Below are 56909 nucleotides of genomic sequence, written 5' to 3' on the forward strand. Positions count from 1 at the left end.
GAAGAACAGGCCGACGAAGGTCGCCTCCATGAAGAAGGCCATCAGGCCCTCGATGGCCAGCGGCGCGCCGAAGATGTCGCCCACGTAGTGGCTGTAGTAGCTCCAGTTCATGCCGAACTGGAACTCCATCACCACGCCGGTGGCGACGCCCATCGCGAAGTTGATGCCGAACAGCACGCCCCAGAATTTCGTCATGTCGCGCCAGATCACGCGGCCGGTCATGACATAGACGGTCTCCATGATGGCGATGACGATCGAGAGCCCCAGCGTCAGCGGGACGAAGAGGAAGTGGTAGAGCGCCGTGACGGCGAATTGCAATCGCGACAAGGCGACGATGTCGAGGTCCATGGTGGCTTCCTTTGTGTTCCCTGTGTTCTTCGTGGTGGAGTGGTTGGCGTTGCTTCGGTGTCGTTCAGTCGGCGCGCAGTTGCCGCAGTGCCTGCTCGAAGGCCTCGCCGCCGCGCCGCAGGTCGGCGACGACGCGGCCGTCCTCGATGCGCAGCAGCCGGTCGGCGAGCGCGGCCTCGCGGCGCAGGTGGGTGGCGATCACGAGCGTGCGGCCCTCGGCATGGCGCGCGAGGCGCTGCAGCACGTCGTGCGCGACCGCGGCATCGAGCGCCTCGGTGGGCTCGTCGAGCAGCCACAGCGGCACCGGGCGGAGAAAGAGGCGCGCGAGCGCGAGGCGGCGCGACTGGCCGCCCGAGAGGCCGAGGCCGCCTTCGCCGAGGCGCGTGGACAGGCCGGACGACAGATGGCGCACGTCGTCGGCCAGGCCCGCGGCCTGCAGCACGGCCCACAGTTGTTCGTCGTCGGCGGCGGGATCGGCCAGCCGCAGGTTGTCGCGCAGCGTGTCCTCGAACAGCTCGGTGCGCTGGGTCAACAGGCAGCAGGGCAGCACGGCCACCTCGCCACGGCGCGGCGCGAGTTCGCCCGCTATCACCGAGAGCAGCGTGGACTTGCCGCTGCCGCTGGGGCCGACGATGGCGACGCGCTCGCCTTTGGCGATGGCCAGCGAGAGGCCTTCGATTGCGGGCACGGCGCTGGCGCGGTGGAAGGCATCGATCGTCGTGAGGCGCAGCGCGAGCGATGCGTCCTCGGGAAGCCGGGGCGCGGTGGGCGCGTCGTCCTGCGCCATGCGCGGTGCCAGGCGACGCACCGCGAGCCAGGTACGGCCCGCGTCGAGCGCGCCGCGGCGCAGCGCGGCGAAGGGTTCGAGCGCGGTGAGCGCCACCAGCAGCGCGAGCGCGGCAGCGGGTGCGCCGATCGCGCCCTCGCCCACCAGCGCCGCCACGGCGAGCAGCACGGCCACCAGCGTGAGCGTGCCCGCGCCGCCATAGGCCAGGCCGGCCGTGCTCTCGAGGCGGTTGAGCGCGAGGTCGGCGCGCGCCAGCCGGCGGTCGGCCGCGGCCAGCGCCTCGCGCTGCGCATCGAGGCGGCCGGCCATCGCGAGCTCGGTCTGGCCGGCCACCAGGTCGGCCGCGCGCTCGCGCAGGGTCTCGATGGCGCGGGCGCGCCGCAGGGCGGGACGGCGCGCGCGGCGCGACACCGCGAAGGCCAGGCCCCAGCCGACGGCCACGAGCCAGGCCGCGAGCGCCGCGCCCATCGCGGCGTGCATCGTACCGAGCACCACGCCGGCCAGCAGCGCGGCGCCGAGTGCGGCAGCGGCGGGCACCAGCAGGCGCAGGTAGAGCGATTCGAGCGCATCGATGTCGCTGGTGAGCCGGAACAGCAGGCGCGCGGGTCGCAGCGCCAGCGCGCGCGCCGCCTCGGCCCGAGCCCAGCCGCGGAACAGCCGCACGCGCAGCGCGGCCAGCGCGCCGAAGGTGGCGTCGTGCGTGACCAGCCGCTCGCCGTAGCGCGACGCGGTGCGACCCAGCGCCAGCAGCCGGATGCCGGCCGAGGGCGCGAACACGTCGAAGGTGAAGGCCGTGGCCGCATGCAGGCCCGCGAGCGCGGTGGCGGTGATGAACCAGCCCGAGAGGCCGAGCAGCGCCATGCCCGCGAGCACGGTCACGGCGGCCAGCAGCGCGCCCCAGCGCAAGGCGCGCGGCTGGGCCGCGAAGAAGGGGCGCAGCACCAGGCGCAATTCGCCCGCGTGACGGTGCGTGTTCGGCTTCATGCGGCCTTCTCCGTGGCATCGGCGCCGAGCTGCACGACGCGGTCCAGGCGCGCGGCCAGCGCGGGGTCGTGCGTCGCGACGATCATGGTGCGGCCGCGCGCGAGTGCGAGCAGCGCATCGGCCACGCGCCGCGCGGTCTCGGTGTCGAGGTGGGCGGTGGGCTCGTCGACCAGCAGCAGGTCGGCCTGCGGATGGACCGCGATGCGCGCCAGCGCGAGGCGCACGGCCTCGCCGCCCGACAGGCCCAGGCCGCCCTCGCCCAGCGCCGCGCCCGGATGCGCCTGCGCGACGTGCTCGAGCTGCGCGAAGCGCATCGCGGCCTCGACGCTGCCCGCGTCGAGCGCGCGGCCCAGCGCGACATTGGCGGCGACCGGGCCCGCGAATACGTGCGGCTTCTGGCCCATCCAGCCGATGCGCGCGCGCAGCGCGGCGGCCGTGCGGTCGTTCATCGGCACGCCGCCGATCAGGATCTCGCCGCGCTGCGCCGGCACCAGGCCCGCGAGCAGCGACAGCAGCGCGGTCTTGCCGGCACCGCTGGCGCCGGCCAGCGCGATGTGCTCGCCCGCGGCCACGCGCAGCTCACGGCCTTCGAACACGCGGTGCGGTTCGCCGGGCCAGGCGAAGTGCAGGTCGTGCACGACCACCGAGGGCGCGGCATTCAACGGCTGCATCGAGACCAGGTGCACGTCCGGCGCGTGGGCACCCGGCAGCGGCAGCGCCTCGCGCTGCAGGCCCTCGAGCGCCTCGAGCGCGGCCTCGCCCGCCGCGCGGTCGTGCCATACGGCCGAGAGTTCGCGCAGCGGTTCGAAGAAGGCCGGCGCGAGCAGCAGCACGAACAGGCCCTGGCCCAGGCTCAGCGGCCCGTTCCAGGTGCCGAAGCCCAGCGTGCCCAGCAGGTGGAAGCCGACGTAGACCGCCACCATCGCCACGCCCAGCGCCGAGAATAGCTCGAGCACGGCCGAGGACAGGAAGGCGATGCGCAGCACGGCCATGGTGCGTTCGCGCAGCGACTGCGCCGAGTCGGCGAGCCGCGCCGCGGTGGCATCGACCGCGCCGAGCGCGCGCAGGGTCGCGAGGCCGCGCAGGCGGTCGAGCAGGAAGGCGTTCATGCCGCCCATCTGCACCATCTGCGCCTCGCTGGCCGCCTTGGCGCGCCAGCCGACGATGGCCATGAACAGCGGGATCAGCGGCGCCGCGAACAGCAGCACCAGCGCCGCCACCCAGGTCTGGCTCGCGATCACGGCGAGGATCGCGAGCGGCACCACGGTGGCACGCCAGCGCGCGGGCTGGTAGCGCACCAGGTACGGCACCAGCGCCTCGGCCTGCTCGGCCAGCGCGCTCGCGGCCAGGCCCGAGGGCACGCGGCCGCGGTCGAGTGGCGAGGCACCGGCCAATGCCTCCGCGGCCTGGGCGCGCAAGTCCGAGAGCCGAGCGCGCGCCCGCCCGAAGGTGCGCCGCGCGCCCCAGGCTTCGCAGGCGGCACGCAGCCAGCCGAACAGGAGGATGCCGAGCGCGGGCCACAGCACCGCGGCCAGCCCGCCGCCATCGGCCAGCGCCTGCACCGCCCCCGCCAGCAGCGCCGCCTGCGGCAGCCACAACAGCGCGGCCGCGCCCTGCACCACGCCGCCGATCTCCGGCCGGGCCAGGGCACGCAGGGGTCGACGGTGGGCGGAAGGGTTCATCTGTTTTTGATTTCGTGAATTTTCAGTATTTACTGAAATTTCCACAATGATACCGAAAACCTGACCGGACAGCGAGCACGGCGAAGCCTGCCCGCTTCGCCGCACGGGCGCAAGTCAACGAAGGAACGCGTCCGGCCAGAACGGCCGGTAGGATCTCAGTGCGAGACGACGATGCCGCTGATCAGCAGCCCCGCGAACAGCGCGGCGACGGCGCGCCACGAGGCCGGCCGGGCCTCGACCCAGCGGTACAGCAGCGCCGCCGCGGCGATCGACAGGCCGAAGGTCGCGAGCATGCCGAGCCCGTCGATCCAGGGCGCGTGCGGCCCGAGCCGCACCACGGCGGCATTCACCGCGAGCAGCACCGGAAAGTGGATCAGGAACAGCGAATAGGACATGCGCCCCAGCCGCTGCAGCGCGACCGCCGCCAGCGGCCAGCGCGGCGGCGACAGCCATTGCCGCCGCTGCGCCACCGCGATCAGCAGCGCCGTGACCAGCGCGGTCGCGATGCGGCTGCGCCATTCGAGCGCCAGCGCGCCCGTGCCCAGCAGCAGCAGCAGCGCGATGGCGCTCTGCCAGGTGCTCGCGCGCGTGGCGCGGCCGATCCAGAACACCAACATGCCGAGGCCGTAGGCGCCGAAGAAATAGAAGGCGGTGTCGTCGAGCTCGGACTCGCGGTTGAACAACGCCAGCGATGCGACGGCCACGCCGAGCACCAGCGCGACCGCCAGCCAGCGCCGGCGCGCGGCTTCGCCGGGCCGCGCCAGTTGGTCCGCCGGAGGCGCGAGCAGCGCCGGCAGCCCGATCAGCGTGAGCGCCAGCGCGAACAGCTGGAAGTCGATCGCCACATACCAGACGCCGGTGGACAGTGCCTCGTAGCCCAGCAGGTCCTGCAGCAGCAGCCCGTGCGCGAGCAGCTGGCCGATGCTCGGCGAGGCCGGCACGAGCTCGGCGTCGAGCCAGGGCCGCACCGCGGCCGCCACCAGCACGCAGACGGTGAGCGCGGCGAGGTAGGGCATCACCAGTCGGCCGTAGCGCTGGAAGATGCGCACGAGCGGCCGGTCGATGCGCAGCAGCCCGTCGGGCGCGAGACTGGCCGCGGCCAGAAAGCCGGCGATCACCAGGAAGATCTGGACCGCGAGCCGCCCGTCGCTGGCCAGCCAGCCGAGGAAATCGGGCGCGAGCGACAACGCGCCCGCGGGCATCGGCCCGTAGCGCGAGAGGTGATGCCCGACGATCACCGCGCAGGCGAGCCCCTTGGCCGCGTCGAGCAGCGGCATGCGCTCCCGCCGCGCGGCGGGAGCAGGTGCGGCGCTCGCCGCCGGGGCCGGCAGGTCGTTCACGCTAGGAACGCGTTCTCAAAGCGCGAGCCGCTGGCGAGCCTCCTGGTATTCGCGCTTGAGCTTCTCGATGAAGACGCCGGCGCTCGAGACTTCGCTGATCGCGCCGATGCCCTGGCCCGAGCCCCAGATGTCCTTCCAGGCCTTGGCCTTGCTGCCCTCGCCGCCCGAGAAGCTCATGGTCTTCACGTCGCCTTCGGGCAGGTTCGCCGGGTCCATGCCGGCGTTGACGATGCTGGGCGCGAGGTAGTTGCCGTGCACGCCGGTGAACAGGCTCGAGTAGACGATGTCGTCCGAAGTGCCCTCGACGATGGCCTGCTTGTAGGCGTCGCTCGCGCGGGCCTCCTCGGTGGCGATGAAGGCGGTGCCGATGTAGGCGAAGTCGGCGCCCATGGCCTGCGCCGCGAGCACCGCGCCGCCGGTGGCGATCGAGCCCGACAGCGCGATCGGGCCGTCGAACCACTGGCGGATCTCCTGGATCAGCGCGAACGGGCTCTTGATGCCCGCATGGCCGCCGGCACCGGCCGCCACCGCGACGATGCCGTCGGCGCCCTTCTCGATCGCCTTCTGCGCGAACTTGTTGTTGATCACGTCGTGCAAGGTCACGCCGCCGTAGCTGTGGACCGCGTCGTTGACGTCGGTGCGCGCGCCCAGCGAGGTGATGACGATCGGCACCTTGTACTTCACGACCATCTCCATGTCGTGCTCGAGCCGGTCGTTGCTCTTGTGCACGATCTGGTTGATGGCGAAGGGCGCGGCGGGTTTGTCCGGGTTGGCCTTGTTATAGGCCGCGAGCTCCTCGGTGATCTCGATCAGCCACTCCTCGAGCTGCGCCGCGGGCCGCGCGTTGAGCGCCGGCATCGAGCCGACCACGCCGGCCTTGCATTGCGCGATCACGAGCTTGGGGTTGCTGATGATGAACAGCGGCGAGCCGATGATCGGCAGCGGCAGGTTCGCGAGCACGGGGGGCAGTTTCGACATGGTCGTTGTCTCAGGGGTTGTTGAATTCGGGAGCGGACAGCCGGACGCGGAGGACGCGAAGATTCCGCGAAGTGCGCAAAAGCAAAACCAAATTTTGATTTCTCTTTCGCGTCCTTTGCGTAACCTTTGCGACCTTCGCGTACGGAAGTCCGGATGTCAGAAAGCCTCGAGCGCCAGCGCGTTCACGCTCTCGGCACCGTCGACGATGCTGTCGCGCAGGCCCGGCGCCTTCGCGAGGATGTGCTCGGCATAGAAGCGCGCCGTGGTGATCTTGGCCTGCATGAAGTCGACGTCGACGTTGTGCGAGGCCTGGTCTTGCGCCACGATCGCCGAACGCGCGAGCTGCCAGCCGGCCACCAGGTTGCCCGCGAGCATCAGGTAGGGCACGCTGCCCGCGAACACCGCGTTGGGCGAGGCCTTGGTCTGGCCCGCGACGAAATCCACCACCTCGACGAAGGCCTCGCGCGCGGCCTTCAGGCGCTTGTGCACGGCCTTGGCGGCGGCGCTGTCGCTCTTCGCGAGCTCGGCCTCGGTCTTCTCGATCTGCGCGGCGATGGCCTTGGCGGTCTGGCCGCCGTCGCGCGCGGTCTTGCGGCCCACGAGGTCGTTGGCCTGGATCGCGGTCGTGCCTTCATAGATCGTGAGGATCTTCGCGTCACGGTAGTACTGCGCCGCGCCGGTCTCCTCGATGAAGCCCATGCCGCCGTGCACCTGCACGCCCAGCGAGGTCACCTCGAGGCTCATCTCGGTGCTGTAGCCCTTGACCAGCGGCACCATGAATTCGTAGAAGGCCTGGTTTTGCTTGCGCGCGTCGGCATCGGGATGGTGGTGCGCGGCGTCGTAGGCCGCGGCGGCCACGCTGGCCATGGCGCGGCAGCCTTCGGTGTAGGCGCGCATGGTCATCAGCATGCGCTTCACGTCGGGGTGATGGATGATCGCCGCGCTCGCGTTGATCGAGCCATCGACCGGGCGGCTCTGCACGCGCTCCCGGGCATAGGCCACGGCATGCTGGTAGGCGCGCTCGGCGATCGCGATGCCCTGCATGCCCACCGCATAGCGGGCCGAGTTCATCATGATGAACATGTACTCGAGGCCGCGGTTCTCCTGGCCCACGAGATAGCCGACGGCACCGCCGTGGTCGCCGTACTGCAGCACCGCGGTCGGCGAGGCCTTGATGCCCATCTTGTGCTCGATGCTCACGCAGTGCACGTCGTTGCGCGCGCCCGGCGAGCCGTCGGCGTTCAGCAGGAACTTCGGCACCACGAACAGGCTGATGCCCTTCACGCCCTCGGGCGCGCCGCTCACGCGCGCCAGCACGAGATGCACGATGTTCTCGGCCATGTCGTGCTCGCCGTAGGTGATGAAGATCTTGGTGCCGAAGACCTTGTAGGTACCGTCGGGCTGCGGCTCGGCGCGGCTGCGCACCAGTGCGAGGTCGCTGCCGGCCTGCGGCTCGGTGAGGTTCATCGTGCCGGTCCACTGGCCGCTCACGAGCTTCTCGAGGTAGGTGGCCTTGAGCTCGTCGGAGCCCGCGGTCAGCAGCGCCTCGATGGCGCCGTCGCTCAGCAGCGGGCACAGCGCGAAGCTCATGTTGGCCGAATTCAGCATCTCGCCGCAGGCCGCGCCGATGGTCTTGGGCAGGCCCTGGCCGCCGAAATCGGCCGGATGCTGCAGGCCCTGCCAGCCGCCCGACACGTACTGCGCGAAGGCTTCCTTGAAGCCGGCCGTGGTCGTGACCTCGCCGTCCTTGAACGACGAGGGATTGCGGTCGCCCGCGACGTTGAGCGGCGCGATCACGTCCTGGTTGAAGCGCGCGCATTCCTCGAGCACGGCCTGCGCGGTCTCGAGGCCGGCGTCCTCGAAGCCGGGCAGCCTGGCGATCTCGCCGATGTTGGCCAGGTGCTCGATGTCGAACAGCATGTCCTTGAGGGGGGCGGTGTAGCTCATCTCATGTCTCCCGATACTGCGGATGTGAAAAGGGCATCGCGAACGATGCCCTCTGGCTCAATGCAATGGCGCGATCAGAGCGCCTTGACCAGTTCAGGCACGGCCGTGAACAGGTCGGCCACGAGGCCGTAGTCGGCCACCGAGAAGATCGGCGCTTCCTCGTCCTTGTTGATCGCGACGATCACCTTGGAGTCCTTCATGCCGGCCAGATGCTGGATCGCACCCGAGATGCCCGCGGCGATGTACAGCTGCGGCGCGACGATCTTGCCGGTCTGGCCCACTTGCCAGTCGTTGGGTGCATAGCCCGCGTCGACGGCGGCGCGGCTGGCGCCCAGGCCCGCGTTGAGCTTGTCGGCCAGCGGGGCCATCACTTCGGTGAACTTCTCGGCGCTGCCCAGCGCGCGGCCGCCCGAGACGATGATCTTGGCTGCCGTCAGTTCGGGGCGCTCGCTCTTCGTGACTTCTCGGCCGACGAAGCTGCTCTTGCCGCTGTCGGCCACGCCTTCGGCGGTTTCGATCGCTGCGCTGCCACCGGTGGCGGCGGCTGCATCGAAGCCGGTGGTGCGAACGGTGATGACCTTGGTCGCATCGCTGCTCTGCACGGTGGCAATGGCGTTGCCGGCATAGATCGGACGCTCGAAGGTGTCAGGGCTGTCGACCTTGGTGATGTCGCTGATCTGCGCGACGTCGAGCTTGGCGGCCACGCGCGGCGCGACGTTCTTGCCGTTGGCGGTCGAGGGGAACAGGATGTGGCTGTAGTTGCCGGCGATCGCGAGGACCTGCGCCGCGACGTTCTCAGCGAGGTTCTCGGCGAGGCTGGCGCTGTCGGCCGCGATGACCTTGGTGACGCCAGCGATCTGGGCAGCGGCCTTGGCGGCTTCTGCCGCGTTGGCACCGGCCACGAGCACGTGGACGTCGCCACCGCAGGCGAGCGCCGCAGTCACGGTGTTGAGGGTGGCCGGCTTGATGCTGGCGTGGTCGTGTTCGGCAATGACGAGTGCGGTCATGTTCGTTGTCTTCCTCAGATCACTTTGGCTTCGTTCTTCAGCTTGTCCACCAGGGTCGCCACATCGGGCACCTTGATGCCGGCACCGCGCTTCGGCGGCTCCGAGACCTTCAGCGTCTTCAGCCGCGGCTTGACGTCCACGCCCAGGTCCTCGGGCTTGAAGGTGTCGAGCTGCTTCTTCTTGGCCTTCATGATGTTGGGCAGCGTGACGTAGCGCGGCTCGTTCAGGCGCAGGTCGGTCGTGATGACGGCCGGCAGCGTGAGCGAGACGGTCTCGAGGCCGCCGTCGACTTCGCGGGTCACGTTGGCCTTGTCGCCGGCGACTTCGACCTTGCTCGCGAAGGTGGCTTGCGGCAGGTCGGCCAGCGCAGCCAGCATCTGGCCGGTCTGGTTGGCATCGTCGTCGATGGCCTGCTTGCCCAGGATGATCAGCTGCGGCTGTTCCTTGTCGACCAGCGCCTTGAGCAGCTTGGCGACGGCCAGCGGCTGCAGCTCTTCCGAGGTTTCGACCAGGATGCCGCGGTCGGCGCCGATGGCCATCGCGGTGCGCAGGGTTTCCTGCGACTTGGCGTCGCCGCACGAGACGGCGATGACCTCGGTCACCACGCCCTTCTCCTTCAGGCGCACGGCCTCTTCGACGGCGATCTCGTCGAAGGGGTTCATGCTCATCTTGACGTTGGCGATGTCCACGCCCGTGCCGTCGCTCTTGACGCGCACCTTCACGTTGTAGTCGACGACCCGTTTGACAGGCACAAGAACCTTCATTGACTTGACTCCATTGGGATTGCAAAAAGGGGGCTTCGAGAGCAACCGGTCATTCTAGGACGCGACCTTTGCCGTCTCTGATCTGATTCCGATTCACGCCGCGGGGCGAAAAAAGAACGGTCGTGCTTTTCCTCGATTATAGAGCAGCGTCCGCCGGCGGAGAAATCCCGGGCGGCAGCGATTCGACGCGCAGAACGCGCTGCGGATAGGGAATGTCGATCTTCGCGGCGCGCAGGCCGTCGAGGATCGCGACGTTGATCGCCGAGCGCAGGTTGTCCTTGCCCTTGTCGGGATCGGCAACCCAGAAGTTCAGCGTGAGCTCCAGCCCGTCGGGCGCGAAATTCATCAGGAAGGCCACCGGCGCCGGGTCGGTCATCACGCGCGGCTGGGCCTTGGCGGCGTCGCAGAGGATCGCCTGCACCTGCGCCACGTCGCTCTCGTAGCCGACCACGATGCTGGTCGTGATGTTGAACTTGCGGTCCGCGATCGAGAGGTTCTCCACGCGCGAGGTGATCAGCGATTCGTTCGGCACGATCGCCTCGCGGCCGTTGCCGGCGCGAATCAGCGTGTAGCGGGTCTTGATGTCGGTGATGCGACCCTCGAAGGTATCGACCTTGACGTTGTCGCCGATGCGGATCGAGCGCTCGAGCAGGATCACGAAGCCGCTCACGTAGTTGGCCGCCAGCTTCTGCAGGCCGAAGCCCAGGCCGACGCCGAGCGCGCCGCCGAGCACCGACAGCGCCGTGAGGTCCACGCCCACCGCCGACAGCGCGAACAGCAGGCCTACCAGCAGCAGCAGCGCGCGCACCGCGTTCGAGGCCACCTTGCGCATCGACAGGTCGGTGACGGCCTCGCGCAGGATGCGCTTCTCGATCGTCGAGGCGATCCACAGCGCGATCACCAGCACCAGGCCCGCTGACAGCGCGCCCTGGATGATGGTCTGCAGGCTCACCCGGGTCTTGCCGAAGGCCAGCGTGATGTCGTCGAGCTCGGCCAGCACCGGCGGCAGCAGGCCGATGATCCAGAGCACGGCCGCGCCCCAGGCCAGCCACGAGATGGTGCGCTCGAGCAGCCGCACGAGGTTGGAGGCCGGGAACACGGCGCGCAGCACGCGCGCGAACAGCCGGATCACGGCGAGCGACAGGAACACCGAGACGCCGATGCGCAGCACCAGGATGGTCTGGTACTCGGACACCAGCCGCCGCGCGAGCTCGGCGAACACCAGCGCCATCAGCGGGAACAGCACGCCGTCGAAGGTGCGCTCGCCGAACCAGATCGAGTCCTTGGGCTGGTCGCGCCCGAACCAGCGGCAGATGCACCAGGCCAGGGCGATGCAGGCGGCCAGCGCGGCCAGCTCGATGGCGATGCCGCGCGCATCGACCTGCGCGAGTCGTTGGGTGAAGTCGTTGAAGTTCATGTCAGCGGGTTCGGCAGGAACACGGGATCGGGCAGCCGAACGCAGAAGTCGCGAAGGTTCCGCAGAAGTCGCAGAAGGAAATCAGAAATCTTCCTGGATCCTTCTGCGACCTCTGCGCCGTTTTGTCTTTCTTCTGCGTTCGGTTGCCCGATTCCGAATTTTTCAGAGCTCGGCCAGCACGCGGATGTGCGCTTCCACGCTGCGCGCGAGCGCGTCGAGGTTGTAGCCGCCCTCGAGCATCGAGACGATGCGTCCGCGCGCATGGCGGCGCGCCACGTCGCGGATGCGGTCGGTGATCCAGGCGAAGTCGTTCTCGTTGAGACCGAGCTGCCCGAGATCGTCTTCCCGGTGCGCATCGAAACCCGCGCTCACGAACACCATCTGCGGCCGGAACGCCTCAAGCCGGGGCATCCAGATCGCCTCGATCATCTCGCGCACGTCCATGCCCTTGGTGTAGGCCGGGATCGGCAGGTTGAGCATGTTCGACGCCGGATGCTCGGTGCCGCTGTAGGGATAGAACGGGTGCTGGAAGAAGCCGACCATCAGCACGCGCGGGTCGTCCGACAGGATGTTCTCGGTGCCGTTGCCGTGGTGCACGTCGAAGTCGACCACGGCCACGCGGTCGAAGCCGTGCACCTCGAGCGCATGGCGCGCCGCGATCGCGACGTTGTTGAGGAAGCAGAAGCCCATCGCCTGCTCGCGGCAGGCATGGTGGCCGGGCGGCCGCACGGCGCAGAAGGCGTTCTCGACCTCGCCGGCGATCACCGCGTCGGTGGCGGCGATGGCCGCCCCGGCGGCGCGCCGGGCCGCCAGCAGCGTGAAGCGGTTGAGCGCGGTGTCGGGATCGATGTGCGCATGGTCGGGGCCGCCAACCGGCTCGTCGGCCACCAGCCGCTGGTGCAGCGCCTCGAGGTACTCGACGTGTTCGGTGCTGTGCGCCCGGGTGATCTGCGGCAGCGTGGCCAGCGGGACGTCGCGCCGCTCGAGCGCGTCGCCGACGCCGGTGGCGAGCAGCCGGTCCTCGATGGCATCCAGGCGCTCGGGGCATTCGGGATGACCCCGGCCCATGTCGTGCTTCCAGCAGTCGCGATGAGTGAAGTAACCGGTCTTGCCCATGTCTCGGTGTCGCGTCTAGACCTCACGCGGCGCGGGGCTGCCGGGTCTTACGGTATCGTTTGCATATGGATACAAATATGGACATTGCCGCGAAGCTTGCCACTTTGCTGAGCCAGCTTAACACGGTGATCGTGGGCAAGGAGGCCCAGGTGCGCGACTGCGTGGCCTGCCTGCTGGCCGGCGGCCACCTGCTGATCGAGGACGTGCCCGGGGTCGGCAAGACCACCCTGGCCCATGCGCTCTCGCACACCTTCGGGCTGCAGTTCTCGCGCGTGCAGTTCACGGCCGACCTGATGCCGGGAGACCTCTCGGGCGTGGCGATCTACGACCGCGGCCAGCAGGCCTTCGTGTTCCATCCGGGCCCGATCTTCTCGCAGGTGCTTTTGGCCGACGAGATCAACCGCGCCAGCCCCAAGACCCAGAGCGCGCTGCTCGAGGCGATGGAGGAGAAGCAGGTGACGATCGAGGGCGAGACCCGCCCCCTGCCCACCCCCTTCTTCGTGATCGCCACGCAGAACCCGCAGGACCAGCTCGGCACCTTCGCGCTGCCCGAGTCGCAGCTCGACCGCTTCCTGATGCGCATCTCGCTCGGCTACCCCGACCGCGCGGCCGAGCGCCAGCTGCTGGCCGGCATCGACCGCCGCGAGATGCTGGCCACCCTGCCCGCGCTGCTCACGCCCGGCGAGCTGACCGCGCTGCAGCAGCGCGTGCAGCAGGTGCACGCGGCCGAGCCGCTCTTGAACTACGTGCAGGACCTGATCGCCGCCACCCGCTCGGGCCGCTGGTTCCTGCAGGGCCTGTCGCCGCGCGCCGGCATCGCCGTGCTGCGCGCCGCCAAGGCCCAGGCCCTGCTCGCCAACCGCCACTACGTCGCGCCCGACGACGTGCAGGCCGTGCTGCCGCAGACCGTGGCGCACCGCCTCACGCCGGTCGGCGATGCCGGCCGCGGCGCGGTCGAGCAGGTGCGGGCGATGATCGCGGCGGTGCCGCTGCCGTGAACGCCCTCGGCGCCATCCGCTCGCGCATCGACGGCTGGTTCCTCTCGCGCCGGCCGCCGTCGGACACGCTCGAGCTCACGCAGCGCAACGTCTACATCGTGCCCACGCGCGCCGGCTGGACCCTGGCGCTCACGCTGCTGGTGCTGCTGGTGGCGTCGATCAACTACCAGCTCAACCTCGGCTACCTGCTCACCTTCCTGCTCGCGGGCAGCGTGGCGGTGGGCATGCACGTGTGCCACGGCACCTTGCGCGGGCTGGCGATGCACCTGATGCCGCCCGATGCGCACTACGCGGGGAGCGCGGCGGTGTTCCGGGTGGTGCTGCACAACGCGCGGCGCGGGGTGCGCTACGGGATCGGGATGGCGGTGCGCGGCAGCGGGCAATGGGCGTGGACCGACGTGCCGGCGCAGAGCAGTTCGACGGTGGAGATCGCTTTTCTGCCGGAGCGAAGGGGGTTGCATCCGGTGCCTGCGTTGACGGCGGAGACGCGGTTTCCGCTGGGCACCTTTCGGGTGTGGACGGTGTGGCGGCCTGCGTCGCAGATGCTGGTGTATCCGGCGCCTGAACTGCATCCGCCGCCTTTGCCTGCCGGTGAACCGTTGTCGGGGTCTGCGGCTGTTTCTTCCGTCGTGCGGTCTCTGGGGGCTGGGGAGTATGACGGGGTGCGGGCCTATCGGCGCGGGGATCCGCTGAAGCTGGTGGTCTGGAAGAAGGCGGCGCAGGCGTTGGCTGCGGGGTCCGAGGAGTTCGTGAGTCGCGATGCTCAGCAGACGCAACGCGAGGAGCTTTGGCTGGATGCGCAGGCTACTGGGCTGGCCGATGGTGAAGGACGGGTTTCTCGGTTGTGTGCCTGGGTGTTGATGGCGGATCGGTTGGGGGTGGACTATGGGGTTCGGGTTGGGAGGCGCGTGTTGAAGCCTTCGCAAGGGGAGGCACATCGGAGGGCTTGTCTGGAGATGCTGGCTCTATGCTGAATGTGTTTGGCTTTGCTGAGGCTGTTGGCCGGGTCTCGCCCCGGCGGGCGACTTACTTTTCTTGTCTCGCTGTATGGACCGGGCACATGGTGGACAGGTGTGCGAGGACATGGTGGACACCATCGGGCATATCGCCCGATCGGAAGACGACCATGCCCTGGAGCACCCGAGACACCATGAGCCTGAGAGAAGAGTTCGTTGCCCTGGCACGCCAGGAAGGCGCCAACCGGCGTGAGCTGTGCCGGCGTTTCGGCATCAGCCCACAGACCGGCTACAAATGGCTCGCACGCAGCGCTACGCTGGGTGCCGCCGGCCTGGGCGATGCCAGTCGCCGCCCGCACCACAGCCCCGGCGAGACCTCGCCCGAACTTCAACAATCCATCGTCTCGCTGCGCCAGCAGCACCCTGCCTGGGGCGCACGCAAGCTCGCACGGCGCCTGAGCGACCTCGGACAGGGTTGCCTGGCTCCGAGCACCGTCAACTCCATCCTCAAGCGCCACGGCCTCATCAGCGCCCAGGCCAGCAGTGCGGCCACCGCCTGGCAGCGCTTCGAGCACGAGGCGCCCAACAGCCTCTGGCAGATCGACTTCAAGGGCTACGTGTCCACCGCAGCGGGGCCCTGCCATCCGCTGACGCTGCTGGACGACCACTCTCGCTACAACCTGGCCCTGCGCGCCTGTGCCCGCCAGCAAACGGCCAGCGTGAAGGAGCAGTTGCAGGACGTCTTCTCCCGCTACGGTCTGCCGGTGCGCATCAATGCGGACAACGGCGCGCCCTGGGGCAGTCCGCGCGAGCCGGGCCAGCTCAGCGAACTCGCGCTGTGGCTCATCCGCCTGGGCGTGCGGGTGAGCTTCAGCAGCCCCTATCACCCGCAGACCAACGGCAAGGACGAGCGCTTCCATCGCAGCCTGAAGGCGGAGTTGCTGGCCGGGCGCAGCTTCCAGGATCTGGCGCAGGCACAGCAGCAGTTCGATCGCTGGAGGCGTATCTACAACCATGAGCGCCCGCACCAGGCGCTGGGCATGAACACCCCGGCGAGCCGGTATCGCGCCAGCGAGAGGGCCTATTCGAGGACGCTGCCACCGCTCGAGTACGGCCCGAACGACACGGTGGTGAAGGTCGGCTGGCTGGGGGAGGTGCGCTTCAAGAGCAAGCGCTTCAAGGTGTCCGCAGCACTTAAGGACCACGAGATCGCGCTGCGCGCGCAGCCCGGGCGAGAGGGCTGCTACGACGTCTACTTCGTGCACCACAAGCTGCGCGAGATCGACCTGCGCGAGGCCTGAGCCACCATGCAGAATGTGTCCACCATGTCCTCGCACATGTGTCACCCATGTCTCCGGTCCATACATCTCGCCAAGAAAAGTAAGCAAAAGAAGGCGACCCCGCTGTCTGTGTCCCTCCGCTTCGCTACGGGCAACCTGCGGTGCTCGGAGAAAGCGGGGGTCCGCAGAACTCGCTCCACTTCGTTGCGCTCAGACAGCTGCGGCCCTTATCCCGCTTTCTCCTGCGCTCCTCGGCACAGCCAGAGGGGACTAGGGTCAACGCGCCGTGGCGCGTCCTTGTGTGGGGTTGGGAATTGCGAAGGCCCTGGGTCTTCTTTCACCTGGGCCGAGCGAAGCGACGGCCCGTTGGGCTTCCCGGGCCGAGCGCAGCGATGGCCCGACCCACCCCTCTGGCTGCGCCGAGGAGCGCAGCGTTTCGCGGATAAGGGCTCGCAGCTGTCTGAGCGCAGCGCAGCGGAGCGAGTTCTGCGAGACCCCGCGAAACGCGAGCACCGCAGGTTGCCCCGTAGCGCAGCGAAGGGGTCGCAGACAGTGGGTCGCCTTTTCTTTGGTTACTTTCTTTTGGCGAAGCAAAAGAAAGTGACTCGCCCGCCGGGGCGAGACCCGGCCAACAGCCTAAAAAAGAAGAGCTCCCAATGAAGAAGCTCACGATGGCCACATTGCCAAGAGACGCAAGAGACACCCTCTTTCTCCTGGCAGTCATAGCCCTCATCATCCTCCCCCAGGCAGACACCCTCCCCTGGTGGTGCACCACCCTCACCACAGCAGTCCTGATCTGGCGCGGCACCCTCGCCATCCAATCCCGACCCCTCCCCTCCCGCTGGTGGCGCATCGCCCTGCTCGTGGTGACAGTCGCCGCCACCTTCGCCACCCACCGCACCCTGCTCGGCCGCGACGCCGGCGTCACCCTGGTCGTGATCCTGCTCGCGCTCAAGACGCTCGAACTGCGCGCGCGCCGCGACGCCTTCGTCGTCTTCTTCCTGGGCTTCTTCGCGATGCTCACGAACTTCTTCTACTCGCAGTCGCTCGCCACCGCGGCCATGATGCTGCTCGCGCTGCTGGGCCTGCTGACCGCACTGGTCAATGCCCACATGCCGGTGGGCCGGCCGCCGCTCGCACAGGCCGCGCGCACCGCGGGCTGGATGGCGCTCGCGGGCGCGCCGATCATGTTCGCGCTGTTCCTGCTGTTCCCGCGCTTCGCGCCGCTGTGGGGCACGCCGACGGACGCGATGGCCGGGCGCAGCGGGCTGTCGAACACGATGCGCGTGGGCACCATCGCCGAGCTCGCGCTCGACGGCCGCGTGGCGGCACGCATCAAGTTCGACGGCGACCGCGCGCCGCCGCAGAGCCAGCTCTATTTCCGCGGCCCGGTGCTCGCGCAGTTCGATGGCCGCGAATGGACCGCGCTGCCATCCTGGCGCCGCGGCGCGGGCGGCTCCGAGCTGCGCACCAGCGGCGAGCCGCTGGGCTACGAGGTCACGCTCGAGCCCAGCAACCGCCCGTGGCTGCTCACGCTCGACGCCGCGCCGCGCGCGCCCGCGCTGCCGGGCTACGAGGTCACGGGCAGTTCGGACCTGCAATGGTTCGTGAACCGGCCTCTGTCGGACCTGGTGCGCTACCGCGCCCAGAGCTACACGCGCTTCGAGAGCGGCCCGGTCGCCAGCGCCAACAGCCTGCGCGCCTACCTCGCGCTGCCGCCCGCGTCGAACCCGCGCACCGCGGCGCTCGCGCGCGAGATGCTCGCCGACCCGGCGCTGGCCGGCGCCGCCACGCCCGCGCTCGTGCAGGCGGTGCTGCGGCGGCTGCGCACCGGCGGCTACAGCTACACGCTCGAGCCCGGCGTCTACGGCAACGACACCGCCGACGAGTTCTGGTTCGACCGCAAGGAAGGCTTCTGCGAGCACATCGCCTCTGCCTTCGTGGTGCTGATGCGCGGCATGGACGTGCCGGCGCGCATCGTCACGGGCTACCAGGGCGGCGAGCTCAACGGCATCGACGGCTACTGGGTGCTGCGCCAGAGCGATGCCCATGCCTGGGCCGAGGTCTGGGAAGCCGGCAAGGGCTGGGTGCGCGTCGACCCCACCGGCGCGGTGGCACCGGGCCGCGTCGGCCAGTCGATGCGGCTCGTGCAGCCGCCGGGCCTGTTCGCGGGCGCGGTCATCGCGATGAGCCCGACCTTCGCGCAGAACCTGCGCGCGGCCTGGGAGGCCGTCAACAACGGCTGGAACCAGTGGGTGCTCAACTACACGCAGAGCCGCCAGCTCGACCTGCTGAAGAACATCGGCTTCACGGCACCGAGCCTCGAGGACCTGGCCTACGTGCTGCTCTACCTGCTGGTGGGCGCGAGCCTGGCCGGCGCGCTCTGGACGCTGTGGGAACGCAGCCAGCACGATCCCTGGCTGCGCCTGCTCGGCCGAGCGCGCGCGCGGCTCGCGAAAGCCGGCCTCGCCGTGCCCGGCACCGCGCCGCCGCGCCAGATGGCGGCGCTGGCCGAGGCCTTCTTCGGCACCGATGAAAGCGCGCCGCTGCGCGACTGGCTGCTGAAGCTCGAAGCCCAGCGCTATGCACCGGCCGGCCCCGGGACGCTGGCCGCGCTGCGCGCCGAGTTCCGCCGCCTGCCATGGCCCGCGCGCAAGGCCGGGCCCGCACTACTGCAGCCCGGCTGAACGCAACCACATGTGTCGCCCGCCGGCCCGCGCGCGGCCGGGCGGCACAATCGGCCGATGCGATCCTCCCTCTCCCCGCGGCGCCAGCCGGTCCGCGCCGCCGCCCTCGCCCTCTTCGCTGCCTGTGCCGCCTGCGCCGCCGGGTTCGCCACGCAGGCCGCGGCCCAGCCCCGCCCGGCAGTCAAGGCCGTGGTCGGCAGCACGCCCTACGCCACGCGCGACGACGCGATGCGCTTCGCCGACGAGGTCGCGGCGCGCCGGGGCCTGGACCGCCAATGGGTGCGCGCCACCATCGGCGGCGCGCGCTTCCTGCCCAACGTGCCGCGGCTGATGCTGCCGGGACCGGTGGGCACGGTGAAGAACTGGCAGGTCTACCGCAGCCGCTTCATCGATGCCACGCGCATCGCCGCGGGCGTGCGCTTCTGGCGCGCCAATGCCGACCTGCTCGCGCGCGCCGAGGCCACCTACGGCGTGCCGCCCGAGATCGTCGTGGGCATCGTGGGCGTGGAGACCATCTACGGCCGCAACATGGGCAACTTCCGCGTCATCGATGCGCTCGCCACCCTGGCCTTCGACTTCCCGCAGGGCCATCCGCGCGCGGCCGAGCGGCAGGCCTTCTTCCGCGGCGAACTCGAGAGCTTCCTGAGCACCGAGAGCCGCACCGCCGACGATCCGATGGTGCCGCTGGGCAGCTACGCGGGCGCGATGGGCATGCCGCAGTTCATGCCGAGCAGCATCGCCAAGTACGCGGTCGACTTCGACGGCGACGGCCGCATCGACCTGGTCAACAACACGGCCGACGTGATCGGCTCGGTGGCCAGCTATTTCAAGGCCTTCGGCTGGCAGCCGGGCATGCCCGCGATCTACCCGGTGCGCTTCGACGAGTCGCGGCTGCGCAAGGACATCCTGCTGGCACCCGACATCCTGCCGAGCTTCAGCGCCGACAGCTTCGTGGCCGCGGGCGCGGTGCTCGATGGCGAGGGCCAGCGCCATCGCGGCCTGCTCGCGCTGATCGAACTGCAGAACGGCGCGGGTGCCGCGCCGACCTACGTGGCAGGCACGCGCAACTTCTACGTGATCACGCGCTACAACTGGAGCAGCTACTACGCGATGTCGGTGCTCGACCTCGGCAACGAGGTCAAGGCGGCGATGGGCTATGCGCCGGCGCCGCAGCCGGTGCTGGCGCCGCCCCCCGCGCCGCAGTACCAGCCGCCGCTGCGCTCGCAGCCGAGGCTCGATGCGCAACCGATGCCGCTGCCCCTGCAATCGACGCCGACCGAGCCGACGGTCCCGCAACCGTTGCCACCCGCCTCCTCGCCGCGGCAACCGATGCCGCTGCCGCAATGACACCCCTGTCGAGCGCGGCCCTGCGGGCCAATTGGCACGCCGCCTGGCGCGCGCTCGGCATCGCGCAACCCGGCACGCCCGAGCGCGATGCGCTGTGCGACGCGCTGCAGCGCCGCTACGCCGAGCCGCAGCGCCACTACCACACGCTGCAGCACCTCGGCGAATGCCTGGCCTGGTTCGAGCGCGAGCAGGCCGCCGCGCAACGGCCCGGCGAGGTGGCGCTGGCGCTGTGGTTCCACGACGCGATCTACGACGTGCATGCGCACGACAACGAGGCACGCAGCGCCGCCTGGGCGCTCGAGGCGCTGCGCAGCTTCGAGGCCGGCGAGGACGCGGCGCAGCGCGTGCACGACCTCGTGATGGCCACGCGCCACGATGCCGTGCCCGAAGGCCGCGATGCCGAGCTGCTGATCGACATCGACCTCTCGATCCTCGGCGCCGAACGCGCGCGCTTCGACGAGTACGAGCAGCAGGTCGGGCGTGAATACGCCTTCGTGCCGCTCGAGATCCGCCTGCCGCGCCGGCGCGCGATCCTGCAACGCTTTCTCGACCGCGACGCGATCTACGCCACGCCGCGCATGCACGCCCTGCTCGAGGCCCGCGCGCGCGAGAACCTGCGCCGGTCGATCGCGGGCTGAGCGCGCCGCCGGTCTCTCAGGCCGGTAGCAGCCGCCACCATTCCGAGCGCATCGGCAAGGCGCCACCGGCCTCCTCGACCTGGCCCAGCAGCAGGCCGTCGGCCCCCGCGCCGTGCACCACCAGCCGCAGCAGTTGCGCCGCATCGCGGTTCAGCACGAAGCTGCCGTCGCCGCGCCAGCCCAGGCAGCGGCCGACCTCGGCCAGCGCCAGCGCGGGCTGGCTCTGCATGAAGGTGAAGGGCATGGTGAGCCCCGCATCGAGCTGCTCGAGCCCGGTGCAAGTCGCGGCCCAGGGCCCGCGCCGGCTGCCGACGCGCAGGCGCGCACCGGCCGGCAGCGCGGCCTCGCCGGCGGCGTCGATGCAGCGCAGCGCGCCATGCATCGCGAGCTCGGTCCAGGTGCCGACGCGGCGCGGCCGGTAGCCGAGCCGCTGCACCAACTGCGCGTGCCAGTCTTCGGCCAAGGGGTCGACACCGACATGCGCGACGACGCGCCAGCCCTCGATCATGGCGCGCCCTCCCCCGCATCCTCGAGCACCAGCGCCGCATGGCCGCCGCCGAAGCCCAGCACGTTGAACAGCACATGACGCAGTCCGCGCGGCGCCGAGGCACTCAGCGCCAGGCCCAGCGCCTCATCGGGCGCATGCGTCGCCACCGGCCACGCACCATGCGCGACGCAGCCGGTCAGCAAGGCCAGCTCGGCCGCGCCCGAGGCGCCGAGCGTGTGGCCGATCGCGGTCTTGAACGACACCAGCGGCGGCAGCGGATCGAACAGCGCGCGCAGCGCCTGCGCCTCCACCGCGTCGTTGCCGGGGCTGCCCGCGGCCTGCACCTTGACCAGGCCGATGTCGCGCGGCCGCAGCCCGGCCTGCGCGAGCGCGGCCTCGCACACGGCGCGCACCGCGCCCGCCTCGTTGCCCGCGGGATTGCTGCCGTCGACGATGTTCGCGCCGCCCGCGATGCGCCAGCGCGCGGGCCGCGTGCGCAGCTGCAGCGCCGCGAAGGCCTCGCCGAGCACCAGCCCGTCGCGGCCGGCGCCGAAGGGCCGCGCGCCATCGGGCGACAGCAGCTGCATCGCGCCGAAGCCCGCCACGGTGAAGCGGTTGTCGGGCTCGGCGCCGAGCACCAGCGCCTCCTCGGCCCCGCCGCCGCGCAGCAGCTCCGAGGCCGCGAGGATCGCGTTGAGCGCCGAGGTGCAGGCCGTCGACACGGTGAAGACGGGGCCGCGCCAGGCGAGCGCGCCGGCCACGATCTCGGCAAAGTCGAGCAGGTCGCCGCCGAGCCGGCGGTCGTCCTTCTCGTGCTCCATGTGGCCGATGTCGAGCGAGGACGAGGCGACGAACAGCGGCCCGTCGCGCGACACCGCGCCGCCCGCGCGATCGGCCTGCGCCACCACCGCGCGCACGCGCCGGCGCACGCGTTCGTCCCAGCCACCGTCGGTGGACGACAGCTTGTAGACGGGCCACCGCGCCTGCGCCGACACGGCCACCGGCACGGGCCGCACGCCGCCCGCGCGCAGGGTGGCGAGCGCCGCGTCCAGATCGTCGCCCAGCACGCAGGCCAGCCCCACGCCGCCGAGGTACACCGCCCTCATCGCGCGGTCATGCCTTCTGCTCGCGCAGCAGGTGCTCGGCCAGGTGCGCGACCGAGCTCAGCGCGCGGCGCGTCTCCTTGCTGTCGGGCATGCGCACGCCGAAGGCCTGCTGGATCGCCATCGACACCTGCAGCGCATCGAGCGAGTCGAGGTCCAGCCGCGCCTCGGGGCCGAACAGGGCCTCGTCGTCCGACAGGCCGCCGGGCGGCGGCTCCTTCTCGACGGCCTCGAGCACCAGCGTCTTGAGCCGGGCGATGAATTCGGGAGTGACGGGGTTCATGGCGTGCGCCTGCGAAAGAGAAAGACCGCGAGCACGAACATGGCGGCCGCGAACACCACCAGCCGCCCGACCTGCGGCAGCGTGTCGGCCACGCCGCCGCCGCGCAGCAGCACGGTCAGCAGGGCCTCGAGGCCCCAGTTCATCGGCGAGAGCTCGACCAGCCGCTGCATGAAGCCCGGCATCACGAACTTGGGCACCATGATCCCGCCTGCGGCCGCCATCAGCACGTTGACCATCGGCCCGATGGTGGCTGCCTGCGCATGGCTGCGCACCGCGCAGGCCAGCGCCAGCGAGAGGCTCACGGCCGCGAGGCTCACCGCGCCCAGCGCGACCAGCAGCGCGCCCCAGTCGATGCCCGCGAGCGAGAGCGCATCGCCGCCGATCAGCGGCATCAGCCAGATGCCCGCGGCCAGCATCAGCGCGGCCTGCACCGCGTTCACCGCGAGATAGGGCAAGGCCTTCGAGGCCAGCAGCATGGCGCGCGACACGCCCAGGCTCTGCAGCCGGCCCAGAGCACCCGAGCCGCGCTCCTGCACCAGCAGGCTCGAGAGCGAGGCCACCACGAAGAACATGCCGAACACCAGCCAGGCCGGCACGTTCTGCTGCACCGAGGTCGGCCGCGGCCCGCTGCTCGCGAAGCGCTCGGCCTGCACCAGCGCCTGGATCGAAGCGCCCTGCGCCGGCCCCGCGGTGCCCGGCACCTGCAGCGCGAGCCGCGCCTTGAGCTCGCCCGAGGCGCCGACCAGCTCGGCGCGCAGCGCGTTGTGCAGGTTGCTGTCGATGCCGGGCTCGGTCAGCAGCTGGACATAGGGGCGCGTCGAGAGCGCCACCGACTCGAGCTCGTCCGACAGCCCCGGCTGCAGCACGATCACGTACTTGAGCTCGCCGCGGCGCAGCCGTGCCTGCCAATCGGCGCCCAGCGGCCCGGGCGCGCCATGCGCCTTGCGCCACAGCTGCAGCAGCCACTGCGCGGGCGTACCGTCGTCGCGCACGTCGACCGCGTAGTTCAGCGCGGCCAGCGGCGGGCGGTAGATGTCCTTGAGCGTGAGCGACATCAGCACGATGAAGATCATCGGCATCAGGAACAGCGCGGCCAGGCCGTGCATGTCGCGCCGCAGCGCGAGCAGTTCCTTCTGGATCAGGGCCCCGAGCATCGGTCCTCAGTCCCGCAGCGAGCGGTGCGTGAGCGCCATGAACAGCTGCTCCAGGTCGTGGCGGCCGAATTCGGCATGGCGCACCTCGATGCCCGCGGCCTCGAGCGCGGCCAGCACCGGGGCCGGGCCGGTGCCCGGATGCAGGTGGATGCGCCAGTGCACGCCGCCCTGCTCCACCGTGCCGAAGCGCGAGAGCATTTGCGCATCGAGCCCATCGGCCGCCAGCGTGAGCAGCATCGCGTTCTTCGACAGCAGTTCCTCGAGCGAGCCCTCGCGCAGCACCCGGCCGTGGTCGAGGATCGCCACGCGGTCGGCGATGGCCTCGATCTCCTCCATGTAGTGCGAGGCGTAGATCACCGCTGCGCCCGCGCGCGCCAGGCCCTTGATGGCGTCGAGCACGAAGGCGCGCGACTGCGGATCGACGCCGACGGTGGGCTCGTCGAACAGCATCAGCTCGGGTTCGGGCAAGAGCGCGATCGCGAGGTTGAGCCGGCGCTTGAGGCCGCCCGAGAGCCGCTCGGCGCGCGTGCCCGCGAAGGCCTCGAGCTGCGCGAACGCCAGGCAGGCCGCGATGCGCTCGCGCTTGCGCGCGCCCGCGAGCCGGCCCGCGGCGGCGAAGCAGGCCAGGTTCTCGGCCACGGTGAGCATCGGGTAGAAGGCATGGTCCTGCGGCGCCACCGCGATGCGCGTGGGCGCCTGCGCACGCACCTGCGCGAGCGGCACGCCATCGACGCGGATCTGGCCCGACTGCACCGCGAGCGCGCCCGACAGGTGCGAGATCAGGGTGGTCTTGCCCGCGCCGTTGGGCCCGAGCAGGCCGAGCACGCAGCCGCGCGGCACGGCCAGCGACACCGCGTCGAGCGCGTTCGCCTGGGCGTGCGGGTAGCGGTGGCTCAGCCCCTGCAGTTCGAGCATCAGGACACGGCGGCCTTGAGGTCGCGGAAGAAGCTTTGCTCGCGTTGCGCCTGCTCGCGCAGCAGCGCCGCGAGCTTCGCCGGATCGACCGCCTCGCGCCCCTTGACCATGCGCGCGGCCTTGAGCGCGAAGGCGCGCCAGTCGTCGCCGATGGCCGTGAGGCGGTCGGACATCTGCAGCAGCTGCGGCTTGCCGAGCAGCGCGGCGGCCTCCTGCAGGAAGGCCGCGTAGATGAAGCGGAAGCCGGCGCCGCCGGTGCCGATCTCCTCCTGCATGCGCACCAGGTGGCCGATGAAGGCCACGGTGCGCGGATCGGCGGGCGCGAGCTTCGCGATGCGGCCGGCCAGGGTGCGCATGCCGCGCACGCCGACGATGGGCACCGGCGCGAGCATGTTGCGCACCGTCTTCAGGATCGCCTTGCGCACCGCGCCCGCGTCGACCGCCTTGCGCTCGATCGCCTGCGGGTAGTACATGAGTCCCTTGGGCGCGAGCACGCCCTTGGCGAAGCGCGCGCGCGCCAGGTCGGCGCTGGCGCAGCGCACCGGCTCCTCGAACACCGGGTCGCTGATCAGGTACTCGTCGCCCTCCTTGCCGTAGACCAGCAGGTTGTGCGCATTGAAGTGGAAGCGCATGTTGGGCGGGAAGTACGGCAGCCAGTAGACCGAGGTCTGCAGGCCCACGAGGTGGCCGTCGGCGAGCAGCGCGTCGAGCCGGCGCTGGCCGTCCTCGGGGCTTCTGAAGGTCTCGAAGCAAAAGCGCGCGGCCATCGGCGCGAGCAGGCCCTTGATCATCGCGCGCGGCGGCATGCGGTAGGAGATCAGCGGCAGGCCCGAGAGCTTGATGAACGGCAAGTAGGCGAACGACAGGCCCGAGGACAGGCCCAGCGCCATGCTCTCGGTCATCGCGGGCACGCCGTGGTGGCGCATCAGGCTCGAGATCACGCCGCTCTCGCAATGGGCGGCCTGGCTGTGGCGAAAGCCGGCTTCGGCGACCGGTGCGGCGATGGCATTCATGGCAGTTCCTTGAGCGCGGCGACGGACAGGCCCAGCGCCTGCGCATAGCGCGCGAGCTGGTTCCCGGAGAGCGCCGCGAAGTGCCGCGGCCGCAGGTGGCGCCGCACGCGCCATTGCCAGAAGCCGCTGGTCTGCGACAGCAGCGCCACGTCCATGCGGCGGTCGTACATCCAGTATTCGAGCGGCGAGGCCAGGCCCTGCGCCACGCGCTCGCGCGCGGCCCCGGCCTGCGCCACCAGCGCGTCGACCGCGTGGGTGGTGACGATCTCCTCGGCTTCCCAGCCGCGCGAGGTGGTCGTGACCACGCGGCCCTGCGCATCGCGCGCGTACATCAGCTTGGCGTGGCCCGCGAGCGTGGCGTTGCCTTCCTGGGGAACTGCGTCGAGGTCCATGTCAGCGTCTCTCCTTCGCCATCGGCTTCGTGTCAGACGGCCTCGAGGTAGATGAAACCGCTCGAGAAGCGGCCGCTCTCGGGCACGAACATCAGCAGCTTGTGGCCGGGCCGGATGCGGCCCGAGCGGAACAGCTCGTCGAGCATGATGTAGGGCGAGGCGGAACCGGTGTTGCCCTTGCGCACCAGGTTGCTGAACCAGCGCTCGCGCGGAATCGCGAAGCCCATCTGCTCGAGGCAGCGCGCCACCGGTTCCATGAAGTAGCTCGACGACAGGTGCGGCAGGAACCAGTCGACGTCATCGGGCCGCAGGCCGCGCTTCTTGACGATGGCCGCGAGCGGCTCGCCGAGCGTGGCGCGCACGATGTTCTCGTTGAGCAGCCGCACGTCCTGCTTGATCGCGAAGGTGGAGTCGCGGTGCCAGTCGCTCGGCGCGGTGCGGGCCCAGCCGGTGAGGCTGCCGTCGGCATTGCGGTCGGCGCCGGCATACATGCACACCGGCAGCTCGTGCGCGGCCGAGGAGAGATCGATCCATTCGACCTTGAGCGACAGCGGCCCGCGCGGCGCGCGCTCCAGCAGCACCGCGCCCGCACCATCGGACAGCATCCAGCGCAGGAAGTCCTTCTCGAACGCGATCTCGGGATTGGTTTCGAGCAGGTCGACGCGGTGCGCGATCTCGGCTTCGAAGCGCGAGCCGCGCATCAGCGGCGAGGCCAGTTCCGAGCCGGTGGCCACGGCGCGCTCGGCATCGCCCGCGCGCACCGAGAGCCAGGCGTGCTTGAGCGCGGTGGCGCCGGCCAGGCAGATGCCCGCGCAGGCCACCACCTCGAGCCGCGGCCAGCCGAGCTCGCCGTGCACCATCACCGCGTGGTTGGGCATCAACTGGTCGGGCATCGAGGTGCCGGTGACGAGGCAGTCGATGCGCCCCAGTTCCTCGGGCGTGCCGAGCCCGCGGATCGCCGCGGCGGTGAGCTCGGCATTGCTCATGGCCTGCAGGCCGGTCGCGCGGTCGATCGCGTAGTGGCGCGACTGGATGCCGTTGCTGCGCAGGATCAGGCGTCGCGCACGCGACACCCGGTCGCCGACGCGGCCCAGGACTTCTTCGATGTCTTCGTTGCTGACCGGAGCAAAAGGCAGGAAGGCGGCGGTACGGGTCAGGAAGACATCAGTCGTCATAGAGATGGGAACGGTCCGTGGCCGAGCCGGAGGGCCGCTCGAAATGGGCGGTCATTCTAGTCAGCCACCCACGCAGCAGAGGGCGCAGCAGCGCCTGCAGCGTGAGGCTCACCGGGACCACGGTGACGATCAGCGCGAGCAGGAACAGCACGTAGAGCACCAGCAGCGGCTTGCGCTGCCAGGCCCCGGGGCCGCCGGCGGCCATCAAGAGCTTGCCCCAGAGGAAGAAGCTGCGCGTGCCGGCCTTCTCGCTGACCAGGAGCCGCGCATTGGCGTTGACCGCGCCCAGCCCCGCGAGCAGCGGCGCGGTGCCGCGCTCGAGCCCCTGGTGCAGCGCATCGCGCAGCGCGCGGCCGAAGCGCACGGTGCGCGCGATCTGGCCCGGCTCGAGGCCCGCATCGGGCATGCCCCAGAAGCCGCGCTTGCGGCCCCAGACCAGCCAGGCCGGGGTGGTGAAGAAGGTGGCGAGCGTGGGGCCCGGATCGGTCAGCACCACGTTGTCGATCAGCCGCGCGTCGATGGCGGCCAACAGTCCCTCGAGCTTCTGGTGCGCGAGGTGCCACATGTTGCGGCAGGCGATCACCGTGACCACGGGCTTGCCCTGGAGCAGGCGCGCCGCCACCGGGTGCTTGAGGAAGGCCGTGATCGGCTGCGAGGGCGCGAGGAACCACACCTGGTAGGGCAGGATCACGAGGTCGAAGTCCTCCTCGCCCGTGAGCGCCAGTGGCTGCAGCGCGGGCGGCTTCATGTGCGCGGTCTCGGGGAAGGCGTCGAAGAAGCGGATGAAGCCCCAGGGGAACGGAAAGGGCCGCACCGGCCGCAGCGTCTCCACGTGCACCGCGATCGCGGGATCCTCGCGCAGCGGCGCCACGATCCGCTCGGCGACGCTGCCGAGCTGGCCGGTCTGCGAATAGTGGATCACGAGCACGCGCTTGGCGATGGTCGGCGCGACGGCCTCGAAAGGGCTGGACAAGCTGGAATTCACGGGTGGGCGGTTCGAAGGGCCGTCGAATGTACGCGAAGCCCCGGCATCGCGCATCTGCCATAGGTCATGCATCGAAAGGATGCGGCGAACGGGCAACGCGCGGTTACGAGAATCTCGTAGCCGAGGCCACGCCCGGGTGCATGCACGCAAAAAAAGGGCCGCACCTCGCGGCGCGGCCTTGCATGTGCCGTCCCGGCATCCCCACGACCGTCCGGCCGGTCGCGTCGGCGGCGGTCGGGATGCCTCCCTGCGGGATCAGCGAACCTTGCCTTCCTTCCAGGCCGTCAGCAGCTTGTTGTAGTCGATGGTCTCGCCCTTGGGCTTCTCGTTGGCCAGCTTCTTCCACGGCGCATGGTCGTCGCTCAGGTACTTGGCCGGGTCGCCCTTGGGATTGAGCTTGGGCGCGCACTTGGCCATGCCGGCGCGCTCGAGGCGGGCCATCACGTTGTCCATCTCGTCGGCCAGGTTGTCCATCGCCTTCTGCGGCGTCTTCTCGCCCGTCACGGCCTCGGCCACGTTCTTCCACCACAGCTGCGCGAGCTTCGGATAGTCGGGCACGTTGGTGCCGGTCGGGGTCCAGGCCACGCGCGCCGGGCTGCGGTAGAACTCGATCAGGCCGCCGTACTTGTTGGCGTTCTGCGTGAAGTAGTCCGAGCGGATGTCGCTGTCGCGGATGAAGGTCAGGCCGGTGATCGACTTCTTCAGCGAGGTGGTCTTGGCGGTGATGAACTGCGCGTAGAGCCAGGCCGCGGCCGTCTTGTTGGCGTCGTGGCCCTTGAAGAAGGTCCACGAGCCCACGTCCTGGTAGCCGTTCTGCATGCCCTGCTTCCAGTACGGGCCGTTCGGGCCGGGGGCCATGCGCCACTTGGGCGAACCGTCGTCGTTGACGACCGGCAGGCCCTTCTTGGTCATGTCGGCGGTGAAGGCCGTGTACCAGAAGATCTGCTGCGCGATCTGGCCCTGCGCGGGCACCGGGCCCGATTCGCCGAAGGTCATGCCCATGGCTTCCTTGGGCGCGTACTTCTTCATCCAGTCGATGTACTTGGTGAGCGCGTACACGGCGGCCGGCGAATTGGTGGCGCCGCCGCGCGCCACGGAGGCGCCGGTCGGCGTGCACTTGTCGGCCGCCACGCGGATGCCCCATTCGTCGATCGGCATGCCGTTCGGGATGCCCTTGTCGGCCGCGCCGGCCATCGACAGCCAGGCATCGGTGAAGCGCCAGCCGAGCGACGGGTCCTTCTTGCCGTAGTCCATGTGGCCGTAGATCGGCTTGCCGTCGATGGTCTTCACGTCGGTGCTGAAGAACTCGGCGATGTCTTCATAGGCGCTCCAGTTCAGCGGCACGCCCAGGTCGTAGCCGTACTTGGCCTTGAACTTGTCCTGCAGGTCCTTGCGCGCGAACAGGTCGGCGCGGAACCAGTAGAGGTTGGCGAACTGCTGGTCGGGCAGCTGGTAGAGCTGGCCGTCGGGCGCGGTCGTGAAGCTGGTGCCGATGAAGTCCTTGAGGTCGAGGCCGGGGTTGGTGAACTCCTTGCCCGCGCCGCCCATGTACTCGGTCAGCGACATGATCTTGCCGTAGCGGTAGTGGGTGCCGATCAGGTCGGAGTCGGAGACCCAGCCGTCGTAGATCGACTTGCCCGACTGCATCGAGGTCTGCAGCTTCTCGACCACGTCGCCTTCCTGGATCAGGTCGTGCTTGACCTTGATGCCGGTGATCTCCTCGAAGGCCTTGGCCAGCGTCTTCGACTCGTATTCATGGGTGGTCAGGGTCTCGGAGACCACCGAGATCTCCTTCACGCCCTTGGCCTGCAGCTTCTTCGCGGCCTCGATGAACCACTTCATCTCGTCCATCTGCTTGTCCTTGGACAAGGTTGAGGGCTGGAACTCGCTGTCGATCCATTTCTTGGCCTCGGCCTCCCCGGCCGACGCACCGTGCGCGGCGAACATCGCAGCCGCCAACGCCAACGCTGTGTAGCGCATCTTCATGAACGTGTCTCCTCGGTTGATTGCTTCCCCGGTTTTGTCGATCGCGGCTCCGGGGAGGCGGAGAGCCGGATTCGTTGTGGAAAGAAGAGAGCGTGCCGCGTTCAGCCCTTGCGCAGGATCAGCGCGAGCAGCAGCATCGACAGCACGAAGCTGATCCAGACCGAGGGCTCGGCCTCGAGGCTGAACCAGGCCTGGAACTTGTCGGCCAGGCCGACGAAGGCCAGGTTGACGTAGGCCGCCGACAGCAGGCCGATGAACAGCCGGTCGCCGCGCGTGGTGGCGATCGGCAGCCAGCCGCGGCGCAGCGTGGTCGGCGACTTGAGCTCCCACAGCGTCATGCCGGCCAGCATGAGCACGATGCAGATGAAGAACACGGCCACCGGGGTGGTCCAGACCATCCAGTCGAACATCTCTGTTGTCTCCTCAGACGCGACCCATCGCAAAGCCTTTTGCGATGTAGTGACGCACGAACCAGATCACGATCGCGCCCGGCACGATGGTCAGCACGCCGGCCGCCGCCAGGGTCGCCCAGTCCATGCCCGAGGCGCTCACGGTGCGCGTCATCGTCGCCACGATCGGCTTGGCATTCACGCTCGTGAGCGTGCGCGCCAGCAGCAGCTCGACCCAGCTGAACATGAAGCAGAAGAAGGCGGCCACGCCCACGCCGGCCTTGATCAGCGGCAGGAAGATGGTGAGGAAGAAGCGCGGGAACGAATAGCCGTCGATGTAGGCGGTCTCGTCGATCTCGCGCGGGATGCCGCTCATGAAGCCCTCGAGGATCCAGACCGCGAGCGGCACGTTGAACAGCAGGTGCGCGAGCGCCACGCCCAGGTGCGTGTCCATCAGGCCGACCGTGCTGTAGAGCTGGAAGAACGGCAGCAGGAACACCGCGGGCGGCGTCATGCGGTTCGTGAGCAGCCAGAAGAACACGTGCTTGTCGCCGAGGAAGGAATAGCGCGAGAAGGCATAGGCCGCCGGCAGAGCCACGGTCAGCGAGATCACCGTGTTGATCGCCACGTAGATCAGGCTGTTGATGTAGCCCGAGTACCACGACTCGTCGGTGAAGATGCGCGCGTAATTGGCCCAGGTGAGCTGCTGCGGGAAGAACGAGAAGCTCGAGAGGATCTCCTCGTTCGTCTTGAAGCTCATGTTGATCATCCAGTAGATGGGCAACAGCGCGAACAGGATGTACAGCACCAGGAAGATGCTGCGCTTGTGGAACCGTTTCTCGTTCATCGCTCGACCTCCGCTTCCTGCGTACCCACCCGCTGCATCCAGTTGTAGAGCACGAAGCACAGCAGCAGGATGATGAGGAAATAGATCAGCGAGAACGCCGCCGCCGGACCCAGGTCGAACTGGCCCACGGCCTTCTGCGTCAGGTACTGGCTCAGGAAGGTGGTGGCGTTGCCCGGCCCGCCGCCCGTCAGCACGAAGGGCTCGGTGTAGATCATGAAGCTGTCCATGAAGCGCAGCAGCACCGCGATCATCAGCACGCCGCGCATCTTGGGCAGCTGGATGTAGCGGAACACCGCGAACTTGCTGGCGCCGTCGATGCGCGCGGCCTGGTAGTAGGCGTCGGGGATCGAGCGCAGGCCGGCATAGCACAGCAGCGCCACCAGCGGCGTCCAGTGCCACACGTCCATCACCAGCACCGTGAGCCAGGCGTCGGTGGCGCTGCCGGTGTAGTTGTAGTCCACGCCGAGCTTCTGCAGCGCGTGGCCCAGCAGGCCGATGTCGGCGCGGCCGTAGATCTGCCAGATGGTGCCGACCACGTTCCAGGGGATCAGCAGCGAGAGCGCGACCACCACCAGCACGGCCGAGGACTTCCAGCCCTTGGCCGGCATCGACAGCGCGAGCGCGATGCCCAGCGGGATCTCGACCAGTAGCACCGCGAGCGAGAAGCCGAGCTGGCGCCACAGCGCCTGGTGCAGCTCGTCGTCGCGCATCACGGCGGCGAACCACTCGGTGCCGACGAAGACGCGGCGCTCGGGCGAGATGATGTCCTGCACCGAGTAGTTCACCACCGTCATCAGCGGCACGATGGCCGAGAAGGCCACGCAGACCAGCACCGGCAGCACGAGCCACCAGGCCTTCTGGTTAATGGGCTTGTTGATGGTGCTCATGCCACCAGCTCCTCGTCCTTGTAGTAGCAGGTGTGCGCGTCCAGCACGCGCAGCCACACCGTGTCGCCCACCGCGGGCGGCTGCTCGTCGGGATGCAGGCGCACCTTGAGCGGGCTGCCGTCCGCATGGGCGCTCACCATCGTGTAGGTGCCCACGTCCTGCACCTGCGCCACCGTCGCGGGCACGGCGCCGCCGGCACCGGCCGGGGCCAGCCGCAGATACTCGGGGCGGATGCCGATCTTGAGTTCGCCCGCCGGCAGTTCGCGCGTGGGCACCAGCGGCGTGCCCGCCACCTCGATGGTGCCGTGAGCGCTCTTCGCGGCCAGGAAGTTCATGCCCGGCGAACCGATGAAGTGGCCGACGAAGGTGTGGGCCGGGCGCTCGAACAGCGCGTCGGCGCTGCCCACCTGCACCGCCTTGCCGCGCGTCATCACCACCACCTCCTCGGCGAAGGTCAGCGCCTCCACCTGGTCGTGCGTGACGTAGATCAGCGTGAGCTTGAGCTCGCGGTGGATCTGCTTGAGCTTGCGCCGCAGCTGCCACTTGAGGTGCGGATCGATCACGGTCAGCGGCTCGTCGAACAGCACCGCCGACACGTCGCTGCGCACCAGGCCGCGGCCCAGCGAGATCTTCTGCTTGGCGTCGGCCGCGAGGCCCGCGGCGCGCTGGTCGAGCTGGCCGCTCATGTCGAGCATCTCGGCGATCTCGCCGACGCGCTTCCTGATCTGGTCGGCCGGCATCTTGCGGTTGCGCAGCGGGAACGCGAGGTTCTCGGCCACGGTCATCGTGTCGTAGATCACCGGGAACTGGAACACCTGCGCGATGTTGCGTTCCTGCGGCGTGGCCTGCGTCACGTCGCGGCCGTCGAACCTGACCGTGCCCTGCGAAGGCACGAGCAGGCCCGAGACGATGTTGAGCATGGTGGTCTTGCCGCAGCCCGAGGGGCCGAGCAAGGCGTAGGCGCCGCCGTCGCGAAAGCTCATCGTGAGCGGCAGCAGCGCATAGTCGCTGTCCTGCGTCGGGTTCGGGCGGTAGGCGTGGGCCAGGTCGAGGTCGATGCGGGCCATCTCAGTTTCCTTTGCGCCATGCCGGCGCGCGCGCCAGCTTCTCGCCGGCATCGAACACATAGGCCCGCGCCGCGCTGAAGTACAGCGTGATCGAGGCCCCCAGCTCGAAGCGGTGCACGCCGGTGAGCTGCGCCACCAGTTCGCCGACCGCGGTCTCCACGTGCACGAAGGTGTCGGAGCCCGAGATCTCGGCCAGCTCCACGGTGCCGGGCAGCGCGATGTCGCCCTCGCCCGCTTCCACGTCGAGCGCGCTCGCGCGCAGCCCGATGGTGACCGCGCCCGCCACCGACTCGGGCAGCGCGAGCGCCAGCGCCGGCCCGCCGGCCAGTTGCACGCTGCCCGCGGCGGCGGTGCCGGCCAGCAGGTTCATCGGCGGATCGCTGAAGGCGCGCGCCACGCGCAGCGACCGCGGCGCATGGAACACCTCGGCGGTCGGGCCGTACTGCAGCAGCTCGCCGGCATCCATCACCGCGGTGTGGCCGCCGAGCAGCAGCGCCTCGCCGGGCTCGGTGGTGGCGTAGATCACGGTCGAGTCGCCGGCCGCGAACAGTTGCGTGAGTTCCTCGCGCAGGCCTTCGCGCAGCTTGTAGTCGAGGTTCACCAGCGGCTCGTCGAGCAGCATCAGCGGCGCGTTCTTGGCCAGCGCGCGCGCCAGCGCCACGCGCTGCTGCTGGCCGCCCGAGAGCTCCTGCGGATAGCGGTCGAGGAACATGCCGATATGCAGCTTGTCGGCCAGCGCGCGCACGCGGGCGTCGATGTTCGATTCGCCGCGCAGCTTGAGCGGCGAGGCGATGTTGTCGGCCACCTTCAGCGAGGGATAGTTGATGAACTGCTGATAGACCATCGCCACGTTGCGTTCGCGCACCGGCATGCCGGTGACGTCCTGGCCGTCGACCAGCACGCGGCCCTCGGTGGGCGTGTCGAGGCCGGCCATCAGCCGCATCAGGCTGGTCTTGCCGGCCTGCGTGGCGCCGAGCAGCACGGTCACCGCGCCGCTCTTGGGCGCGATGCTCTGCTCGTAGAGCCAGGTTTGCGCGCCGACCTTCTTGGTCACGCGCTCCAGTGACAGCTGCATCAGCCTTCCCTCCCTTGCATGTCCACCCTTCCGCGATGCGCATCCAGCCAGTCGGCCACCTGACGGCGCTGCTGCGGCGTGTAGCGCAGCCCGAGCTTGGAGCGGCGCCACAGCACGTCGTCGGCGCTCACCACCCATTCGTCGCGCTGCAGGAAGCGCAGCTCGCGCTCGTGCAGGCCGGGCGCCACCTCGGCGCCGAGGTCGGCCATCGATGCGGCATCGCCGAGCAGCTCGCCGATGCGCGCGCCGTAGGCACGCGCGAGGCGCCGCGCGAGCTTCGCGTCGAGCCAGCCGTGGCGCTGCTGCACGGCGGCCAGGAAGCGCTCGAAGTCGCCGTCGGGCCGCTGCGCCGCGCCGATCCAGGCCGACAGGTCGCCGCCCGCGAGGAAGGCGCCCTCGGTCCAGGCCGGGCGCTGGCTGTTCGGCTGGCCCAGCATGCGGCCGACCTCGTCGGCGGCGTCCTCGGCCAGCTTGCGGAAGGTGGTGATCTTGCCGCCCCACACCGACAGCAGCGGCGCGGCGGCGGTGTTCGACTCGAGCATGTAGTCGCGCGTGACCGCCGACGGATCGCCCGAGGCATCGTCGAGCAGCGGGCGCACGCCCGAGTAGGTCCACACCACGTCGCTCGGCGCGATCGGCTTCTCGAAATAGCGGCTGGCCTGGGTGCAGAGGTACTCGACCTCCTCGTCGGCGATGCGCGCCGCGCCCGGGTCGTCGCCATGCAGCTCGATGTCGGTGGTGCCGATCAGCGTGAAGTCGTCCTGGTAGGGGATCGCGAAGATGATCCGCTTGTCGGGGTTCTGGAAGATGTAGGCGTGGTCGTGCGCGAACACGCGCGGCACCACGATGTGGCTGCCCTTCACGAGGCGCAGGCTCTTGGTGGCCAGCGCCTCGCCGTGGGCGGGCTTCGCCACGCCGCGCAGGAAGGATTCGGCCCAGGGCCCGGCGGCGTTCACGACCGCGCGGGCGCGCACCGTGCGGTGCGTGCCGTCGGGGCCCTCGAGCACCGCGGTCCAGCCGTCGGCCTCGCGCCGCGCATGCACGCAGCGGGTGCGCGTGAGCACCTCGGCGCCGCGCGCGCGCGCATCGAGCGCATTGAGCACCACCAGCCGCGCGTCGTCGACCCAGCCGTCCGAATAGACGAAGCCGCGCTTGAACTGTGGCTTGAGCGGCGCGCCCGCGGCATGGGTGCGCAGGTCCACGCCGCGCGAGGCCGGCAGCACCTCGCGTTTGGCGAGGTGGTCGTAGAGGAACAGGCCGATGCGGATCATCCAGGCCGGGCGCATCGAGGGGTCGTGCGGCATCACGAAGCGCAGCGGCCACATGATGTGCGGCGCGCTCTTGAGCAGCACCTCGCGCTCCTGCAGCGCCTTGCGCACCAGCGAGAACTCGTAGTACTCGAGGTAGCGCAGCCCGCCGTGGATCAGCTTGGTCGACGACGAGGAGGTGTGGGAGGCGAGGTCGTCCTTCTCGCACAGCACCACGCGCCAGCCGCGGCCCGCGAGATCGCGCGCGATGCCGCAGCCGTTGATGCCGCCGCCGACGATCAGCACATCGCAGTCGGTGGCCGGTGCCGGCGGATTCTGGGAGAGATCGCTCACTGGAATACCACCCGTCCTTTCGCCCGTCTTTTGTTGTTGCGATGCATGACCGAAGTCATCGAAGGCGGCCATTGTATTTTCGGTTTTTTTCACTTGAGTTCCTTATGGCGCGATTTTCCCCCGAGTTTTCCCTGATGAATGTTCGTTTTTTTTCGTTCTATAAAGTGACGCATCGGGCGCTCCGGCAACGGCCCCGGCGCGTTTTTTTGCGTACTCTCGGCTTACTTCCATTCGTTTTCGCCCCCACTCAGTGAATTCCAACCCCCGCCAGATCAATCTCCTCGACACCGTGCGCGCCCGCGGTTCGGTCACGGTCGAGCAGCTCGCCGACATGCTCGGCGTGACCCTGCAGACGGTGCGGCGCGACGTGCAGCGGCTGGCCGACGAAGGCCTGCTGACCCGCTTCCATGGCGGCGTGCGCGTGCCGAGCTCGACCACCGAGAACATCGGCTACCAGCAGCGCGAGACGCTGCATGCCGACGGCAAGGCGCGCATCGCGCGGCGCGTGGCCGAACTGGTGCCGAACGACTGTTCGCTGATCCTCAACATCGGCACCACCACCGAGGCGATCGCGAAGGCGCTGATGCGCCACACCGGCCTGCGCGTGATCACCAACAACCTGAACGTGGCGACCATCCTGAGCGGCAACAGCCAGTGCGAGGTGATCGTGGCGGGCGGTTCGGTGCGCGCGCGCGACCGCGCGGTCGTGGGCGAGGCCACGATCGATTTCATCCGGCAGTTCAAGGTCGACATCGCGCTGATCGGCGTGTCGAGCATCGAGTCCGACGGCTCGCTGCGCGACTTCGACCTGCGCGAGGTGAAGGTGGCGCAGACCATCATCGCGCAGGCGCGCGAGGTCTGGCTCGCGGCCGACGCGAGCAAGTTCAACCGCCCCGCCATGATCCAGCTCGGAACCCTGTCCCAGATCGACCGCCTCTTCACCGATGCGGAACCGCCCGATCCCTTCCCGACGCTGCTGCGCGACGCGCAGGTGCGGCTCGAGATCGCCCGGCCCCATCAGACCCCGAAGGAATGACTCCCGCATGACGACCACCTACCTGCTGGCCCTCGACCAGGGCACTTCCAGCTCGCGCAGCATCGTGTTCGACCGCGGCGGCCACGTGGTGGCCATCGCGCAGAAGGAGCTCACGCAGATCTACCCGCAGCCGGGCTGGGTCGAGCACGACCCGCTCGAGATCTGGGACAGCCAGCTCGCGACCGCGCGCGAGGTCATCGCCAAGGCGAAGCTGCGGCCCGAGGACATCCACGCGATAGGCATCACCAACCAGCGCGAGACCACCGTGCTGTGGCACCGCGAGACGGGCAAGCCGGTGCACCACGCGATCGTGTGGCAGGACCGGCGCGCCGAGCCGCTGTGCGCGCGGCTGCGCGAGGAGGGCCTGGCCGACACCATCCGCGAGAAGACCGGCCTCGTGATCGATGCCTACTTCTCGGGCACCAAGCTGCGCTGGCTGCTCGACAACGTGCCCGGCGCGCGCGAACAGGCCGAGCGCGGCGAGCTGGCCTTCGGCACCGTCGACAGCTGGCTGATGTGGCAGCTCACGGGCGGGCGCAAGCACGTGACCGACGTGAGCAATGCCTCGCGCACCATGCTGTTCAACGTGCATCGCAACGAATGGGATGCCGAGCTGCTGGCGGCGCTGCGCATCCCCGCCGCGCTGATGCCGGCGGTGCAGCCCTCGGCCTCGCACTTCGTCGACACCGACGCCGCGCTGCTGGGCCGCTCGCTGCCGGTGGGCGGCGTGGCCGGCGACCAGCAGAGCGCCCTCTTCGGCCAGGCCTGCTTCGAGGCCGGCATGGCCAAGAACACCTACGGCACCGGCTGCTTCCTGCTGATGCACACGGGCGAGGCCTTCCAGCCCTCGAGCAACGGCCTGCTCGTGACCAGCGCGGCGCAGACAAGCACGCAACCGCAGTACGCGATGGAAGGCAGCGTGTTCGTGGGCGGCGCCGTGGTGCAGTGGCTGCGCGACGGCCTCAAGGCGATCAAGGGCAGCGCCGAGGTGCAGTCGCTGGCCGAGAGCGTGCCCGACGCGGGCGGCGTGATGATGGTGCCGGCCTTCACCGGCCTGGGCGCGCCCTACTGGAACGCCGACGCGCGCGGCACCATCACCGGCCTCACGCGCGGCACCACCGTGGCCCACATCGCGCGCGCCGCGCTCGAGAGCATCGCCTACCAGAGCGCCGCGCTGCTGCAGGCCATGAGCCGCGACGCGGTGGCCGCGGGCGGCAAGCCGGTGGCCGAGCTGCGCGTCGACGGCGGCGCCAGCGTGAACGACCTGCTGATGCAGTTCCAGGCCGACCTGCTGGGCATCCCGGTGGTGCGGCCCGAGGTGGTCGAGACCACCGCGCTGGGCGCGGCCTACCTCGCGGGGCTGTCGAGCGGCGTCTACGGCGACGTCGGCCAGCTCTCGAAACAGTGGAAGGTGGAGCGCCGCTTCATGCCCACGATGGGCCGCGCGCAGGCCGAGGAATCGATGGCGCGCTGGGAGCGCGCGGTGCGCCAGGCCACGCAGGCCTGAGCGCCTGGCCCGGGCCTACCAGCCCCAGGTGAGGCTGGTCGCCACCCAGCCCACCGCGCCGCCCTCGTGGCGCACCTTGGTCCACTTGCCGCGCTTCTCGAGCGTGCGCAGCACGTCGCCGTAGCCGGCCTTCTTCACGATCGGACCGCGCGCGCCCGGCGCGCGCCGCAGGTTCGCCACCTGCGCCTTCACCACGCGGTGCGGCACCTTGTTCGTCATCGAGCGGTAGACCCAGGCGCGGTCGCCCTCGAAGTCGCGCACCTGCAGCCAGTCGCCCTTGCGCTGGAGCACCTGGAACGGATAGCCGCGCGTCACGGTCCAGTGCGCGGGGTTGCCCACGCCGGGGCCGCTGCGCAGGTTGAGCGTCCTGACCGCGGAACTGACCATCTCGCGCGCCCAGGCGGCCGGGGCCGAGACGAGCAGCAGGGTCATGACGAGCAGGAGTGCGGGCAGTCGGCTGAATCCGTTCATGGAGGAGGGTTTCCTTTCTCGAGAAGCAAGGGTTTTCCAGAGGGCCGGCGAGGCCGGCGCGAGCCCTTCTGGGCCGCATGCGCCGCAGAAGTTCCGCGGCCGATCGATGGCTGATCGATACTTGCGCGATGTCCCCGTCTCCCAGGAATCATCGAAACAGCCGCGCGCGGACGCTGTCGCGCGCCATCCCATGGGCCGCCACCGCCGCGCTGCTCGCCCTCGGCCTGCTCGTGTCGGGCTGCACCGACGGCTATCCGAGCGAAGACGCGCCCAACGTGCGGCACATGACGGACGACCAGCACCTGCGCGCCCTCAACCACTACCTCGCGCTCGGCGCGACCGCGAGCGGCACCGTGCACCGCAAGCTCGTGAGCCAGGACGACTGCCACGTGGTGCTCAAGAAGCGCCGCGAGGCCGGCCAGACCCAGCGCATCGTGATCCCGCTGCTCGAGTCGAGCGTGGAGATCGCCACCCAGCCCGGCGGCAGCGGCCTGCGCGTGAAGCTCGCGCAGCACCTGGAAGACGGCGAGCGGGAGGTCCGGCTCAAGCTCGACCTGGACCGCTGGATCGACGCGGTCGCATGGCGCTCGCACTTCCAGCAGCTGCAGATGAACTGCCGCGAGATCAGCGAAGGCGCCGACGCCGCGTAGCGCCCCCCGTGCGCCGGCGAAGCCCTCCCTCGCGACGGGGGCACTGCGCGGAACACCCGTGCACGGCGGCAGAATCGCGCCCGCGATCCACCCCTCCGCCCGCTCCGCTTGACCCAGCCGCCCGCCCAAGCCCCCGACCTGCTCCAGGCGCCGGCCATTCCCTCCCCCGACACCGCGCGCAGCAACGGCCTGCTCGCCTGCGGCGTGGTGGCCGCCACCCTGCTCGCCGTGATCGTGCTCGGCCACGACGGGCGCCGCATCGCGCAGCTCGCGGTGCTGGCGCTGCCGATGGTGCTGTGGCTGGCCTGGCCGGTGCGCAGCGCGCGCGTGCGCCGCTGGCGCACCGTGCTGGCCTGCGCCTGGACCCTGGCCTTCGCCTTCGACGGCGCCTTGCGCGCCTACCTGCTCGACACCTACCAGGCCGCGCCCGACGGCGCCATGGTGCTGAGCGCCGCGGCCAACACCAACGCACGCGAGAGCGGCGAGTACCTGCAGATGCACTGGCGCTCGGCGCTGCTGTGGAGCGGCGCGGCCGCCGCCGCGGCCCTGCTGGTGGCGGCCTTCGCGCGGCGCGGAGCCAGCGCGCCGGCCGGGGCGCGCGCGCGGCCGCCGGGCTGGGCCACGGCACTGCTCGCGCTGCTGCTGCTGGTGGCCTGCGTGGGCTATGCGAGCAAGCCCTGGCGGCGGCTGCATCCGGTGCTCTTCTGGTCGCAGTGGGGCCAGTCGATCCATGCGCTGCGCGGCCTCTGGGCCGACCAGGAGCGGATGCGCGAACGGATGCTCGCGCGCGCCAAGGCCATGGCGCCGGTGATCGAGCACGCCGGTCCGTCGACCGTGGTGCTGGTCATCACCGACAGCATCAACCGCGACAACATGGGGCTCTACGGCTACGGCCGCCCGACCACGCCGCGCCTGCTGGCCCACAAGGCGCAGGCGGGCGCGCACATGGAAGTGCTGCCCAATGCCTGGTCGGTCGATGCCACCACCGTGCCCGCGCTGCGCAACATGTTCCATTTCGGCCTGCCCGAGAGCGAGAACCCGCCGCACCTGCTCGCGCTCGCGCGCGCGGCCGGCTACAAGGTCTGGTGGATCAGCAACCACGACGACCTCGCGATCGAGCAGCAGCATGCGCGCTACGCCGACGTGGTCGACATGGTCAACCGCACGCCGGGCCGCGCGAGCGCCTCGCTCGACGGCGAGATCCTCGACTGCATGCAGGAGGCGCTGGACGACACCAGCGCCGAGCGCAAGCTGATCGTGGTGCACCTGATGGGCGCCCATCCGCACTACAGCCTGCGCTTTCCGCCCGATGCCAATCCCTTCGACGACAGCGTCGACGCGGTCGAGACCGGGCTGATGAAGAACGGCCGCTCGGCCTGGGTGCGCCACTACCGCCACGAGTACGACGCCGCCCTGCTCTATCACGACTTCGTGGTGTCCGAGCTGCTGCAGCAGACGCGCAGCGCCGGCCCGCCGCAGGAGCCCCGCGCCTGGATGTACCTGTCGGACCATGGGCAGGAAGTGGGCCACGGCAGCGACCGCGCGGGCCACAGCCCCGCGACCGCCTCGGGCTACCGCATCCCGACCGTGATCTGGCGCCGTCCGCAGACGCCGTTCGCGGACCATGCGCCGCAGCAGCCGCAGCAACCGTTTCGCGCGGACTGGGCCGGCTGGACGCTGATGAACCTGCTCGACATCCGCTGGAACGGCCAGCGGCCCGAGCGCGACGTGCTCGGTGCGACCTACCGCTGGGAAGCGCCCACGCTGCCGGTGGCGGTGGAATCGTTCGAGCGCTGAGGTAGCGGCGCGTTCAGGCCGCGCCGTACATCACGTCGGAACGCAGCACGTACTTCGTGCCGGCCTCGATCGCCGCGCCCTCGTGCCAGGTGTCGTGCACGAACAGCAGCGCGGCGCCGGCCTCGGGCTTCACGCGGAACTCGCGGAAATCGGTGTCGCCGCCCGTGAAGCCGTCGTTGAGATAGACCAGCAGCGTGAGCCGGCTCGCGAGGCCGTCCTCGCGCCAGGGGCCGTCCTTGTGCATCTTGAAGCGCTGGCCCGGCAGGTACTTGTAGAAGCGCAGCTCACGCGGCAACCCGAGCGCGGCCTCGCCCTCGAGCACCGGCAGTTCGACTTGGCCCAGGCGCTGCCAGAGCAGCGCCACCCATTCGGGCGCCGCGAGCATCGCGCGCTCGTTGTTGCGGATCGCGGGCATGGCCTTCGGGCCCTCGGCGGTGCGCACGCCGGCCGCCGCGAAGCCCTCGCGCTCGGCCAGCGCGATCAGCGCCTCGCATTCGTCGGCCGACAGGAACTGCCCGACCGAAAACGCGCGCGGCGAATGGACCACGAGGTGCATTCGCCGCTTTCGCTCCGGGAGGTCGCCGTTCAGTGGGCCGGTACCAGGAAGTCCTGGCTGATGCGCACGCCGAGTTCGTTCACGCGGTCGAGGAACTGCGTGAGGTAGGCATGCAGGCCGGTCGCGAGGATCTCGTCGACGCGCGCGTACTGCAGGTCGGCCAGCAGCTTGCCGGCGCGGCGCTGGGTTTCGGCGCTCTGCTCGTTCTGCACCTTCGCGAGGTTGGCCACCACCTCGGCCAGGCTCGCATGCAGCGAGCGCGGCATGTCGGCGCGCAGGATCAGCAGCTCGGCCACGCGCTCGGGCTTGATCACGTCGCGGTAGACCTTGCGGTAGACCTCGAAGGCCGAGACGCTGCGCAGGATCGCGCTCCAGTGATAGAAGTCGTACTCCTGGTCCTCCTCGGTGGCGGCACCGAAGAACTCGCTGTTGAGCGCGTGGAACTTCACGTCGACCAGCCGCGCCGTGTTGTCGGCGCGTTCGAGGAAGGTGCCCAGGCGCGAGAAGTAGAAGGCCTCGTCCTGCAGCATCGTGCCCAGCGTGACGCCGCGCGAGAGGTGCGAGCGGAACTTGACCCATTCGAAGAACTGGCCGGGATCGCGCTCGAAGTCGCCCGCGCGCAGCATGCGGTTGACCTCGAGCCAGGTGGTGTTCTGCGTTTCCCAGGCCTCGGTGGTCAGCGCGCCGCGCACCGCGCGCGCGTTCTCGCGCGCGGCCTTGAGGCAGGAGAGGATCGAGGACGGATTGCTCTCGTCCTTGACCATGAACTCCATCACCTCGTTGGGCGCGATCTGGTCGTACTTCTGGTTGTACGAGGGCAGCAGCTCGCTGATCGAGAGCACGCCCTGCCAGCCGTACTTGGCGACCTCGGCCGACTGCGGCAGCAGCGAGGTCTGGTAGTTGACGTCGAGCATGCGCGCGGTGTTCTCGGCGCGCTCGGTGTAGCGGGACATCCAGTAGAGGTGGTCTGCGGTGCGGGACAGCATGTGGTTCTCCGGGCTTCTTGCACTCAGGCCGACTGGCTCTGCGACTGGGACTGCGTCTTCGGCTTGGCCGTGCGGTCGGCCTCGAGGATCCAGGTGTCCTTGGTGCCGCCGCCCTGCGAGGAATTGACCACCAGCGAGCCTTCCTTGAGCGCCACGCGCGTGAGGCCGCCGGGCACCATCTGCACCTCGCTGCCCGAGAGCACGAAGGGCCGCAGGTCGATGTGGCGCGGCGCGATGCCGGCGTCGACGAAGGTCGGCGAGGTCGACAGGCTCAGCGTGGGCTGGGCGATGTAGCCGTCGGGCTTGGCGATCACGGCCTTCTTGAAGTCCTCGATCTCGGCCTGCGTGGCGGCCGGGCCGATCAGCATGCCGTAGCCGCCGGCGCCGTGCACTTCCTTGACCACGAGGTCCTTCATGTTGTCGAGCGTGTACTGCAGCTCGTCCTTGTTGCGGCACATGTAGGTCGGCACGTTCTTGAGGATCGGCTGCTCGCCGAGGTAGAACTCGATCATCTTCGGCACGTATGGATAGATCGACTTGTCGTCGGCCACGCCGGTGCCCACGGCATTGCAGATCACGACGTTGCCGTCGCGGTAGGCGCGCATCAGGCCCGCGCAGCCCAGCGTGGAGCTCGGGCGGAACACCTCGGGGTCGAGGAAGTCGTCGTCGACGCGGCGGTAGATCACGTCGACGCGCTTCGGCCCGCGCGTGGTGCGCATATAGACGAAGTTGTCCTTGACGAACAGGTCCTGGCCCTCGACCAGCTCGACGCCCATCTGCTGCGCGAGGAAGGCGTGCTCGAAGTAGGCGCTGTTGTACATGCCGGGCGTGAGCACCACCACCGTGGGCTCGGCCGTCGCGGCCGGCGCGCTGGCGCGCAGCGTCTCGAGCAGCAGGTCGGGATAGTGCGCCACGGGCGCGATGCGGTTCTGGTTGAACAGCTCGGGGAACAGCCGCATCATCATCTTGCGGTTCTCGAGCATGTAGCTCACGCCGCTGGGCACGCGCAGGTTGTCCTCGAGCACGTAGTACTCGCCGTTGCCGTGGGCATCGGGGGCACGCACGATGTCGATGCCCGAGATGTTCGAGTAGACGTTGTGCGGCACCGTCACGCCCATCATTTCGGGGCGGAACTGCGCGTTGTTGAGGATCTGCTCGGCCGGGATGATGCCGGCCTTGATGATTTCCTGGTCGTGGTAGACGTCATGCAGGAAGCGGTTGAGCGCCGTGACGCGCTGCACCAGCCCCTTCTCCATGCTGTCCCACTCGTGCGCCGGAATGATCCGGGGCAGCAGGTCGAACGGGATCAGCCGCTCGGTGCCCGAGCCGTCCTCGTCCTTGGCGCCGTACACGGCGAAGGTGATACCGACCCGGCGGAAGATCATTTCCGCCTCTTCGCGCCGCGAACGCATCACCTCGCCGGGTTGCTTCGCGAGCCATTGGTCGTATCGCTTGTAGTGCTGCCGGATCGCGGCTCCCGCATAGGGGAGCTGCTCATACATCTCGTCGAATTTGTGCATGGAACGACCAATCTCCTTGAGCCATAGCTTAGCAAGTTCGAGGCCAGTAGAACCCCTGATGCCAAGCCCGGCCGGGCGACGGTCGGATTTTTATTCGCGCGTTTCGGGAACGGCGGCCGCGTCGGCCGCGCGCTTCTTGCGCGGCGACAGGAAGGCCTTGATGCGCTCGGCGCTCTCGTCGCCATAGAGGCTCGCGACCGAGGATTCGCGCTCGGCATCGAGCTGCTCGCGCCGGCTGCGCCCGCGCGCCGCGTGCACCAGCTGCTTGGTGCGCGCCTGCGCCTCGAAGGGCCCGCGCGCGAGCCGCTGGGCCCACTCGATCGCCACCGCGCAGGCTTCGCCGGACGGCACCACCTTGTTGACCACGCCCCAGCCGTGCAGCCGCTGCGCCGTGCAGGGCTCGCCGTCGAGCAGCAGTTCGAGCGCGGCCTGCGGCGGCAGCGCGCGGGCCAGCGAATCGGTGGCCCCGCCATCGGGCGTCAGGCCCATGCTGACGAAGGAGGTGAAGAACTTCGCGTCCTCGGCCGCCACGACCAGGTCGCAGGCCAGGGCCAGCGAGAAGCCGCCGCCTGCCGCCGCGCCCTCGACCGCGGCGATGACCGGCTGCGGCGCCGCCTCGATCGCGAGGATCCAGTCGTGCAGCGCCGCCAGGTGCTCGTGCTGCTCGGCGGCCGGCAGCCGGCGCTGCCGGGCCAGCCGGCGCAGGTCGCCGCCACCGCTGAAATGCGCGCCCTCGCCGCACAGCACGATGGCGCGCACGGTGCGAAAGCCCGCGGCATCGCGCATGGCCTTGGCCGCGGCGCGGTAGACCGGGGGACTGAGCGCGTTGCGGGCGCCGGGGTTGCTGAGCGTCAGCACCAGCACCGGGCCCTCGCGATGGGTCTTGAGCCGCGCTGTGGAGCCGCCGCCGACGTGGCTGCTGGTGATGGCGGGAACGGCGGCGGTCATGGCGCGATGCCCGCGAGCGGGCGCGGGAAGAAGGCCTGGCGGTGATGCGATGTCATGGGTCCCCTGCGTCGTTGGTTTTCGCTACAACGCATGGGACGCCGCCGCGCCCGACCTGGCAAGGGTTCGCCCGGCGGGTTTTTAACAACTAGTTCACAGTTTCAACCTCAGTGACCGGCCGGTGCTGCCAATAGCGCGGCGCGCGTTCGCGCTCGCAGCCCACCTCGATCGGGCGGGCGCTGCTCCAGTGCGCGGCACCGCAGCGCACGTTCTCGACCAGGCGCACGCCGCGCTCGGCATGGCGCGCCGTCACCTCGGGCACGGGATGGCCGAATCGGTTGCGGTAGCCGGCCTGGACCAGGCCGATGCGCGGGCGCACCGCATCGAGGAAGGCGGCACTCGACGAGGTCCTGCTGCCGTGGTGCGGCACCAGCAGCACGTCGGCGCGCAGCCGCTCGGGCACGCGCTCGAGCAGCGCGGCCTCCTGCAGCCGCTCGATGTCGCCGGCCAGCAGCGCGGTCGCGCGGCCGTTGCCGATGCGCAGCACGCACGAGATGGCATTGGGCCGCGTGAGGAACAGGTAGTCGCCGGAGCGCGGGTGCAGCAGCTCGAAGTCCACGCCGTCCCAGGTCCAGCGCTGGCCCGCCTCGCAGCGCCGCGCGCGGCGTTGCGACTGCAGCGGGTGTTCGGCCTCGATCGAACTCAGCAGTTCGGCGCGCGGATGCATCGCGAGCACGGCGCTCGCGCCGCCGGTGTGGTCGCTGTCGCGGTGGCTCAGCACCAGCAGGTCGAGCCGCTCGCCCAGGGCGCGCAGCAGCGGCACCAGCACGCGCTGGCCGGCATCGCTCTCGAGGCTGTAGCGCGGGCCGCTGTCGTAGAGCAGGCTGTGGTTCGCGGTGCGCACCAGCACCGCATTGCCCTGGCCGACGTCGGCCGCGAGCAGTTCGAACTCGCCGAGGGCGGGACGCGCCGGCTGCCACAGCAGCACCGGCAGCAGCAATGGCAGGCCGAGCGCGCGCAGCGACCATGGCAGCCGCATCGCGGCGAGCACGCCGCCCGCCACGCCGCAGGCCGCCAGCCACGCCGGCGGCGCAGCCATCGAGATGCTGGCGAACGGCAACGCCGCGAGCCACGACAGCAGCAATCCCAACACCTGCACCGCGCGCGCCGCGAGGTCCCACAGCGGCGCGGCGACGGTGCCGAGCATCGCGAGCGGCGTGATCACCAGCGTGACCCAGGGAATCGCGACCAGGTTGGCCACCAGTCCGACCAGCGACACCTGCTGGAACAGCAGCAGGCTCAAGGGCGTGAGCGCCAGCGTGATCGTCCATTGCTCGCGCAGCAGCCGCCACAGCCGCGCGCGCAGGCCCGGGCGGGTGTCGCCAGGCAGCCCCGCATCGGTGGCGAACAGCACGCCCACCGCCACGAAGCTGAGCCAGAAGCCGGCCTGCGTCAGGGCCCAGGGATCGAGCGCGACCACCACCGCCGCGGTCAGCAGCCAGCCGTGCGGCCAGGGCCAGCGCCGCCCGGTGAGGCGCAGCAGCGCCACGGTCGCGAGCATCCAGACCGTGCGCTGCGCAGGCACGCCCCAGCCGCTGAACAGCGCATAGAGCGTGGCCAGCAGCACGCCGCCCACGAGTGCCGCGCGCTGCGCCGGCAGGCGCAGCATCAGCCTCGGGCCGCGGCGCCAGAGCGCGCCGACGACATGCGCGGCGAGCCACGCGAACAAGGTCACGTGCAGGCCCGAGATCGACATCAGGTGGGCCACGCCGGTGGCACGGAAGACGTCCCAGCCCTCGCGGTCGATCGCGCCCTGGTCGCCCGTGACCAGCGCGGCGATCACGCCCGCGGCAAAGCGCTCGGGCACGCGCGCGAAGATGGCATCGCGCACCGCCTCGCGCGCGCGTTCGACCGGATGCCGCCCCGTGAGGCGCAGCCGCGCGGGCGCCTCGTCGCGCGCGCCGAGGCGCACATGGCCGCTGGCGCGCAGGCCCTGCTCCCACATCCACAGCTCGCTGTCGAAGCCATGCGGGTTGCGATGGCCGTGCGGCGCCTTGAGGCGCACGGTCAGGCGCCAGCGCTCGCCCGCATGCACCGGGCTCTCGGGCAGGAGGTCCGGTGCCGAGGCATCGGCCGCGCCGTTCCAGAGGCTGCTGCCCTCGGCATACCAGCCGAGCGCGATGCGGTCGGGCACCGCGGGCGATCCGGCCACGGCAGGGTCGGCCCAGCGCGCGGACTCGACAGTGAAGCGAAAACGCGTGCCGGCATCGCCGCGCTGCGGCATCTGCGACACCACGCCCACGAGCTGCAGGTCGCGCCCCTCGAGCGCGGGATCGAGCGCGCCGGCTGCATAGACCGTGGCCCGTGCGCCCGCGAGCCCCGCGCCGATCGCCGCACCGGCCAGCGCGGCGCAGACCCAGGCGGTGCGCGCATGCCGCGGCAGGCGCCAGGCCGACCAGAGACCCGCGATGCCGGCGAGCAGTCCGCCCGCGTAGACCATGCCGTCCCACAGCACCGGCTGGCGCAGCTGCAGCGCCACGCCCGCGAGCGCTGCCGCGAGCGCGACGAAGGCGCAGCGCGCGCGCGCGACGGCATCGGATGCGTCTCGCACACCCTTGGCGACCATGATGCAAACCCTCCCCCAACGACGCTCCGTGGCGCGCTAATTGCTTTGTCTTCTGGGCTAGTATGCGTCTCACCAGAGACATCTTTTCGATGCAATCTGCCAGTACTGCACACAAAAACGCATGTCCATCCACGCCGCGCTCCACCACGTCACCCACTACAAATACGACCGCCTGGTGCAACTCGGCCCGCAGGTCGTCCGGCTGCGTCCGGCGCCGCATTGCCGCAGCAACGTCATCTCGTACTCGCTGCGCGTCGAGCCGGCCGAGCACTTCGTCAACTGGATGCAGGACCCGTTCGCCAACTACCAGGCGCGGCTCGTGTTCCCCGAGAAGACGCGCGAGTTCAAGGTCACGGTCGACCTCGTGGTCGAGATGGCGGTCTACAACCCCTTCGACTTCTTTCTCGAGCCGCAGGCCGAGAACTTCCCGTTCAAGTACACGCCCTCGCAGGCCGAGGAGCTCGCGCCCTATCTGGTCACCGAGGAGCCCACGCCGCTGCTCGCGGCCTACCTCGACAAGATCGACCGCAAGGAACAGCGCACCATCGACTTCCTGGTCGGCATCAACCAGCAGGTGCAGCAGGACGTCAACTACCTGATCCGCATGGAGCCCGGCGTGCAGACGCCGGAAGAAACGCTCGCCAACGGCAGCGGCTCCTGCCGCGACTCGGGCTGGCTGCTGGTGCAGCTGCTGCGCCACTGCGGCCTGGCCGCGCGCTTCGTCTCGGGCTACCTGATCCAGCTCACGCCCGACGTGAAGGCGCTCGACGGCCCGAGCGGCACCACGGTCGACTTCACCGACCTGCATGCCTGGTGCGAGGTGTTCCTGCCGGGCGCCGGATGGATCGGCCTCGATGCCACCTCCGGCCTGCTGGCCGGCGAGGGCCACATCCCGCTGGCCTGCACGCCCACGCCCTCGAGCGCCGCGCCCATCGAGGGCGGTGTCGACGAGTCGAAGGTCGAGTTCGGCCATGACATGAAGGTCACGCGCATCTACGAATCGCCGCGCGTGACCAAGCCCTACACCGAGGAGCAATGGACCGAGGTGCTGGCGCTGGGCGAGGCGGTCGACAAGCGGCTGCAGGCCGGCGACGTGCGCCTCACGATGGGCGGCGAGCCCACCTACGTGGCCACCAGCGACCGCGACGCGCCCGAGTGGAACACCGACGCGCTCGGCCCCACCAAGCGCGGCTATGCCACCGAGCTGGTCCACCGGCTGCGCGCCGAGTACGGCCAGGGCGGCTTCCTGCACTTCGGCCAGGGCAAGTGGTACCCGGGCGAGCAGCTGCCGCGCTGGGCGCTGTCGATCTTCTGGCGCGCCGACGGCCAGACGCTGTGGCACGACCCCGAGCTGTTCGCCGACGAACGCTTCCCGACCCACTACACCAGCGAGGACGCGCGCCGCTTCACCAGCCTGCTGGCGCGCAAGCTCGGCCTGACCGACCGCTATGTGCAGCCGGGCTTCGAGGACATCTACTACTACCTGTGGCGCGAACGCCGCCTGCCGGTCAACGTCGACCCCTTCGACTCCAAGCTCGACGACGAACTCGAACGCGTGCGCCTGCGCCGCGTGTTCACGCAGAAGCTCGACGCGGTGATCGGCTACATGCTGCCGATCGAGCCCGGCAACGCGAACCGCGACGCGCCCGCGCTCGAGGGCCCGGCCTGGAAGACCGGCCCCTGGTTCCTGCGCGACGACCGGCTCTACCTGATCCCCGGCGATTCGCCGATGGGCTACCGCCTGCCGCTCGACTCGCAGCCCTGGGCCAGCAAGGGCGACTACCCCTACCTGATCGAGCGCGACCCGACCGCGGCGCGCGACGCGCTGCCGAGCGCGGCCGACTACCGCGCGCGCTACACCGTGGGCGCGACCGGCGGTACCGGTGCCGACCTCGGCGCCGTGCCCTATGCCTTCGGCACGCCCGCGGCCGTGCCCGCGGCGCTGCGCATGCAGGGGCCGGGTACCGGCATCGGCGAAGGCACTGGCGACGGCAGCGCGGCCGATGCCGACGCCGCCCTCGACAGCGCCGCCACGCGCCAGCCGCTGCGCGGCGAATCGGCCCACTGGGTCACGCGCACCGCGCTGTGCGTCGAGGTGCGCGACCCGCGCCGCGCCAACGGCCCGGCGGCCGAGAAGAAGGGCAGCGCCTCGGGCGTGCTCTACGTCTTCATGCCGCCGCTGGCGCGCCTCGAGGACTACCTCGACCTGGTCGCCGCCGTGGAAGCCACCGCGCGCGAGCTCGGCGTGCGCATCGTGATGGAAGGCTATCCGCCGCCGCGCGATCCGCGCCTGAAGATGCTGCAGGTCACGCCCGACCCCGGCGTGATCGAGGTCAACATCCATCCGGCCCACAACTGGAAGGAACTGGTCGACCACACCGAATTCCTCTACCAGGCCGCGTTCGAGACCCGGCTGTCGGCCGAGAAGTTCATGACCGACGGCCGCCACACCGGCACCGGCGGCGGCAACCACTTCGTGATGGGCGGCGCCACGCCGGCCGACAGCCCCTTCCTGCGCCGGCCCGAGCTGCTGGCCAGCCTGCTGCTGTACTGGCACAACCATCCCTCGCTGAGCTACCTGTTCTCGGGCATGTTCATCGGCCCGACCAGCCAGGCGCCGCGCGTGGACGAAGCGCGCAACGACCAAGTCTACGAGCTCGAGATCGCGCTCAGGGAGATCGCGAAGAACCGCGAGCTGTACGGCCAGCACATGCCGGCCTGGCTGGTCGACCGCACGCTGCGCAACATCCTGATCGACGTCTCGGGCAACACGCACCGCAGCGAGTTCTGCATCGACAAGCTCTACTCGCCCGACTCCAGCACGGGGCGCCTCGGCCTGCTCGAGCTGCGTGCCTTCGAGATGCCGCCGCATGCGCGCATGAGCATCGCGCAGCAGCTGCTGATCCGCGCGCTGGTGGCGCGCTTCTGGGACGAGCCCTACAAGGCGCCCGTCACGCGCTGGGGCACCGAGCTGCACGACCGCTTCCTGCTGCCGACCTTCGTCAAGATGGATTTCGACGACGTCATCAGCGAGATGCGCCAGGCCGGCTTCGCCTTCGATCCCGACTGGTTCGCGCCGCACTTCGAGTTCCGCTTCCCGCTCGTGGGCCAGGTGCAGGCGATGGGCGTCGAGCTCTCGCTGCGCAACGCGCTCGAGCCCTGGCACGTGATGGGCGAGGAAGGCTCGGCCGGCGGCACGGTGCGCTACGTCGACTCCTCGCTCGAGCGCATCGAGGTGCGCGTGACCGGCCTCAACGAGAGCCGCCACGTGGTCACCGTCAACGGCCGCGTGCTGCCGCTGCAGCCCACGGGCGTGGCCGGCGAGTTCGTCGCCGGCGTGCGCTACAAGGCCTGGAACCCGCCCTCGGCGCTGCATCCGAGCATCAAGGCCCATGCGCCGCTGACGGTCGACCTGGTCGACACCTGGATGAAGCGCTCGCTCGGCGGCTGCCAGTACTTCGTGGCCCATCCGGGCGGCCGCAACTACGAGACCTTCCCGGTCAATGCCTACGAGGCCGAGAGCCGGCGCCTGTCGCGCTTCACGCGCACCGGCCACACGCCGGGGCTGATGCGCACGCCGGCCGCCACCATCGAGGTGCCCGGCAGCCGCGAATTCCCGTTCACGCTCGACCTGCGGCGCTGAGCGGCGTCCACGGCCCGTCCCTCGGCAAACGGGGCGCGGGCCGGGCCGCCGGGTGTGTCGTCCCGCCCACACGGATGGCTGCAGCGGGCATTTCGCACGCCATCGCCGGCGGGCCCGGTGACAGCGATGTGACAATCCCAACCCTGTGGAACCCCTCAACGAATCCCTGTTCGACGCCCAGGCGCTGGATTTTCCGGCCGTCCTGGCGTCGGCGCTCGCCCCGCCCGCCCTGCCCGGCCACTTCGACGAGCTGCGCGGCATCGCGACGCCCGAGGCGCCCGCACGGCCCGCCGCCGGGCCGGCAGCGCCCACGGGGCCGCACCTGCACGATGCGACCGCGGGCAGCCAAAGCCAATCTCAGGCGCAGGGCGGCCAGACCCAGACCCAGGCGCCATCCACGGCCCAGCGCGCGCCCTCCGCCGACACCGCCGCGCCGGCCCCCGCCGCCGGCGACAAGCCCCCGCTGCTGCCGCCCTGGCATGCCTTCTTCGAGCAGCTCGGCTCCGACGGCTTCGGCGACCTGCCGCGGCGCGCGGTCAGCCTGGAGCGCCAGATCCGCGACAACGGCGTCACCTACAACGTCTACGCCGACGCCACTCACGGCCCGCAGCGGCCCTGGTCGCTCGACCTGTTCCCGCTGATCGTCTCGCCCGAGAGCTGGGCGCAGATCGAGACCGGCGTGCTGCAGCGCGTGCGCGTGCTCGACCGCGTGATGGCCGACGTCTACGGCCCGCAGCGCCTCCTGGCCGAAGGCCTGCTGCCGCCCGCGCTGGTGCGCGGCCATCCGGGCTACCTGCGCGCGCTGCACGGCGTGAAGCCGCCGGGCGACACCTGGCTGCACATCGCGGCCTTCGACCTCGCGCGCGGCCCCGACGGCAACTGGTGGGTGGTGTCGCAGCGCACCCAGGCGCCCTCGGGCCTGGGCTACCTGCTCGAGAACCGGCTCGCGATCACGCGCCAGTTCCCGCAGGCCTTCGAGGCGCTGCACGTACAGCGGCTGGCCGCCACCTACAGCGCCATGATGGACGGCCTGCAGCGCATGTGCCCGGCCGGCGTGCCGCCGCACATCGCGCTGCTCACGCCCGGTCCCTACAACGAGACCTACTTCGAGCACGCCTATCTCGCGCGCTACCTCGGCGTCACGCTGGTCGAGGGCAACGACCTCACGGTGCGCGACCAGCGCCTGTACCTCAAGACGCTGCAGGGCCTGCGCCCCGTGCACGGGCTCATCAAGCGGCTCGACGACCAGTTCCTCGACCCGCTCGAGCTGCGCCCCGACTCCACGCTCGGCGTGCCGGGCCTGCTGCAGGCGATCCGCGCCGGCAACGTGCTGGTGGCCAACATGCCGGGCTCGGCCTTCCTCGAGTCGCCGGCGCTGCTGGGCTTCCTGCCCGGCCTGGCGCGCCACCTGCTCGACGAGAAGCTGCTGCTGCCCGCGCTGCCCACCTGGTGGTGCGGCGAGCGCGCGGCGCTCGAGGCGGTGCTGCCGCAGCTCGGCGACTGCTTCATCAAGCCCACCTACCCGGGCATCGACGGGCGCGAGAGCTTCGACGCGGTGCTGGGCCGCCAGCTCGGCCGCCGCGAGCTCGACGAATGGGCCGGGCGCATCGTGCGCGAGGGCGAGGCCCACACGGTGCAAAGCTACCTGCCGCTGTCGCAGATGCCGACCTGGGCCAGCGACCTCGGGCCCGGCCACATCGCGCCGCGCGCGGTGCTGCTGCGCGTGTTCGCGGTCAGCGACGGCGCGCAATCGTGGCGCGTGCTGCCCGGCGGGCTGGCGCGGCTCGCGGGGCCCGATGCGCAGATCGCCTCGATGCAGCGCGGCGGCAGCAGCGCCAACGTCTGGGTGCAGACCCATGGCGAGGTCGACCGCACCACGCTGCTGCAGCCGCAGGCCACGCCGGCCTCGCTGGCGCGGCACCGCGCGCCGGTCACCAGCCGCGCGGCCGAGAACATGTTCTGGCTCGGCCGCTACACCGAGCGCGCCGAGAACGCGGTGCGGCTGGCGCGCCTCACGCTCAACATCCTCGGCGGCGAGGACCAGTCCTCGCGCCCGCTGCTCGAATGGCTGCACCGCATGGCGGTGCGCAATGCGCTGGTGCCGGCCGGCGTGCCGAGCGCGCCTCAGTCGCGCCGCGTGTTCGAGCGCGCGCTGATCGCCGAGCTCGGCGACGTGGCGCAGGGCGGCAGCGTGGGCTACAGCCTGCGCAGCATCCGCCAGGCCGCGGCCGCGGTGCGCGAGCGGCTCTCACCCGACCACTGGAACCAGATCGTGCGCGCCGAGGCCGACTTCCTGCGCCGCGCCGCCGAGCAGGCCGGCGAAGGCAGCTTCGCCACCGGCGCGGCGCTGCGCTCGCTCGAGTCGGCCAGTTCGGCGCTCGCGGCCATGACCGGCGCGCAGACCGACCGCATGACGCGCGACGATGCCTGGCGGCTGCTGTCGATCGGCCGCCACATCGAGCGCCTGAGCTTCCTCGCCAACGCCCTGCTCGCGGGTTTCCAGAACCACGCGGTGCACGAGGTCAGCGGCTTCGAGGCGATGGTCGCGCTGTTCGACAGCACCATCACCTTCCATGCGCGCTACCAGCAGCGCCGCGACGTCGCCACGCTGGTCGACCTGCTGGTGCTCGACGCCGAGAACCCGCGCTCGCTGGCCTGGGTCACGCAGACCCTGCGCGGGCGCATCGCGCGGCTCGCGGGCAGCGCGCCCGGCAAGCTCACGGCGCTGTCGTACGAGCTGCCCGACCCGGCCACCTGGACGCTCGAGCACCTGTGCGACCCCGGCCCCGCCGGCGGCGAGGACGGCCCCTATGCGGCGCTGGCCGCGCTGCTCGCGCACTGCGAGGCCGCCGCCTACCATGTGTCCGATGCCATCGGCATCCGCTACTTCACGCTGACCTCGGAATCGCTGCGCTCCGTGGGCGCCTGAGCCCTCGCTGCGCGCGCCGCGCGACCAGACCACCCCTACAAGCAACGACAGACCAAGGAGGGCTTCCCATGACCACGATCCATCGCCGCTTCGCCCTGGCCGCCGGCCTCGCCGCGGTCCTCGCGCTCGCCGGCTGCGGCAAGCAGGAGACCGCCGCGCCCGCCGCCGCATCGGCCCCGCCCGCACCGTCCGCCGCGCGCGTGCTGGTCGTGGGCACCGATGCCGCCTACACGCCCTTCGAATCGCAGAACGAGAAGGGCGAGATCGTGGGCTTCGACATCGACATCGTGAATGCCGTCGCGAAGAAGGCCGGCATCGAGGTGAAGTTCGTCAACACGCCGTGGGAAGGCATCTTCAACACGCTCGACCAGGGCGACCGCGACTTCCTGGTGTCGGCCATCACCATCACGCCCGAGCGCCGCCAGACCATGGACTTCTCGCAGCCCTACTTCGACGCGCGCCAGCTGATCGCGGTCAGGAGCGACGCGAGCGTGACCCGCTTCGAGGACCTGAAGACGCTCAAGGTCGGCGTGCAGAACGGCACCACGGGCGACGAAGTGGTCGGCAAGCTGCTGGGCAAATCGAGCGCGAACATCAAGCGCTTCGAATCGACGCCGCTCGCGCTCAAGGAGCTCGAGGCCGGCGGCGTGCAGGCGGTGGTGGCCGACAACGGCGTGGTGGCGCACTACCTCGCGAACAACGCGGGCGCGGGCTTCAAGACCGTGAGCGATGCCGGCTTCGCGACCGAGCAGTACGGCCTCGCGGTGAAGAAGGGCAACGCCGAGCTGCTCGCCAGGCTCGACAAGGGCCTGGCCGAGATCAAGGCCGACGGCAGCTACGACAGGATCTACGCCTCGCACTTCGGCGCCGCGTCGAAGTAACCCACGGCGCGCGCCATGCGACTCCACGTCACCCACGAAACCCGCTACGAGTACTCGCCGCCGGTCGAGACCGCGCAGCACCTCGCGCACCTGCGGCCGCTGGTCACGCCCTCGCAGCGCCTGCTGAGCCACCGGCTCGCGATCGAGCCCGCGCCCGCGCAGCGCGTCGAGCAGGCCGACCTCTACGGCAACGTGCGCGCCTTCTTCGCGCTCGACACCACGCACGACAGCCTGGTGGTCACGGCCGAGAGCGTGGTCGAGACCTCGGAGCCCGTGCTCTCGAGCGCGGTGGCGCGCGAGCTGCCGTGGGAGTCGGTGCGCGAGCGCTTCCGCTTCCGCAAGGACGCGCTGTTCGACCCGGCCTCGGAGTTCGTCTTCCCCTCGCCCTACGTGCCGCGCCACGACGACTTCGTCGCCTATGCGCGCGCGAGCTTCGCGCCGGGCCGCCCGGCCTTCGACGTGGCGATGGACCTCACCGAGCGCATCCACCGCGACTTCGACTACGACGCCGACAGCACCGAGATCAACACGCCCGCGGCCGAGGCGCTGGCCCAGCGCAAGGGCGTGTGCCAGGACTTCGCGCACATCATGATCGCGTGCTTCCGCGGGATGGGCCTGCCGGCACGCTACGTCAGCGGCTACCTGCTGACGCAGCCGGCGCCGGGCCAGCCGCGGCTGATCGGCGCCGATGCCTCGCACGCCTGGGTCTCGGTCTACCTGCCCGGCGAAGGCGACGGCCCCGGCAGCGCCGGCGACTGGGCCGACTTCGATCCCACCAATGGCCGCCAGCCCGGCGAGGACTACGTGACGCTGGCGATCGGCCGCGATTACTCCGACGTCTCGCCGATGCGCGGCGTGCTGCACGGCGGCGCACGCCACACGCTGCACGTGGGCGTGACGGTGCAGCCGGTCGACGAGCTCGAGCCGCCGCAAGCCCCCGGCGGCGCAGGGCCTTCGGCCGCGGCGTCGCCTACGATCGCGGCTTCGCCGGTACAAACGCCGGTCGATTCCCCGCAGCCGCCCTCCGCGCGGCCGCCTTCACCACCGTCTCACCAGGAGCCTTCTTCATGAGCGTCTACGACAAGCTTTCCAGCCTCGGCATCACCCTCCCGCCGGTCTCGGTTCCGGCCGCCGCCTACGTGCCTTTCGTGCAGACCGGCAACCTCGTGTTCCTGTCGGGCCACATCGCCAAGAAGGACGGCAAGGTCTGGACCGGCCAGCTCGGCGCCGACGTCAGCACCGAGCAGGGCAAGCAGGCCGCGCGCGCGGTCGCGGTCGACCTGCTGGGCACGCTGCATGCGGCCATGGGCGACCTGAACAAGGTCAAGCGCATCGTCAAGGTGATGAGCCTGGTCAACTCGGTCGGCAGCTTCACCGAGCAGCACCTCGTGACCAACGGCGCGAGCGAACTGTTCGCCGAAGTGTTCGGCCCCGAGAAGGGCGCGCATGCGCGCAGCGCCTTCGGCGTGGCGCAGATCCCGATGGGCGCCTGCGTCGAGATCGAACTGATCGCGGAGATCGGCTGATTCGCCTGCCGCGGTCCCTGTGGCTGGCACTGCCGCTCGCGGCCATCGCGCCGCTGGCGGCCGCGGCCGACGAGATACCGGCGCCGCTGCGCGAGCCGGTCGCGCGCTATGCCTGCCTCAGTTGCCACGGCATGGTGCGCAAGCAGGTAGGCCCGGGCTTCGCGCAGATCGCGGCGCGCTACCGCCACGACCCCGAGGCAC

Annotated in this window: 47 protein-coding genes and 1 pseudogene (2 of these 48 only partly in view); 16 read left to right on the forward strand and 32 right to left on the reverse strand. The window is 70.3% G+C overall.

Annotated elements, in window-relative coordinates; genetic code table 11:
- The 10 genes from AC1HIL_RS24705 to AC1HIL_RS24750 all read right to left on the reverse strand — a co-directional run.
- On the reverse strand, positions 1 to 348 hold the 5' portion of the coding sequence (locus AC1HIL_RS24705) for a cytochrome ubiquinol oxidase subunit I (protein WP_057595805.1). Its footprint begins 1254 nt before the window's first position; only the first 348 of its 1602 coding nucleotides appear in the window; the start codon lies at positions 346 to 348; its stop codon lies beyond the left edge, outside the window.
- Between the two features lie 64 nt (positions 349 to 412).
- The gene (locus AC1HIL_RS24710; RefSeq protein ID WP_479670259.1) at positions 413 to 2119 is read right to left on the reverse strand and encodes an amino acid ABC transporter ATP-binding/permease protein; all 1707 of its coding nucleotides are present in this window, start codon (positions 2117 to 2119) and stop codon (positions 413 to 415) included.
- A complete protein-coding gene (gene cydD, locus AC1HIL_RS24715; RefSeq protein WP_479670260.1) occupies positions 2116 to 3801 on the reverse strand; it encodes a thiol reductant ABC exporter subunit CydD in 1686 nt (561 codons plus the stop codon). The genes AC1HIL_RS24710 and cydD overlap by 4 nt, the downstream gene beginning before the upstream one ends.
- Before the next feature lie 155 nt (positions 3802 to 3956).
- Positions 3957 to 5078 carry an acyltransferase family protein gene (locus AC1HIL_RS24720; RefSeq protein ID WP_479672439.1) on the reverse strand — a complete coding sequence of 374 codons (1122 nt, stop codon included), beginning with the start codon at positions 5076 to 5078 and terminating at the stop codon, positions 3957 to 3959.
- Positions 5079 to 5156: 78 nt separating this feature from the next.
- Positions 5157 to 6119: an NAD(P)H-dependent flavin oxidoreductase gene (locus AC1HIL_RS24725; RefSeq protein ID WP_057595808.1), complete on the reverse strand. Its 963-nt coding sequence runs from the start codon at positions 6117 to 6119 to the stop codon at positions 5157 to 5159.
- A 156-nt stretch (positions 6120 to 6275) separates the two neighbouring features.
- A complete protein-coding gene (locus AC1HIL_RS24730) occupies positions 6276 to 8066 on the reverse strand; it encodes an acyl-CoA dehydrogenase (protein WP_479670261.1) in 1791 nt (596 codons plus the stop codon).
- 74 nt (positions 8067 to 8140) lie between these two features.
- Positions 8141 to 9073 carry an electron transfer flavoprotein subunit alpha/FixB family protein gene (locus tag AC1HIL_RS24735; protein ID WP_479670262.1) on the reverse strand — a complete coding sequence of 311 codons (933 nt, stop codon included), beginning with the start codon at positions 9071 to 9073 and terminating at the stop codon, positions 8141 to 8143.
- A 14-nt stretch (positions 9074 to 9087) separates the two neighbouring features.
- Positions 9088 to 9837 (reverse strand): electron transfer flavoprotein subunit beta/FixA family protein, encoded by a 750-nt coding sequence (locus AC1HIL_RS24740; protein ID WP_203201717.1) that lies wholly within the window; start codon positions 9835 to 9837, stop codon positions 9088 to 9090.
- A 136-nt stretch (positions 9838 to 9973) separates the two neighbouring features.
- Positions 9974 to 11254 (reverse strand): mechanosensitive ion channel family protein, encoded by a 1281-nt coding sequence (locus tag AC1HIL_RS24745; RefSeq protein ID WP_479670263.1) that lies wholly within the window; start codon positions 11252 to 11254, stop codon positions 9974 to 9976.
- Between the two features lie 162 nt (positions 11255 to 11416).
- Entirely contained in the window at positions 11417 to 12370 is a 954-nt protein-coding gene (locus AC1HIL_RS24750; protein ID WP_057597888.1) for a histone deacetylase family protein, read from the reverse strand.
- A gap of 77 nt (positions 12371 to 12447) precedes the next feature.
- Here AC1HIL_RS24750 and AC1HIL_RS24755 point away from each other — a divergent pair, with 77 nt between their 5' ends.
- The 6 genes and pseudogenes from AC1HIL_RS24755 to AC1HIL_RS24780 all read left to right on the forward strand — a co-directional run bounded on the left by AC1HIL_RS24755 (position 12448) and on the right by AC1HIL_RS24780 (position 20276).
- Positions 12448 to 13368 (forward strand): AAA family ATPase, encoded by a 921-nt coding sequence (locus AC1HIL_RS24755; RefSeq protein WP_479670264.1) that lies wholly within the window; start codon positions 12448 to 12450, stop codon positions 13366 to 13368.
- Positions 13365 to 14342 (forward strand): DUF58 domain-containing protein, encoded by a 978-nt coding sequence (locus tag AC1HIL_RS24760; RefSeq protein ID WP_479670265.1) that lies wholly within the window; start codon positions 13365 to 13367, stop codon positions 14340 to 14342. The genes AC1HIL_RS24755 and AC1HIL_RS24760 overlap by 4 nt, the downstream gene beginning before the upstream one ends.
- A gap of 152 nt (positions 14343 to 14494) precedes the next feature.
- Positions 14495 to 15625 (forward strand): IS481 family transposase, encoded by a 1131-nt coding sequence (locus tag AC1HIL_RS24765; RefSeq protein WP_479670266.1) that lies wholly within the window; start codon positions 14495 to 14497, stop codon positions 15623 to 15625.
- A 635-nt stretch (positions 15626 to 16260) separates the two neighbouring features.
- Positions 16261 to 18291 carry a transglutaminase TgpA family protein gene (locus AC1HIL_RS24770; protein WP_479670267.1) on the forward strand — a complete coding sequence of 677 codons (2031 nt, stop codon included), beginning with the start codon at positions 16261 to 16263 and terminating at the stop codon, positions 18289 to 18291.
- A gap of 57 nt (positions 18292 to 18348) precedes the next feature.
- A pseudogene (mltB, locus tag AC1HIL_RS24775) lies at positions 18349 to 19443 on the forward strand (lytic murein transglycosylase B); the annotation flags it as partial.
- A 191-nt stretch (positions 19444 to 19634) separates the two neighbouring features.
- Positions 19635 to 20276 (forward strand): HD domain-containing protein, encoded by a 642-nt coding sequence (locus AC1HIL_RS24780; protein WP_479670268.1) that lies wholly within the window; start codon positions 19635 to 19637, stop codon positions 20274 to 20276.
- Between the two features lie 16 nt (positions 20277 to 20292).
- On the opposite strand, the gene AC1HIL_RS24785 is transcribed toward AC1HIL_RS24780, so the two are convergent.
- The 16 genes from AC1HIL_RS24785 to glpD form a co-directional block, all read right to left on the reverse strand.
- On the reverse strand, positions 20293 to 20784 hold the full coding sequence (locus AC1HIL_RS24785; RefSeq protein ID WP_479670269.1) for a hypothetical protein: 492 nt from the start codon (positions 20782 to 20784) through the stop codon (positions 20293 to 20295).
- The gene (locus AC1HIL_RS24790; RefSeq protein ID WP_479670270.1) at positions 20781 to 21869 is read right to left on the reverse strand and encodes a beta-ketoacyl synthase N-terminal-like domain-containing protein; all 1089 of its coding nucleotides are present in this window, start codon (positions 21867 to 21869) and stop codon (positions 20781 to 20783) included. The genes AC1HIL_RS24785 and AC1HIL_RS24790 overlap by 4 nt, the downstream gene beginning before the upstream one ends.
- A gap of 7 nt (positions 21870 to 21876) precedes the next feature.
- Positions 21877 to 22149: an acyl carrier protein gene (locus AC1HIL_RS24795; protein WP_057592243.1), complete on the reverse strand. Its 273-nt coding sequence runs from the start codon at positions 22147 to 22149 to the stop codon at positions 21877 to 21879.
- Complete coding sequence (locus AC1HIL_RS24800; RefSeq protein WP_479670271.1) at positions 22146 to 23303, reverse strand: ABC transporter permease; 1158 nt, start codon at positions 23301 to 23303, stop codon at positions 22146 to 22148. Before AC1HIL_RS24800 ends, AC1HIL_RS24795 begins: the two co-directional genes overlap by 4 nt.
- Before the next feature lie 6 nt (positions 23304 to 23309).
- Positions 23310 to 24218, reverse strand: coding sequence for an ABC transporter ATP-binding protein (locus AC1HIL_RS24805; RefSeq protein WP_057592245.1), 909 nt, complete (start codon positions 24216 to 24218; stop codon positions 23310 to 23312).
- The gene (gene darH / locus AC1HIL_RS24810; protein WP_296723492.1) at positions 24218 to 25231 is read right to left on the reverse strand and encodes a BtrH-related acyltransferase DarH; all 1014 of its coding nucleotides are present in this window, start codon (positions 25229 to 25231) and stop codon (positions 24218 to 24220) included. The genes AC1HIL_RS24805 and darH overlap by 1 nt, the downstream gene beginning before the upstream one ends.
- Positions 25228 to 25623 (reverse strand): DarG family dialkylresorcinol biosynthesis protein, encoded by a 396-nt coding sequence (locus AC1HIL_RS24815; protein ID WP_479670272.1) that lies wholly within the window; start codon positions 25621 to 25623, stop codon positions 25228 to 25230. The genes darH and AC1HIL_RS24815 overlap by 4 nt, the downstream gene beginning before the upstream one ends.
- A gap of 32 nt (positions 25624 to 25655) precedes the next feature.
- Complete coding sequence (locus tag AC1HIL_RS24820) at positions 25656 to 26798, reverse strand: beta-ketoacyl-ACP synthase III (RefSeq protein ID WP_479670273.1); 1143 nt, start codon at positions 26796 to 26798, stop codon at positions 25656 to 25658.
- Entirely contained in the window at positions 26788 to 27771 is a 984-nt protein-coding gene (locus AC1HIL_RS24825; RefSeq protein WP_412179396.1) for a dialkylrecorsinol condensing enzyme, read from the reverse strand. Before AC1HIL_RS24825 ends, AC1HIL_RS24820 begins: the two co-directional genes overlap by 11 nt.
- 267 nt (positions 27772 to 28038) lie before the next feature.
- Positions 28039 to 29769, reverse strand: coding sequence for an ABC transporter substrate-binding protein (locus AC1HIL_RS24830; protein ID WP_057592250.1), 1731 nt, complete (start codon positions 29767 to 29769; stop codon positions 28039 to 28041).
- Positions 29770 to 29870: 101 nt separating this feature from the next.
- The gene (locus tag AC1HIL_RS24835) at positions 29871 to 30179 is read right to left on the reverse strand and encodes a DUF2160 domain-containing protein (protein WP_057592251.1); all 309 of its coding nucleotides are present in this window, start codon (positions 30177 to 30179) and stop codon (positions 29871 to 29873) included.
- Positions 30180 to 30192: 13 nt separating this feature from the next.
- Entirely contained in the window at positions 30193 to 31005 is an 813-nt protein-coding gene (locus AC1HIL_RS24840; protein ID WP_019656045.1) for a carbohydrate ABC transporter permease, read from the reverse strand.
- The gene (locus tag AC1HIL_RS24845) at positions 31002 to 31892 is read right to left on the reverse strand and encodes a carbohydrate ABC transporter permease (protein WP_057592252.1); all 891 of its coding nucleotides are present in this window, start codon (positions 31890 to 31892) and stop codon (positions 31002 to 31004) included. Before AC1HIL_RS24845 ends, AC1HIL_RS24840 begins: the two co-directional genes overlap by 4 nt.
- Positions 31889 to 32959 (reverse strand): ABC transporter ATP-binding protein, encoded by a 1071-nt coding sequence (locus tag AC1HIL_RS24850; protein ID WP_057592253.1) that lies wholly within the window; start codon positions 32957 to 32959, stop codon positions 31889 to 31891. The genes AC1HIL_RS24845 and AC1HIL_RS24850 overlap by 4 nt, the downstream gene beginning before the upstream one ends.
- Before the next feature lies 1 nt (position 32960).
- Positions 32961 to 34034: an ABC transporter ATP-binding protein gene (locus tag AC1HIL_RS24855; RefSeq protein ID WP_057592254.1), complete on the reverse strand. Its 1074-nt coding sequence runs from the start codon at positions 34032 to 34034 to the stop codon at positions 32961 to 32963.
- Positions 34034 to 35728, reverse strand: a complete 1695-nt coding sequence (gene glpD / locus AC1HIL_RS24860) for a glycerol-3-phosphate dehydrogenase (protein ID WP_479670274.1) — start codon at positions 35726 to 35728, stop codon at positions 34034 to 34036. Before glpD ends, AC1HIL_RS24855 begins: the two co-directional genes overlap by 1 nt.
- A gap of 157 nt (positions 35729 to 35885) precedes the next feature.
- Between glpD and AC1HIL_RS24865 the strand changes: the two genes are divergently transcribed.
- Together AC1HIL_RS24865 and glpK are read left to right on the forward strand one after the other, a co-directional pair.
- The gene (locus tag AC1HIL_RS24865; protein WP_057592256.1) at positions 35886 to 36671 is read left to right on the forward strand and encodes a DeoR/GlpR family DNA-binding transcription regulator; all 786 of its coding nucleotides are present in this window, start codon (positions 35886 to 35888) and stop codon (positions 36669 to 36671) included.
- 7 nt (positions 36672 to 36678) lie between these two features.
- Entirely contained in the window at positions 36679 to 38178 is a 1500-nt protein-coding gene (gene glpK / locus AC1HIL_RS24870) for a glycerol kinase GlpK (protein WP_057592257.1), read from the forward strand.
- A gap of 15 nt (positions 38179 to 38193) precedes the next feature.
- Here the strand turns inward: glpK and AC1HIL_RS24875 are convergent, their stop codons facing one another.
- Positions 38194 to 38649: an SH3 domain-containing protein gene (locus tag AC1HIL_RS24875; RefSeq protein WP_057592258.1), complete on the reverse strand. Its 456-nt coding sequence runs from the start codon at positions 38647 to 38649 to the stop codon at positions 38194 to 38196.
- A 128-nt stretch (positions 38650 to 38777) separates the two neighbouring features.
- Between AC1HIL_RS24875 and AC1HIL_RS24880 the strand changes: the two genes are divergently transcribed.
- Positions 38778 to 39299: a hypothetical protein gene (locus AC1HIL_RS24880; protein ID WP_479670275.1), complete on the forward strand. Its 522-nt coding sequence runs from the start codon at positions 38778 to 38780 to the stop codon at positions 39297 to 39299.
- A gap of 108 nt (positions 39300 to 39407) precedes the next feature.
- On the forward strand, positions 39408 to 41096 hold the full coding sequence (locus tag AC1HIL_RS24885) for a phosphoethanolamine transferase (protein ID WP_479670276.1): 1689 nt from the start codon (positions 39408 to 39410) through the stop codon (positions 41094 to 41096).
- Positions 41097 to 41109: 13 nt separating this feature from the next.
- On the opposite strand, the gene AC1HIL_RS24890 is transcribed toward AC1HIL_RS24885, so the two are convergent.
- The 5 genes from AC1HIL_RS24890 to AC1HIL_RS24910 form a co-directional block, all read right to left on the reverse strand.
- Complete coding sequence (locus AC1HIL_RS24890; RefSeq protein WP_064262422.1) at positions 41110 to 41652, reverse strand: prolyl hydroxylase family protein; 543 nt, start codon at positions 41650 to 41652, stop codon at positions 41110 to 41112.
- Between the two features lie 29 nt (positions 41653 to 41681).
- Positions 41682 to 42638 carry an alpha-E domain-containing protein gene (locus AC1HIL_RS24895; protein ID WP_057592260.1) on the reverse strand — a complete coding sequence of 319 codons (957 nt, stop codon included), beginning with the start codon at positions 42636 to 42638 and terminating at the stop codon, positions 41682 to 41684.
- 23 nt (positions 42639 to 42661) lie between these two features.
- The gene (locus tag AC1HIL_RS24900; RefSeq protein ID WP_057592261.1) at positions 42662 to 44158 is read right to left on the reverse strand and encodes a circularly permuted type 2 ATP-grasp protein; all 1497 of its coding nucleotides are present in this window, start codon (positions 44156 to 44158) and stop codon (positions 42662 to 42664) included.
- A gap of 90 nt (positions 44159 to 44248) precedes the next feature.
- Positions 44249 to 45106, reverse strand: coding sequence for an oxepin-CoA hydrolase, alternative type (locus tag AC1HIL_RS24905; RefSeq protein ID WP_261216027.1), 858 nt, complete (start codon positions 45104 to 45106; stop codon positions 44249 to 44251).
- 145 nt (positions 45107 to 45251) lie between these two features.
- Positions 45252 to 47729: a DNA internalization-related competence protein ComEC/Rec2 gene (locus AC1HIL_RS24910; protein WP_479670277.1), complete on the reverse strand. Its 2478-nt coding sequence runs from the start codon at positions 47727 to 47729 to the stop codon at positions 45252 to 45254.
- A gap of 121 nt (positions 47730 to 47850) precedes the next feature.
- Here AC1HIL_RS24910 and AC1HIL_RS24915 point away from each other — a divergent pair, with 121 nt between their 5' ends.
- The 6 genes from AC1HIL_RS24915 to AC1HIL_RS24940 all read left to right on the forward strand — a co-directional run.
- Entirely contained in the window at positions 47851 to 51372 is a 3522-nt protein-coding gene (locus AC1HIL_RS24915; protein ID WP_479670278.1) for a transglutaminase family protein, read from the forward strand.
- A 145-nt stretch (positions 51373 to 51517) separates the two neighbouring features.
- A complete protein-coding gene (locus AC1HIL_RS24920; protein WP_479672782.1) occupies positions 51518 to 54301 on the forward strand; it encodes a circularly permuted type 2 ATP-grasp protein in 2784 nt (927 codons plus the stop codon).
- Positions 54302 to 54369: 68 nt separating this feature from the next.
- A complete protein-coding gene (locus AC1HIL_RS24925) occupies positions 54370 to 55182 on the forward strand; it encodes a basic amino acid ABC transporter substrate-binding protein (protein ID WP_057595369.1) in 813 nt (270 codons plus the stop codon).
- A gap of 15 nt (positions 55183 to 55197) precedes the next feature.
- Positions 55198 to 56253, forward strand: coding sequence for a transglutaminase family protein (locus tag AC1HIL_RS24930; protein ID WP_413762989.1), 1056 nt, complete (start codon positions 55198 to 55200; stop codon positions 56251 to 56253).
- Entirely contained in the window at positions 56250 to 56708 is a 459-nt protein-coding gene (locus AC1HIL_RS24935; RefSeq protein ID WP_479670280.1) for a RidA family protein, read from the forward strand. Before AC1HIL_RS24930 ends, AC1HIL_RS24935 begins: the two co-directional genes overlap by 4 nt.
- A gap of 134 nt (positions 56709 to 56842) precedes the next feature.
- A protein-coding gene (locus AC1HIL_RS24940; protein ID WP_479672783.1) for a c-type cytochrome crosses the window boundary here: on the forward strand, positions 56843 to 56909 show its 5' end (the start). Its footprint extends 140 nt past the window's final position; 67 of the gene's 207 nt are visible here — the first part of the coding sequence; its start codon is at positions 56843 to 56845; the stop codon falls past the right edge of the window.

This window comes from Variovorax sp. ISS6 (assembly GCF_056523145.1).

What these genes read in the sequence shown, in the direction of transcription:
- AC1HIL_RS24840 (WP_019656045.1), bottom strand. Translation starts at nt 31,005, where the DNA reads ATGAACGAGAAACGGTTCCACAAGCGCAGCATCTTCCTGGTGCTGTAC.
- AC1HIL_RS24790 (WP_479670270.1), bottom strand. Translation starts at nt 21,869, where the DNA reads ATGAGGGCGGTGTACCTCGGCGGCGTGGGGCTGGCCTGCGTGCTGGGC.
- AC1HIL_RS24745 (WP_479670263.1), bottom strand. Translation starts at nt 11,254, where the DNA reads ATGAACTTCAACGACTTCACCCAACGACTCGCGCAGGTCGATGCGCGC.
- AC1HIL_RS24905 (WP_261216027.1), bottom strand. Translation starts at nt 45,106, where the DNA reads ATGACCGCCGCCGTTCCCGCCATCACCAGCAGCCACGTCGGCGGCGGC.
- AC1HIL_RS24835 (WP_057592251.1), bottom strand. Translation starts at nt 30,179, where the DNA reads ATGTTCGACTGGATGGTCTGGACCACCCCGGTGGCCGTGTTCTTCATC.
- AC1HIL_RS24800 (WP_479670271.1), bottom strand. Translation starts at nt 23,303, where the DNA reads ATGCTCGGGGCCCTGATCCAGAAGGAACTGCTCGCGCTGCGGCGCGAC.
- AC1HIL_RS24930 (WP_413762989.1), top strand. Translation starts at nt 55,198, where the DNA reads ATGCGACTCCACGTCACCCACGAAACCCGCTACGAGTACTCGCCGCCG.
- AC1HIL_RS24880 (WP_479670275.1), top strand. Translation starts at nt 38,778, where the DNA reads ATGTCCCCGTCTCCCAGGAATCATCGAAACAGCCGCGCGCGGACGCTG.
- AC1HIL_RS24755 (WP_479670264.1), top strand. Translation starts at nt 12,448, where the DNA reads ATGGACATTGCCGCGAAGCTTGCCACTTTGCTGAGCCAGCTTAACACG.
- AC1HIL_RS24875 (WP_057592258.1), bottom strand. Translation starts at nt 38,649, where the DNA reads ATGAACGGATTCAGCCGACTGCCCGCACTCCTGCTCGTCATGACCCTG.
- glpK (WP_057592257.1), top strand. Translation starts at nt 36,679, where the DNA reads ATGACGACCACCTACCTGCTGGCCCTCGACCAGGGCACTTCCAGCTCG.
- AC1HIL_RS24890 (WP_064262422.1), bottom strand. Translation starts at nt 41,652, where the DNA reads ATGCACCTCGTGGTCCATTCGCCGCGCGCGTTTTCGGTCGGGCAGTTC.
- AC1HIL_RS24785 (WP_479670269.1), bottom strand. Translation starts at nt 20,784, where the DNA reads ATGATCGAGGGCTGGCGCGTCGTCGCGCATGTCGGTGTCGACCCCTTG.
- darH (WP_296723492.1), bottom strand. Translation starts at nt 25,231, where the DNA reads ATGAATGCCATCGCCGCACCGGTCGCCGAAGCCGGCTTTCGCCACAGC.
- AC1HIL_RS24725 (WP_057595808.1), bottom strand. Translation starts at nt 6,119, where the DNA reads ATGTCGAAACTGCCCCCCGTGCTCGCGAACCTGCCGCTGCCGATCATC.
- AC1HIL_RS24805 (WP_057592245.1), bottom strand. Translation starts at nt 24,218, where the DNA reads ATGCTCGAACTGCAGGGGCTGAGCCACCGCTACCCGCACGCCCAGGCG.
- AC1HIL_RS24910 (WP_479670277.1), bottom strand. Translation starts at nt 47,729, where the DNA reads ATGGTCGCCAAGGGTGTGCGAGACGCATCCGATGCCGTCGCGCGCGCG.
- AC1HIL_RS24925 (WP_057595369.1), top strand. Translation starts at nt 54,370, where the DNA reads ATGACCACGATCCATCGCCGCTTCGCCCTGGCCGCCGGCCTCGCCGCG.
- AC1HIL_RS24900 (WP_057592261.1), bottom strand. Translation starts at nt 44,158, where the DNA reads ATGCACAAATTCGACGAGATGTATGAGCAGCTCCCCTATGCGGGAGCC.
- AC1HIL_RS24735 (WP_479670262.1), bottom strand. Translation starts at nt 9,073, where the DNA reads ATGACCGCACTCGTCATTGCCGAACACGACCACGCCAGCATCAAGCCG.
- AC1HIL_RS24720 (WP_479672439.1), bottom strand. Translation starts at nt 5,078, where the DNA reads ATGCCGCTGCTCGACGCGGCCAAGGGGCTCGCCTGCGCGGTGATCGTC.
- AC1HIL_RS24730 (WP_479670261.1), bottom strand. Translation starts at nt 8,066, where the DNA reads ATGAGCTACACCGCCCCCCTCAAGGACATGCTGTTCGACATCGAGCAC.
- AC1HIL_RS24845 (WP_057592252.1), bottom strand. Translation starts at nt 31,892, where the DNA reads ATGAGCACCATCAACAAGCCCATTAACCAGAAGGCCTGGTGGCTCGTG.
- AC1HIL_RS24820 (WP_479670273.1), bottom strand. Translation starts at nt 26,798, where the DNA reads ATGACGACTGATGTCTTCCTGACCCGTACCGCCGCCTTCCTGCCTTTT.
- AC1HIL_RS24770 (WP_479670267.1), top strand. Translation starts at nt 16,261, where the DNA reads ATGAAGAAGCTCACGATGGCCACATTGCCAAGAGACGCAAGAGACACC.
- AC1HIL_RS24795 (WP_057592243.1), bottom strand. Translation starts at nt 22,149, where the DNA reads ATGAACCCCGTCACTCCCGAATTCATCGCCCGGCTCAAGACGCTGGTG.
- AC1HIL_RS24765 (WP_479670266.1), top strand. Translation starts at nt 14,495, where the DNA reads ATGCCCTGGAGCACCCGAGACACCATGAGCCTGAGAGAAGAGTTCGTT.
- AC1HIL_RS24850 (WP_057592253.1), bottom strand. Translation starts at nt 32,959, where the DNA reads ATGGCCCGCATCGACCTCGACCTGGCCCACGCCTACCGCCCGAACCCG.
- AC1HIL_RS24740 (WP_203201717.1), bottom strand. Translation starts at nt 9,837, where the DNA reads ATGAAGGTTCTTGTGCCTGTCAAACGGGTCGTCGACTACAACGTGAAG.
- AC1HIL_RS24895 (WP_057592260.1), bottom strand. Translation starts at nt 42,638, where the DNA reads ATGCTGTCCCGCACCGCAGACCACCTCTACTGGATGTCCCGCTACACC.
- AC1HIL_RS24935 (WP_479670280.1), top strand. Translation starts at nt 56,250, where the DNA reads ATGAGCGTCTACGACAAGCTTTCCAGCCTCGGCATCACCCTCCCGCCG.
- AC1HIL_RS24815 (WP_479670272.1), bottom strand. Translation starts at nt 25,623, where the DNA reads ATGGACCTCGACGCAGTTCCCCAGGAAGGCAACGCCACGCTCGCGGGC.
- AC1HIL_RS24780 (WP_479670268.1), top strand. Translation starts at nt 19,635, where the DNA reads ATGACACCCCTGTCGAGCGCGGCCCTGCGGGCCAATTGGCACGCCGCC.
- AC1HIL_RS24830 (WP_057592250.1), bottom strand. Translation starts at nt 29,769, where the DNA reads ATGAAGATGCGCTACACAGCGTTGGCGTTGGCGGCTGCGATGTTCGCC.
- AC1HIL_RS24915 (WP_479670278.1), top strand. Translation starts at nt 47,851, where the DNA reads ATGTCCATCCACGCCGCGCTCCACCACGTCACCCACTACAAATACGAC.
- AC1HIL_RS24855 (WP_057592254.1), bottom strand. Translation starts at nt 34,034, where the DNA reads ATGCAGCTGTCACTGGAGCGCGTGACCAAGAAGGTCGGCGCGCAAACC.
- cydD (WP_479670260.1), bottom strand. Translation starts at nt 3,801, where the DNA reads ATGAACCCTTCCGCCCACCGTCGACCCCTGCGTGCCCTGGCCCGGCCG.
- AC1HIL_RS24750 (WP_057597888.1), bottom strand. Translation starts at nt 12,370, where the DNA reads ATGGGCAAGACCGGTTACTTCACTCATCGCGACTGCTGGAAGCACGAC.
- AC1HIL_RS24710 (WP_479670259.1), bottom strand. Translation starts at nt 2,119, where the DNA reads ATGAAGCCGAACACGCACCGTCACGCGGGCGAATTGCGCCTGGTGCTG.